We start from the raw sequence: 56108 nt of genomic DNA, 5'->3' as shown, positions 1-56108 counted from the left end.
CGTCGACCAGCTCGGTCGGGAACGGACCCGAGCCCACGCGGGTCGTGTAGGCCTTGGTGATGCCCAGCACGTAGTCGAGCGACTGCGGACCGACGCCGGCACCGGCCGAGGCCGCGCCCGCCAGGCAGTTGCTGCTGGTGACGTAGGGGTAGGTGCCGTGGTCCACGTCCAGCAGCGCGCCCTGCGCGCCTTCGAACAGCAGGCGCTTGCCTTCCTGTTGCATGGCGTACAGGTTGCTGGAAACGTCCTTGACCATGGGGGCGATGGCCGGAGCCAGCGCCATGGCCTGGTCGCGCACTTCGTTGGCCGAGACGGCTTCGGCGCCCAGGTACTTGGTCAGCACGAAGTTGTGGTAATCCAGCACCTCGGCGAGCTTCTCGTCGAACAGCGAGGGATTGAACAGGTCCTGCACGCGGATGGCGCGGCGGGCGACCTTGTCTTCGTAGGCCGGGCCGATGCCGCGGCCGGTGGTGCCGATCTTGCCGTCACCCTTGCGCGCTTCGCGCGCCTTGTCCACGGCCACGTGGTACGGCAGGATCAGCGGGCAGACCTCGGAGATCTGCAGGCGCGAACGCACGTCCAGGCCGGCGGCCTCGAGCTCTTCGATTTCCTTGAGCAGGGCCTCGGGCGACAGCACCACGCCATTGCCGATGAAGCAGGTCACGCCGGGATGCATGATGCCCGACGGGATCAGGCGCAGAATCGTCTTCTGGCCGTTGATCCACAGCGTATGGCCGGCGTTGTGGCCGCCCTGGAAGCGGACCACGCCCTGGACGGACTCCGCCAGCCAATCGACGATCTTGCCCTTGCCCTCGTCACCCCACTGGGTGCCGATCACGACTACGTTCTTGCTCATGTTACGAATCAATATCGAGTTTCTCGGGAAATCCGGAAATCTCCCCGCGGCCCTCTTGTCGCCAAGAGGGGGTTAGTCACAGCGTTCTGACCGTCCAGGCGCCATCCTGCAGCGCCAGCTCGCGATCGCAAACGAATTCGTCCTGATCCTGCTCGTGACCGGGCAATACCTGAACGACGATTTCCCCCGACCGGCGCAGGCGGCGCACCGCCTCGGTCAGGGCGGGCTCCTGGCCCCAGGGCGCACGCACTGCACGCGCCCGTTCCGCCGGCGGCAGACCGGCCGCCAGCTTGCGTAAATCGAGGCTGAAGCCGGTGGCCGGACGCGCGCGGCCGAAAGCCCGGCTGACGTCGTCGTAACGGCCGCCGGAAACCAGCGCATCGCGCCAGCCTTCAGCGTAGAGCGCGAACTTCACGCCCGAGTGATAGCCATAGCCGCCCACGTCGGCCAGGTCGACGCTGAATGCCGTGTCGGGCATCGCATCGGTCAGCGCCTGCAGCGCGTCCAGCGCCGCCGCCACGCCGGGCAACAGCGGCAGTTCGCGGCGCGCCTGCTTCAGCACCTCGGGCCCGCCGTACAGGTTGGGCAGGAGGCGCAGCGCGTTGAGCGTCTCGTCGCGCAGGCCGGGCGCGCGCCTGGCCAGTTCGACCAGGCCGGGCACGTCCTTCTCGCGCAGCAGCGGGAACAACGCTTCCGACAGGCTCTCGGCCACCGGATCCGATTCCAGGATGGCCCGCAGCACGCCGGGATGACAGAGGTCCAGGCGCGGGTTGCGCACGCCGGCGATGGCGACCGTCTCCAGCACCAGCTGGATGATTTCCAGGTCGGCCTCGAAGCCGGCATGGCCGTAGATCTCGGCGCCGATCTGCAGCAGCTCGCGGCTGGACAGCAGGTCCGCCGGGCGGGCATGCAGCACGTTGCCGCAATAGCACAGGCGGGTCACGCCGGCGCGGTTCAGCAGGTGGGCGTCGATGCGCGTCACTTGCGGGGGCATGTCCGCCCGCACGCCCAGCGTGCGGCCCGAAAGCTGGTCGATCAGCTTGCAGGTGCGCAGATCCAGATCGCTGCCGGTGCCCGACAGCAATGAATCGATGTATTCGACCAGGGGCGGCGCGACCAGCTCGAAACCGTAAGTGCGATACAGATCGAGAAGTTCGCGGCGCAGTTCCTCGATGCGCCGGGCCTCGGCCGGAAGTACGTCGGCGAGGCTCTCGGGCAGCAACCAGTTACCCATGAGTGTTTACCTGAAGAACGCCTAGTGATGCGTGGGCGTCGCCCAAACGAAAAGCGGCTGAGGGGCGTAAGCCCGCTCAGCCGCTGCGGAATGTTTTCTAGCTTACGCGGTATTGTACATGGTTCAGCGGCGCGCGCCAGCCGCCTGGATCCAGGCTCAAGCCGTCCCCGATTCGCGGCCCGATCAGCGCGGGGCCGCAAAGCAAAAGCCCCTTGGCGAGCCAAGGGGCTTTTGCCGGCCGGGGCCGTGCAGGCTTACTTGACGACCGGCACGGTCACCGGCGCCAGGGCCGCGCCCGGATCCTTCATGAACTGGAAGAAGCTGGAGCTGGGGTCCACCACCAGCACGTCGCCCGGCTTCGAGAACGAAGCGCGGTAGGCTTCCAGGCTCTTGTAGTACGTGTAGAACTGCGGGTTCTTGCCATAGGCCTGCGCGTAGATCGCCGCCGCGGCGGCGTCGCCCTCGCCCATGACGCTCTGTGCCTTGGCGTAGGCCTGCGCCACCACGACTTCGCGCTGGCGGTCGGCTTCGGCGCGGATCTTCTCGCCCTCGGCCGCGCCGATCGAGCGCAGCTCGTTGGCCACGCGGGTACGCTCGGCTTCCATGCGGCGGTACACCGACTCGGAAATCTCGGGCGCGAACTCGATGCGGCGCAGGCGCACGTCGACGACCTGCACGCCCAGCGGCTCGGCGCGCTTGGCGACGTTGGTCAGGATTTCGGCCATGACCTTGTCGCGCTCGGACGAGACGACGTCGCGTACGGTGCGCACGTTGACCGAGGCATTCAGCGCGTCGCGGATCTGCGCCTGCAGGCGTTCCTGCGCGGCGCGCTCGTTGCCGCCGAAGGTCACGTAGTACAGGCGGGGATCCGCGATGCGCCACTTGACGTAGGAGTCGATCAGCAGGTTCTTCTTTTCGGAAGTCTGGATGCGCTCGGCGTCGTTGGTTTCGATGGTCAGGATGCGCTTGTCCAGCGTCACCACGTTCTGGAACGGCGGCGGCGCCTTGAAGTACAGGCCAGGTTCGCTGATGACCTTGCGCACTTCGCCAAGCGAGAACACCAGGGCGTAATCGCGCTCGCGCACCACGAAGACGCAGGAAGAAAGGGCGGCCAGCACGATGAGCAGGCCGACCAGGATAGGCATGAGACGTTGCATGATCAGTGGTCCTCCGGATTAGCGCGACGCACGGTCGCGAGGCAGCGTGTTGCCATTGCTGCTGCCGGAAGATGGCGCGGCCGGCACGGCGCCGCTGCGCAGCGGCGGCTGGGACGGCGGATTGACCAGCGAGGACGAAGCCGAGCCGCCGGCGGCGGACTTGGCGGCGTCCTGGGCGGCCAGGTGCATGATCTTGTCCAGGGGCAGATACAACATGTTGTTGTTGCTCTTGGTGTCGACCATGACCTTGCTGGCGCGCGTGAAGATCTCCTGCATGCTCTCCAGGTACATGCGCTGGCGCATCACCACCGGCGCCTTCTCGTATTCACCCAGGATGCTGGTGAAGCGCGCGGTATTACCCTGCGCATCGCCGACCACCTTGGCCTTGTAGCCCTCGGCCTGCTCCAGCATGCGCGAGGCCTGGCCGCTGGCCAGCGGCACGACCTGGTTGGCGTAGGCCTGGCCTTCGTTGATCTGGCGCTCGCGGTCCTGGCCGGCCTTGACGGCGTCGTCGAACGCGGCCTGCACCTGCTCGGGCGGCTGCACGTTCTGGATGGCCACGGTGCTGACCTGGATGCCGGTCTGGTAGCGGTCCAGGATCTGCTGCATCAGCGCCTGCACCTGGCTGGCCACGGTGGTCCGGCCTTCGTACAGCACGAAGTCCATGCTCTGCTTGCCGACGATCTCGCGCATCGCGGTCTCGGAGGCCTGGCGCACGGACTCGTCCGGGTCGCGGGTCATGAACAGGTAATCGGGCGCGCCGTCGGCGCGCAGGCGGTACTGGACGACGAACTGCATGTCGACGATGTTCTCGTCCGTCGTGAGCATCAGCGCCTCGGGCAGCACCTTGTTGCGCGCGCCGCCGCGGAAACCGACTTCGAACGTGCGCAGCTGCGACACGTTGACGGTTTCATGGCTCTGGATGGGATACGGCAGGCGCCACTGGAAGCCGGCTTGCGATGTGCTCTTGTATTTGCCGAACTGGGTCACTACCGCGACCTGGCCTTCCTGCACGATGTAGAAGCCGCTGGCCGCCCAGACGCCGATCGCCACCAGGGCGATGACGCCCAGGCCGATGCGGGCGCCGCGCGGCGAAGGCGGCTGCATGCCGCCGCGGTTGCCAGGACGGTTGTTTCCCCCGCCGCCCTTGCGCCCGAACAGCGAGCCGATGCGATTATTGAAATCGCGCCAAACCTCGTCCAGGTCGGGCGGACCATCGCCTCCGTTTTGCGGCCGCTTGGGCGGCGGCTCGGAGCCGTTGTTGTTGCCACGACCCCAGCCGGGGTCATTCAGATTGAATAGTTTGGAAATTCGAGGCATTGTTTCCCACAATCTGTCCGATCTCTGCAATTGCCCCGCGCAACGCATCCAGACCGGCGCGCTCGGTGGCGCTTACAAATACTCGCGCAATCGTACCATGGGCGTCGCGCTCCACTCGCGGCTCCAGTCCGGCCCTGTCGATCTTGTTATATACAAGAATGGTCGGAATGGCGGCTGCGCCGATTTCTGCCAGCACCTTGTTCACTTCGAATATCTGCTCATCGCGCTGGGGACTGGCCGCGTCAACCACGTGCAGCAGCAGGTCCGCGTGCACGGTTTCCTCGAGCGTGGCGCGGAACGCGGCGATCAGGCCGTGCGGCAGGTCGCGGATGAAGCCCACCGTGTCGGACACCACGACCGAGCCGGCGCCTTCGATCCAGATCCGCCGCGTGGTGGTGTCCAGCGTGGCGAACAACTGGTCGGCAGCGTAGCTGTCGGCGCGGGTCAGCGCGTTGAACAGCGTGGACTTGCCGGCGTTGGTATAGCCCACCAGCGACACCGACAGCGCGCCGCCCCGGGCCCGGGCGCGACGCTGCGTCACGCGCTGGCGCTCGACCTTGTCCAGGCGCTCGCGCAGCACCTTGACCTTGGCGCCGATCATGCGGCGGTCCATTTCCAGCTGCGATTCGCCGGGGCCGCGCATGCCGATGCCGCCGCGCTGACGCTCCAGGTGGCTCCACATGCGGGTCAGCCGCGTGGCCAGATGCTGCAACTGGGCCAGCTCGACCTGCAGCTTGCCTTCGTGGCTCTTGGCGCGCAGCGCGAAGATGTCCAGGATCAGGGCGACCCGGTCGACCACGCGCAGGTTGAACAGCCGTTCCAGGTTGCGCTGCTGGGCCGGCGACAGAGGCTGGTCGAACAGCACGATGTCGGCCAGCAGGGCCTGGGCCATGCCCACGCCCTCGTCCGCCTTGCCCGAGCCGATGAAAAACTTGGCGTCGGGGCGGTCGCGCCGAGCCGTCAGCGTGCCGACGATTTCGGCGCCGGCCCCCTTGGCCAGCATGGCGAATTCCTCGGCATGGGCAAGGAAATCCGGATCTCCGAGGTCGACGCTGATGATCAGTGCGCGCATACATGCACCATTTTGAAGCCCGAAACCAAACCAGGGCGCGACAGCGGGCGCCTGTATTCCCCTGAAACGGGAATTTCGTCCTGGCGACGAAAATGCCCGCCGACGTGGACCGTCAGGCGGGCAATAAAAGGTAAAGCGGCCGGAGCGGGTTTATTCAGCGGGGACTTCCACCTGGAAATTCACGGCACGGGCCGGGACCACGGTGGAAATGGCGTGCTTGTAAACCATTTGGGTGACCGTATTGCGCAGCAGCACCACATACTGGTCGAAGGATTCGATTTGCCCTTGAAGCTTGATGCCGTTCACCAGGTAGATCGACACGGGCACATGGTCCTTGCGCAGCGTGTTCAGGAACGGATCTTGCAGAGTTTGCCCTTTATTGCTCATTGGCCAGGCTCCATTTGTTTGTTATTTAAGTGGCGGCGCGCTGAAAATGTTGGTGGCGCGCACCGAAATACGTACTCTACAGGGTTTTCCCGGCCCGTGCTACTTGCGCCACGCACAAAGTGGCACAAGAGATTTCCGGCCCGAAAAACACCCTGGGCGACGCTATCAACGGACGTTCAGGATGTCGGCCAGCGCGGCCAGCAACAGCCCCGTCTGCTCGTCCGTGCCGACGGTGATGCGCAGGAACTGTTCGATGCGCGGCTGCCGGAAATGGCGCACGATGATGCCGCGCTCGCGCAGCGCGGCGGCCAGCGCCGCCGCGTCCTGGCCGGGGTGGCGGGCGAAGACGAAGTTCGCCGCCGAAGGCAGCACCTCGAATCCCAGCTCGCCCAGCCCCTGCGCCATGTCCTGGCGCGTCTTGATCACCGCTTGGCGCGTGCGCTCGAAGTACTCGCGGTCCTGCAGCGCGGCGATCGCGCCGGCCGAGGCGAGCCGGTCGATGGGGTAGGAATTGAAACTATTCTTGACCCGCTCCAGCCCGTCGATCAGCTCGCGGCTGCCGACGGCGAAGCCCACCCGCAGCCCCGCCAGCGAGCGCGACTTGGACAGGGTCTGGACCACCAGCACATTGTCATGCCGCGCGATCAGCGGAATGGCCGATTCACCGCCGAAATCGACATAGGCCTCGTCCACCACCACGACCGCGTCGGGATTGCCGGCCGCGATGCGTTCGATGTCGCCCACGGCCAGCGCCCGGCCCGTGGGCGCGTTCGGATTGGGGAAGATGATGGCGCCCGCCGGTCCGTTGCGGCCCGGCAGGTAGTCTTCTGGATCGATGCGGAAATCGTCGGTCAGCGGCACCGTTACATGGTCGATGCCGTACAGCCCGCAGTAGACCGGATAGAAGCTGTAGCTGATGTCGGGAAAGCGCAGCGGGCGCGAATGCTTGAGCAGCGCCAGGAACACGTGCGCCAGCACCTCGTCGGAGCCGTTGCCCACGAAGACCTGGTCCGGGCGCACGCCGCAGTTGTCGGCGATGGCCTGGCGCAGGCCGTCGGAAGACGGATCCGGATAGAGCTTGAGCGTATCGTCGCAGGCGCCGCGTATGGCCTCGAGCACCCTGGGCGACGGCCCATAGGGATGCTCGTTGGTATTGAGCTTGACCAGATTCCGAAGCTTGGGCTGCTCGCCCGGCACATAGGGGCTCAAGGTCCCCACCACGGGGCTCCAGAATCTGCTCATGGGGTCAATCTTCCTGCGCGTAGGGATTGTGCGATGACTTGAATTCGATCCGCAGCGGCGTGCCGGCCAGATCGAAGGCGTTGCGGAAACGCGTTTCCAGGTAGCGCCGGTAGGAATCCGGCACCGCATCCAGCGCGTTGCCGTGGACGATGACCAGCGGCGGGTTCTGGCCGCCCTGGTGCGCGTAGCGCATCTTGGGGCGGAAGATGCCCTTGCGAGGCGGCGGCTGCTGCTCGACCGCGGCCTGCAGCTCGCGGGTGAGCTTGGGCGTGGACAGCTTGGCGAAGGCGGCGCCGTGCGCGGCGTTGATGGACTTGAGCAGCGGGCGCATGCCTTGCGCGCGCAGCGCCGATATCGTGTGCATGCGGGCGAAGGACAGGAAGCGCAGCTTGCGCTGGAACTCGCGCTCGATGCGTTCCTTCTGGTCGGCGTCCAGGCCATCCCATTTGTTGATGGCGACCACCACCGCGCGGCCGGTCTCCAGCACGAAGCCGGCGATGTGGGCGTCCTGCTCGGAGATCTCGGTCTGCGCGTCCAGCATCAGCAGGACCACGTTGCTGGCCTCGATGGCCTGCAGGGTCTTGATGACCGAGAACTTCTCGACCGCCTCGAACACCTTGCCGCGCTTGCGCAGGCCGGCCGTGTCGATCAGCGTGTAGCGGCGGCCGTCGCGCTCGAAGTCGATCTCGATGGCGTCGCGCGTGGTGCCCGGCATGTCGAACGCGATGACGCGCTCTTCGCCCATCAGCGTGTTGATCAGCGTGGACTTGCCGACGTTGGGCCGGCCGACGATGGCCAGCTTGATGCGGTGATCGTGCGGACCTTCCTCGGCGGGCTCTTCCTCGACCGGCGGCGCCAGGTCCTTCAGCGCCAGCTCGATCAGGTCGACGATGCCGTCGCCGTGCGCGGCCGAAATCGCATACGGCTGACCCAGGCCCAGTTCGTGGAATTCGGCCACGGCGGCGCCGGAACCCATGCCTTCGGCCTTGTTGACCGCCAGCAGCACGCGCTGCTGGCCGGACTTGCGCAGCAGCTGGGCGATCTCGTGGTCATGGGCGTTGAGGCCGGCGCGCGCGTCCACCAGGAACACCACCACGTCGGCCTCGGCGATGGCCTGCCGGGTCTGGCGCGCCATTTCCAGCAGGATGCCGTCCTTGGCCACCGGCTCGAAGCCGCCCGTGTCGATCGCGATGAACGGGATCTCGCCCACCCTGCCCTCGCCATAGTGGCGATCGCGGGTCAGGCCGGAATAATCGGCCACCAGCGCGGCGCGCGATCGCGTCAGGCGGTTGAAAAGGGTCGACTTCCCCACATTGGGGCGGCCGACCAGGGCGACGACAGGCTTGAAAGACACGGTAAGGGCTTTTGTTCTATGGGTTTCAGTTGGAGCCGATCAGGGCAAGGTTGCCATTGCCCGTCTGGATCAGCACGCCTTGCGACGTGGTCTGCGGCGGCGAGACGATCGCTCCGCCGCCCACCGACAGGCGCGCCATCAGGCTGCCGTCGCTGCGCGACAGGAAGTGCAAGTAGCCGTCCAGGTCGCCGACGGCGAGCGCGCCGCCGAGCAGGGCCGGCGCGGTCAGCTGGCGGTTCTTCAGCGCGGCCTGCTTCCAGACGTTGCCGCCATTGTCCAGCGCGAAGGCGCTGACCACGCTGTTCTGGTCGGACGCGTAGGCGAAGCGCTCATCCAGGCTCATGCCGCTGACGCTGGAGAAGTCCTTGGCCCAGATCGGGCGGCCGCCGGCCGTCACGTCAAAGCATACGATACGCCCTTGGTAGGCGACCGCGCAAAGCAGGTTGCCGGCGATGCGGGGCGAGCCCACCACGTCGGTCAGGCGTTCCAGGTCGCTGGCGCCGCGCGGCGTGGCCACGGTGCCTTCCCACTGGACGTTGCCGCTGTCGGAGGCGATGGCCATGAGCTTGCCGCCGGGCAGGCCGGTGATGACCAACCCTTCGGCCAGCACCATCTGGGCGGCGCTGCGCAGGGCCAAGGCCGGTCCGGGCCGCTGCACGCTCCAGAGGCGATCACCGCTGTTGGCGTCGAAGGCCTGGATGCGATAGTCGCCGCTGCGCACCACGACGATGCCGTAGCCCACCACGGGCGGAATCGTCACGTCGCTGGTGGCGCGGGCCTTCCACTTGACCTTGCCGGTATCGTCGAAGGCAATCACGTCGCCGTCGGGCGAAGCCACGGCCGTGGTCGTGCCGTCGCTGCCGACGCCGGCGGACAACTGCTTGGTCTCGGCGCGGACCTTCCAGATCGGGCGGCCGCTTTGCAGGTCGAACTTGCCGACCGAGCCGTCGGGCGTGGCGGCATAGATGGCGCCGTTGACCACGGCGGGCACGAAGCCCAGGCCGGAGCCGCTGCCCACCGAAACGGACCAGACCTGGCGCACCGACATGCCGGCCTTGTATTCGGTCAGGGGCGCCGGGTCGTAACGACCGTCGTCACGGGAAAACATACCGCAACCGCCCAGGACCAGCAGGCCCGTCAGGCATACGGCGCCGCGCAGGGCACGGCCAGTGGCAAATTTACGCATTACAGTCAGGCTCCGCTCAGGGCATCCAGTTTCAATTGCACGACTTGGGTCAGCGGATTCGCGGTTCCCAGGCCGTCGATGGCGCTTTGCCATGCGGCCCGCGCCTCGTCGCGCTTGCCCTGGGCAGCGAGGATATCCCCACGGCGGTCGGCGAACAAGGCCGCGAACGCAGGCGGCGGGCTGGTCAGCTGCGCCAGCGCGGCATCGTATTGCTTCTGGTCAAGCAGCAGGCCCGCCAGGCGCAGGCGCGCGACGGACTGCATGGACGGGTTCTTGTTCTGGGCGGCCAGCCATTCAAGCTGCTCGCGCGCGCCATCCGTGTCCTTCTGGACCAGCAGGGCCTGGGCGGCCACCAGCGCGCCGCGGGCGGCATAGCCGGTGGCGCCGTACTGCTCGCGCAGCGTGGCGGCGGCGGTCTTGATGCGCACGACCGATTCGGCGGTGCCCAGGCTGGCCGCGTCCTCGAGCGCCTCGAAGTAGCTCATGGCCTGGCTCGCGCGATGCGATTCATAGGCCTTCCAGCTCCACCAGCCACCCCAGGCCAGGGCCACGGCGACCACCAACGAGACGATCACCGTGCCATAGCGGGCCCACCAGGCCTTGATTGCGTCGAGTTGTTCCTGTTCTTCGAGATCGTATGCCATGCCTTAACCCTTGTTCTTCAATACGCTGGCCAACTCCGCCAGGGCAACCTGCCGCTGCTCGGCCTCGCCTTGCGCGTCGGCCCGCAGGAACTTGACGCTGGCGGTCCGCGCAGCCACTTCGTCGGCGCCAAGAATAACCGCAACCCGCGCGCCGCTGCCGTCGGCGCGCTTGAATTGGGATTTGAAGCTGGCCGCGCCAGCGTGCACGATCACCGACAGGCCGGCGTCGCGCAGGTCCTCGCCGATCTGGGCGGCCAGGCGCTGGGCCTCTTCGCCCTGGTGCACCACGTAGACCTCGCACTCGGGTTCGGCCTGGACTTCGACGCTTTGTTCCCACAGGTCCAGCAGGCGTTCCATGCCGATGGCGAAACCCACGGCGGGCGCCGGCTTGCCGCCCAGCAGCTCGATCAGGCCGTCGTAGCGGCCGCCGCCGCACACCGTGCCCTGGGAGCCCAGGCGATCGGTCACCCACTCGAACACGGTCAGGTTGTAGTAGTCCAGCCCGCGCACCAGGCGCGGGTTCAGGCGGTATTCGATGCCGGCATCGGCCAGGCGCTGGCACACGCCGTCGAAGTGCGCGCGCGATTCCTCGCCCAGGAAGTCGAACAGGCGCGGCGCGCTGTCGGCCATTTCCTGCATGGCGGGATTCTTGGTGTCCAGCACGCGCAGCGGATTGGTGTACATGCGGCGCTGGCCATCCTCGTCGAGGATGTCGCGGTGCTTTTCCAGGTGCTCGATCAGCGCGGCGCGGTGCGCGGCGCGCTCGGCCGGCTGGCCCAGCGAGTTCAGTTCGAGCCGCACGTCGGTCAGGCCCAGCAGCTTCCACAGGCGAGCCAGCATGACGATGAGTTCAGCGTCCACGTCGGGACCGGCGAAGCCCAGCGCCTCGACGTCGATCTGGTGGAACTGGCGATAACGGCCGCGCTGCGGGCGCTCGTGACGGAACACGGGGCCGATGGAATAGACGCGCTGCGGGCGATCGTAGAGCAGATTGTGCTCGATGGACGCGCGCACGATGCCGGCCGTCATTTCCGGACGCATGGTCAGCGATTCGCCGTTGAGCGCGTCGGTGAAGGTGTACATCTCCTTCTCGACGATGTCGGTGACCTCGCCGATGCCGCGCGCGAACAGGCGCGTATGCTCAAGCACCGGCGTGCGCACGTTGCGATAGCCGTAGCCGCGCAGCCAGCCGCGCACGATTTCCTCGAATTGTTCCCAGCGGGCGCTGGCCCCCGGCAACAGGTCATTCATGCCGCGTATCGCGGCCACTTTCTGGAAAGCTTGAGTCATCTTGATCATGTCGTCCCGCGCGCCTGCCGGCGCACGCGACGACCCTACCCTTACTTTTAGTGAGAGGCGTGCGCGCCGTAACGGCGCGCGACGTAGTCTTCGACAATGGCCTGGAACTCTTCGGCGATGCGATCGCCCTTGAGCGTGACCGTGCGCTCGCCATCCACGAACACCGGCGCCGCGGGCACTTCACCCGTGCCCGGCAGGCTGATGCCGATGTCCGCGTGGCGGCTTTCGCCCGGCCCGTTGACCACACAGCCCATGACCGCGACGTTCATGTTCTCGACGCCCGGATACTGCGTGCGCCACAGCGGCATCTGCCGCCGCAGATAGGACTGGATGCTGTCGGCCAGTTCCTGGAAGAACGTGCTGCTGGTGCGGCCGCAACCCGGGCAGGCCACCACCAGCGGCGTGAACGCGCGCAGGCCCATGGTCTGCAGGATTTCCTGCGCCACCACGGCCTCGCGGCAGCGGTCGCCGCCCGGCTCGGGCGTCAGCGAAATGCGGATGGTGTCGCCGATGCCCTGCTGCAACAGCACGGCCAGCGCCGCCGTCGAGGCCACGATGCCCTTGCTGCCCATGCCGGCCTCGGTCAGGCCCAGGTGCAACGGATAGTCGCAACGGGCGGACAGGTCGCGGTAGACGGCGATCAAGTCCTGCACATGGCTGACCTTGCAAGACAGGATGATGGCATCGCGGCGCAGGCCCAGCTCTTCCGCGCGCTGCGCATTGCTGATGGCGGACACGACCAGCGCGTCGCGCATCACCGCCTGGGCTTCCCAGGGCACCGCGCGCTGGTTGTTCTCGTCCATCTTGCGGGCCATCAGCTCGTGATCCAGGCTGCCCCAGTTCACGCCGATGCGCACCGGCTTGTCGTAGCGGCAGGCGACCTCGATCATCTGCGCGAAATTGTCGTCGCGGCGCTTGCCTCCACCCATGTTGCCCGGATTGATCCGGTACTTGGACAGGGCCTGCGCGCATTCCGGGAATTGCGTCAACAGCTTGTGGCCGTTGTAGTGGAAGTCGCCCACCAGCGGCACGTCCACGCCCATGCGGTCGAGCTGCTCTCGGATGGCCGCGACTTCACGGGCGGCTTCCGGCGTGTTGACCGTGATCCGGACCATTTCGGAACCGGCCAGCGCCAGTTCCTTGACCTGGATCGCCGTGGCGATGGCGTCGGCGGTGTCGGTGTTGGTCATGGACTGGACCACCACCGGCGCGCTGCCGCCGATCGTCACCACGCGTTCGCCCCACTTCACGTCCACCGAACGCGTGGCGCGGCGCGGCGCGGCTCCCACATCGGGAGGCGGCGCGTCCTGGCAAGGCAGAGAGGATTCTTGCATCGGGGAAACCGGGTTTACTTGGACAGCTTGGGGAGCCAGTCGAACGCCAGCCAATGCTGGGGCAGCCAGCCCTGCCAGAACGCGTAGGCCACGCCGGCGGCCAGCACCACCACGATGGCGATCAGCCAGCCCCAGGACGCCGACGAGGAACGCTCGTCGTCGGCCCCGGACTGGGGAATGGAATGCGCGGAATGCAGCGCGCCCGGGCTGAGCTTGACCGGCCCGGTGACGCGTTCCTTGGGATCGAGCGACTCGACGATGGCCTTCGAGTCCGCGCCAAGCAGGCGCGCATAGTTGCGGATCAGGCCGCGCAGCGACACGCCCGAGGGCAGGTCGGCCCATTGCTCGTTTTCAAGGGCTTCGATCTGACGGGCGGAGAACTTGATCCGGCTGGACACTTCGTCCACCGACCAGCCTTTGGATTCGCGCAGCGCGCGCAGCGCCGAGCCGATCTTTCCAGTACCGGCCGCGGACGTCTCGGACACCGCTGCGGAAGCCAATTCCTGCGTCATGCATGCACCTGTTTAATTGGTATGGTCTGGCGCTGTGCGGCGTTGCGCTCGGTGATCCGGGTGCGGTCGCGCACTTCCCCGGCCAGCTGGCCGCAAGCGGCATCAATATCGTCGCCCCGGGTCTTGCGCACCGTCGTGACGATGCCCGCGTCCATCAGGCGCTGCGCGAAGACTTTCACGCGCGCCGAAGGCGAGCGCTTCAGGCCCGACTCGGGGAAAGGGTTGAACGGGATCAGGTTGAGCTTGCAGCGCACCAGGCGCGCAAGCTGGATCAATTCCTTGGCGTGCTGGTCGGTATCGTTGATGCCGTCCAGCATGCAATATTCAAAAGTGATGAAGTCGCGCGGCGCGTGCGCCAGATAGCGCTCGCAAGCGGCCAGCAGCTCCTTCAGCGGGTACTTCTTGTTCAGCGGCACGAGTTCGTCGCGCAGCGCGTCGTTGGGCGCGTGCAGCGACACGGCCAGCGCCACCGGACAGTCCTGCGACAGGCGGTCCATCATGGGAACCACGCCCGAGGTCGACACGGTGACGCGGCGGCGCGACAGGCCATAGGCGTTGTCGTCCAGCATGAGGCGCAGCGCCGGCAGGACCTGATCGTAGTTGAGCAGGGGCTCGCCCATGCCCATCATGACGACGTTGCTGACCACGCGGGTGTCTTCGGATGCCTTGGCGCTTTCCAGGCGCGCCGTGCCGATATCGGCCTCGAGCACGCGCTTGGCCCACCACAGCTGGCCGATGATCTCGCTGGTCTTCAGGTTGCGGTTGAAACCCTGGTGCCCGGTCGAGCAGAAACGGCAGTTCACCACACAGCCGGCCTGGCTGGAGATGCACAGCGTGCCGCGGTCGTCTTCGGGGATGAAGACGGTCTCGATGGCGTTGCCCTGCCCCACGTCGAACAGCCACTTGCGCGTGCCGTCGGACGAACGCTGCTCGGTATTGACCGGCAGGGCCTCGATGCGGCAGCGCTCGGCCAGCTGGCCCCGGAACTCGCGGGCCAGGTCGGTCATGGCGTCGAACGAATCGGCGCCGCGCTGGTGCATCCAGCGCTGCAGCTGGCGGGCGCGAAACGGCTTGCCCCCCCATTGCCCGACTAGTTCGGACAGGGCGGCGCCATCAAGCCCCAGCAGATTGATTCGTTCGACGGATTCCATGACTTGGCAAAGCTAAAAAACGATTACGGCGTTTCCGCGAGAATCAACGGCTGTGGATGTTGATTTCGGGGAAGAAGAAAGCGACTTCGACAGCGGCCGTTTCCGGAGCGTCGGAGCCGTGCACGGCGTTGGCGTCGATGCTGTCGGCGAAGTCGGCGCGGATGGTGCCGGCGGCAGCCTTCTTGGGGTCGGTGGCGCCCATCAGGTCACGGTTCTTCTGGATGGCTTCCTCGCCTTCCAGCACTTGCACGAACACGGGGCCCGAGACCATGAAGTCGACCAGGTCCTTGAAGAAGGGGCGCTCTTTGTGCACGGCGTAGAAACGCTCGGCGTCGGCGCGCGACAGCTGTTGCAGGCGGGCGGCGATGACCTTCAGGCCGGCTTGCTCGAAGCGGGCGACGATCTGGCCGATGACGTTCTTGGCGACGGCGTCGGGCTTGATGATCGAGAGGGTGCGTTGGATGGACATGGAGAACTCCGAAAACTGGTTTCTGACTGGTTTCTGATTAATTGCCCGGCGTGGTTCCGCGCCTGTCGGTTTCACCCTTCAGGCGCCGTCGCGCTGCCTGCGCGCAAGCGGTCCGGAACGCATCACCGTTCCGGGCCGGCCCGAACCACACGGCCGAGGCAGGATTCGACACTGCCCACCTATGTTCCATCCCATGCCGGCCTGCGCCGATATCCCGCCAGGCCGCCGGCATTCCGTCTGAGGGAATCCGCCGGCCCGCGGCCCTGCCGAAGTAATGGTCCGGCAATGCCCAACGGACGCGCTGGACGGCATGCTCTGAAATCTCACCGCGTTTTCATTGAAGTTTCAATATGAACTTTTTCAATGAATCCTCAATGAATTCAGGGACTTCCAAAAGGTTTACAGTAACCCGGTATTCTAACACGGCGAGAAGACCGCATTACATCTTAAAATGATCGGTTTGCTGCCCGCCTCCATCGACCGGGCCACCTGTCTGCCGGAACCCTGCAATGACCCAAGCCGCAACCCCGAACGCCGCCGCTGGCGCCACCGAATCCCCGGAGCTTTCCAAGAGCTTCGAACCCGCCGAACTCGAATCCCGCTGGTACGCGGAATGGGAGAAGCGCGGATATTTCACGGCCGGCCAGCACGTAAAAACGGGGTCGGAAGCCACTCCCTATGTGATCCAGTTCCCGCCGCCCAACGTGACGGGCACGCTGCACATGGGCCACGCCTTCAACCAGACCATCATGGACGGCCTGGTCCGCTACCACCGCATGTCGGGCAACGACACCGTGTTCATTCCCGGCACTGACCACGCCGGCATCGCCACGCAGATCGTCGTTGAAAGACAGCTCGATGCCCAAAAGGTTTCGCGCCACGACCTGGGCCGCGAGAAGTTCGTCGAAAAAGTCTGGGAATGGAAGGAAAAGTCCGGCAACGCCATCACCGGGCAGGTCCGCCGCCTGGGCGCGTCCGCCGACTGGCCGCGCGAGTACTTCACCATGGACGAGCGCATGTCGCGCGGCGTGGTCGAGACCTTCGTGCGCCTGCACAAACAGGGCCTGATCTACCGCGGCAAGCGCCTGGTCAACTGGGATCCCAAGCTGCTGACGGCCGTGTCCGACCTGGAAGTGGTGTCCGAGGAAACCGACGGCCACATGTGGCACATCCTCTACCCCTTCGTCGACGGTCCGCAGACCATCACCGACAAGGATGGCCAGACCGTCACGCTGCGCGGCCTGACCATCGCCACCACGCGCCCCGAGACCATGCTGGCCGACGGCGCGCTCTGCGTGCACCCGGAAGACCCGCGCTACAAGCACCTGGTCGGCAAGCTGGTCGAGCTGCCGCTGTGCGACCGCAACATCCCCATCATCGCCGACGATTTCGTCGACCCTGAGTTCGGCACCGGCTGCGTCAAGATCACCGGCGCGCACGACTTCAACGACTACGCCTGCGCGCTGCGCCACGATCTGCCCATGATCGTGATCTTCACGCTGGACGCCCACATCAACGAGAACGGCCCCAGCCAATTCCAGGGTATGGAGCGCTACGAGGCCCGCAAGGCCGTGGTCGCCCAGCTGGAGACCGAGGGCTACCTGGTCAAGGTCGAGCCGCACAAAATGATGCAGCCCAAGGGCGACCGCACCGGCGTGGTGCTGGAACCCATGCTGACCGACCAGTGGTTCGTCGCCATGAGCAAGCCGGCGCCCGAAGGCACGCTGAACCCGGGCAAGAGCATCACCCAGGTGGCGCTGGAAGTCGTGGCCGACGGCCGCATCCAGTTCTACCCCGACAACTGGACCACCATCTACAACCAGTGGCTCAACAACATCCAGGACTGGTGCATCTCGCGCCAGCTGTGGTGGGGCCACCAGATTCCCGCCTGGTACTCGGAAGACGGCCAGGTGTTCGTCGCCCACGACGAGGCCCAGGCCATCGAGCAGGCCCGCGCCGCCGGCGTGACCGGCGCGCTGACGCGCGACCCCGACGTGCTCGACACCTGGTTCTCGTCCGGCCTGGTGCCCTTCACCACGCTGGGCTGGCCCGAGAACACGCCGGACCTGCAGCGCTACCTGCCGTCCAGCGTGCTGGTCACGGGCTTCGACATCATCTTCTTCTGGGTCGCGCGCATGGTCATGCTGACCACGCACATGACCGGCCAGATCCCGTTCAAGCACGTCTACGTGCACGGCCTGATCCGCGACGCGGACGGCCAGAAGATGAGCAAGTCCAAGGGCAACACGCTGGATCCGGTGGACCTGATCGACGGCATCGACCTGGATGGGCTGGTGGCCAAGCGCACCTACGGCCTGATGAACCCCAAGCAGGCCGGCTCCATCGAGAAGGCCACGCGCCGCCAGTACCCGGATGGCATCCCCGCCTTCGGCACCGATGCGCTGCGCTTCACCATGGCCGCCTATGCCACGCTGGGCCGCAACATCAACTTCGACCTGAAGCGCTGCGAGGGCTACCGCAACTTCTGCAACAAGCTCTGGAACGCCACCCGCTTCGTGCTGATGAACACCGAAGGGCATGACCTGACGGGTTCGGACGCCGGCGAGACCTCGTTCGTCGACCGCTGGATCATCAGCCAGCTGCAGACGCTGGAAGCCGACGTGGCCCGCGGCTTCGCCGACTACCGCTTCGACAACGTCGCCAACGCGCTGTACCGCTACGTGTGGGACGAATACTGCGACTGGTACCTGGAGCTGGCCAAGGTCCAGATCCAGACCGGCACGCCCGCCCAGCAACTGGGCACGCGCCGCACGCTGATCCGCGTGCTGGAGGCGGTGCTGCGCCTGGCGCACCCCATCATCCCCTTCATCACCGAAGAACTTTGGCAGACCGTCTCGGTGGTGGCGGGCAAGCGCCAGGCCGGCGAGCCCGGCAGTGTCAGCGTGCAGCCCTTCCCGGTCGCCAACCCTGCCGCCCAGGACGCGGCGGCGGAAGCCGACGTGGCCGAACTCAAGGCCCAGGTCGAGGCCGTGCGCGCGCTGCGCGGCGAGATGAGCCTGTCGCCGGCCCAGAAAGTGCCGCTGTGCGCCCAGGGCGAAGACCGGAACATGCTCAAGCGCAACGCGCCCTACCTGGCCGCGCTGGCCAAGCTGAGCCAGGTCGACGTGCTGGACGCCCTGCCCGACGCTGGCGCGCCGGTGCAGGTGGTCGGCACAAGCCGCCTGATGCTGCACGTGGAGATCGACGTCGCCGCCGAGCGCGTGCGCCTGGACAAGGAAATCGCCCGCCTGGAAGGCGAGATCACCAAGGCCAACGGCAAACTGTCCAACGCCAGCTTCGTCGAACGCGCGCCCGCCGCGGTCGTCGAGCAGGAAAAGGCCCGCGTCGCGCAATTCGGCGAAACGCTGCGCAAGGTGCAGGAACAGCGCGCCAAGCTGGGCGCCTGATCGTCGCGCCAGGCCCTGATGGCAAAAACCCCGGACGCAGGTCCGGGGTTTTTTTTGACCATTCTTCGTTGGCCGTTTTTTTGGCTGTTTTTTTACTGGCGCCCACCCCTGCGATGAACGCAGCGCGCAGACCTACAGGCAAAGACGCGACACGGCCGATTCCAGAAGCCAGAATCAAGCCGTCGGATCAGCTTGCCCGGGACGGCTTGGGCTTGCGGCGGCGCGCCGGCTTGGGCGGATAAGGGTCGGGCAGACCGGCCAATGCCGCCAGATGGCGCTCATCGGCCTTGTCGAGCAGGCCGCGCGCGCGGGCCGCCTCGACCAGCTCGGGCCGCCTGGAAGCCGTCAGCTCCAGCGAGCGTTCGCGCCGCCATGCGGCGATCTGCGCATGATGGCCGCTGAGCAGCGGCGCAGGTACGGACGCGCCCTCATAGACTTCCGGGCGCGTGTAATGCGGACTGTCCAGCAAGCCGGACAGCGCATCGTTGAACGAGTCCTGCAAGGCCGAGTCGCCATCGTTGAGCACGCCGGGCAGCAGGCGCACGGCGGCATCGATGACCGCCAGCGCGGCGATCTCGCCGCCGGACAGGACGAAGTCGCCCAGCGAGATTTCCTGGGTGACGCAACGTTCGATGAAACGCTGGTCCACGCCCTCGTAGCGGCCGCAGATCAGGATCAGCCCGTCGCTAGCGGCCAGGGCCTCGGCTCCGGCCTGGTCATAGCGGCGGCCCACCGGCGCCAGCAAGGCGACCGGCGCAGGCCCAAGGCCCTGGGCAGCCCGCGCCTGCTGGGCGGCGCCGACGGCAGCCTCCAGCGGGGCGGCCATCATCACCATGCCCGGACCGCCCCCATAGGGACGGTCGTCCACGGTGCGATGGACATCATGCGTGAAGTCGCGCGGATTCCAGGCATGCAGGGACCACCGGCCCTGGGCGTGCGCCCGGCCGGTGACGCCGAGGTCGCGCACTACCCCGAACATTTCGGGAAAGAGCGTAACGACGTCGATGCGCATCAGAGGTCCAGCGGCCAGTCGCTGTCGATGCGGCGGGCGGCGAGGTCCACGGAAAGAATGTGCGCGCGTACGAACGGAACGAGCATATCGGCAGGCTTGCCCTTGGCATTGAGGATGGCTTCGGGACCATCGGCCCCTTCCCTCTGGCACAGGACCTTCAGCACGGCGTGGGCGCCGTTGTCGAAGACCTCGTCCACCACGCCGATCAGCGCGGGTTCGCCATTCGCGTTGGTATACAACGCGCAGCCGATCAGGTCGACCCAGTAGTATTCGTCTTCTTCGGGCGCGGGGAAGGACCCGCGCGAGGCCAGCACGGAATATCCGCGCAAGGCTTCGGCCAGATCGCGATCAGCAATGCCCGCCAGCTGTGCCACGACCGTGGCGCCCTGGGAACGGGATTGCAGGACCTTGTATGCGACTGGCCCAGACGCGACAACGCCCCGCGCCGATTCGGGCACAGGGCGAGTCAACCACCATTCAGAAGCCGTGAGCAGCACTTCGGCTTGCGCCGAGTGTGGCTGCACCTTGACCCAGCCTTTGATGCCGTAGGCCGCAGTGATGCGGCCCAGCTCGATCAGATCCGCAGGCGCCGCGTTGGAGGTTGCGGCAGCAGACATGTCGTGAGTATGGGTGCGTAATGGCAGCTATTGAAGCTGTAGCAGGCAGGAAAAACCGGCAGGGCTACCGCGCAGGCACTTAGGCCGCGGCGGAAACCTTGGCCGAGTAGTCCTTGACCAGACGCTCGACAGCGGGCGACAGTTGGGCGCCGTTGCTGGTCCAGTGTTGCACGCGATCCAGCGCAATGCGCAGGTTCTCGGCACCGTCATTGCCCACCGGGTTGTAGAAACCCACGCGTTCAATGAAACGGCCATCGCGACGGTTGCGCGAATCAGCAGCCACCAGGTTGTAGAACGGACGCTTCTTGGACCCACCGCGGGCCAGGCGAATCACCACCATAGGTAATCCCTTGAATTAGTTGTGAAAAACGGGAAATTCTAGCACATAAAGAAGCCAGCTGGCAAATCCAGGCGCCGAATTTCGTCGGGCGGCGCGTTTTATACGACAAACCATACGCAAAAACGCCACAGCCTTGCATTGTACAAACTCGGGCCGGAACCTGCTTGCCGCCTAGCGCCGGCGCAGGAAATGCGTGCAGCCGCCGTCCGACTCCTGCTGCGCGAGCAGCGCGTTGCCGGTCTGGCGCGAGAACGCCTGGAAGTCGCGGACCGCATTGCGGTCGGTCGTGACCACCCGCAACACCTGCCCGCTTTCCATCTGCGCCAGGGCCTTCTTGGCGCGCAGGATGGGCAAGGGGCAGGTCAGGCCGCTGGCGTCGACTTCCGCATCGAAAGCCGGCGCCTCGCCGCCCTGCCCTGCCTGTACGTCCGACGCATCCATCAGAGACGCTCTTCCACCCACTTCTGCACGCTGGCGATCGCCGCCGGCAGGGCCGCGGCATCGGTGCCGCCGCCCATGGCCATGTCCGGACGTCCGCCGCCCTTGCCGCCCACCTGGCCGGCCACGAAGCCCACCAGGTCGCCGGCCTTGACGCGGCCGGTCAGGTCGGCCGTGACGCCGCCCACCACGCTGATCTTGCCTTCGGCGCCGGTCGCCAGCAGCACGACTGCGGGCTTCAGGCGGTCCTTGAGGTTGTCGACCATGCCGCGCAGGGCCTTGGGATCGACGTCGGCGATGCTGGCGGCCAGGACCTTGATGCCCTTGACCTCGACCGCGGCGCTGGACGCCAGGTCGTTGCCGGCGCTGGCGGCCAGCTTGCTGCGCGACTGCTCCAGGTCCTTTTCCAGGGCCTTGACCTGATCCTGCACCTGCGCGATGCGCGCGGGCAGGTCGGCCGGCGTGCTGCGCAGCATGCCCGCGACCTGCGTCAGCAGCGCGTTCTGGTTCTGCACCCAGGCCAGCGCGTTGTCGCCGGTGATGGCTTCGACGCGACGCACGCCCGCGGCCACGCCGCCTTCGGACACGATCTTGAACAGGCCGATGTCGCCGGTGCGGGACACGTGGGTGCCACCGCAGAGTTCGCGCGAGAAGCCGATATCCAGCACGCGCACGGTGTCGCCGTACTTCTCGCCGAACAACGCCATGGCGCCGCCCTTGACCGCGTCGTCATAGGGCATGACCTGCGCCACGGTGGGCTGGTTGGCCAGGATCTCGGCATTGACGATGGCTTCCACGCGGGCGATCTGCTCGGCGGTCAGCGGCGCGTCCTGCGCGAAGTCGAAACGGGTCTTGTCGGGATCGACCAGCGAGCCGCGCTGCTGGACGTGGGCGCCCAGCACCTGGCGCAGCGCCTTGTGCATCAGGTGGGTGGCGGAGTGGTTGCGCACGGTGCGCGCGCGGCGCACGGCGTCGACGCGGGCCAGCAGGCTGTCGCCCACCGACAGCGTGCCCGATTCCAGAACGCCATGATGGCCGAACACGCCGGCCTGGATCTTGAGCGTATCGGCCACGGCGAAGCGCAGGCCGTCGGCTTCCAGCAAACCGGTGTCGCCGACCTGGCCGCCCGATTCGGCGTAGAACGGCGTGGCATCGAGCACCACGACCGCGCTCTGGCCGGCCTGCACCTGCTGCACCTGGGTGCCGTCCACGTACAGGGCGGTGACCTTGACGCCGCTCAGCTCGAGCTGCTCGTAGCCTTCGAAGCGCGTGTCGGCGCCTTCGTAGCTCAGGCCCTCGGCCATCTTGAACTTACCCGCGGCGCGGGCCTGATCGCGCTGGCGCTCCATGGCGGCCTCGAAGCCCGCCATGTCCACGTCGACATCGCGCTCGCGGCAGATGTCGGCGGTCAGGTCCACCGGGAAGCCGTAGGTGTCGTACAGCGTGAACAGCGTGGTGCCGTCCAGCTGGCCGCCCTTGGCCACGCCGGCCAACGCGCCGTCCAGGATGCGCATGCCGTGTTCCAGCGTTTCGCCGAAGCGCTCTTCTTCCTGCTTGAGCACCTGGGCCACGCGCTCGGCGATGGCGGCCAGCTCGGGGTAGGCTTCGCCCATCTCGGCGACCAGGTCCGGCACCAGGCGATGGAAGAAGGGCTTGGTCTGGCCCAGCTTGTAGCCGTGGCGCAGCGCGCGGCGCACGATGCGGCGCAGCACGTAGCCGCGGCCTTCGTTGCTGGGGATCACGCCGTCGACGATGAGGAACGAGCAGGCGCGGATATGGTCGGCGATGACCTTGAGGGAGTTGTCTTCCAGGTTCTTGACGCCGGTCTCGCGCGCGGCGGCGGCAATCAAGCGCTGGAACAGGTCGATTTCATAGTTCGAGTGCACGCCTTGCAGCACGGCGGCGATGCGTTCCAGGCCCATGCCGGTATCGACACAGGGACGCGGCAGGCGCGGCATGTTGCCGGCGGCGTCGCGTTCGAACTGCATGAACACCAGGTTCCAGATCTCGATGTAGCGGTCGCCGTCTTCCTCGGGCGATCCCGGGGGGCCGCCCCACACGTCCGGGCCGTGGTCGTAGAAGATTTCCGAGCACGGACCGCAGGGGCCGGTGTCGGCCATCTGCCAGAAGTTGTCGGAGGCGTAGCGCGCGCCCTTGTTGTCGCCGATGCGGATGATCCGCTCGGCCGGCACGCCGACTTCCTTGGCCCAGATGTCGTAGGCCTCGTCGTCTTCCTGGTACACCGTGACCCACAGCTTCTCGGCGGGCAGCTTGTAGACCTGGGTCAACAGCTCCCAGGCGTACGAGATGGCGTCGCGCTTGAAGTAGTCGCCGAAGCTGAAGTTGCCCAGCATCTCGAAGAACGTGTGGTGGCGCGCGGTGTAGCCCACGTTTTCCAGGTCATTGTGCTTGCCGCCGGCCCGCACGCTGCGCTGCGACGACGTCGCGCGCGAATACGAGCGCGTCTCCTTGCCCGTGAACACGTCCTTGAACTGGACCATGCCCGAGTTGGTGAAGAGCAGGGTCGGGTCGTTGCCCGGCACGAGCGACGACGAAGGAACGATGGTGTGTCCCTTGGACTTGAAGAATTGCAGGAACTGCTGGCGAATCTCGGAGGATTTCATCGTGGATGACGCGGAATTTAGGCGAATCTTTGATTATATAGAGGGTTGGCGGCAATGGAGTCCCTCCCGGGCGCTGCCGTCCGGCTCCCGACTGCGCAGCGCCGTGGCCCTCAGGCCGCCGCCCTGGAAGCGCAGTTCGGGCCAGACCCCGGGCAGCACCACGTAGGGCGCCCGGCGCACGTGGGGCAGCGGGCGCTCGCCCTCATCGTCCACGCCCAGGATGGCCGGCAGCCGGGCATCCGGAGCGAAATGCAGCCAGGTTTCGCGGCCGTCGTCGAATACCTGCATCGGCGCGACGGCCTGGTCGCCGGACAGGCGCCAGCCGAAATCGAACGGGCGCGCCGACGGCGCCGGCACCGGCCAGGCCGCCCCGTCCATGCCCGGCGGGCTTGCGCAAGCCCCAAGCCCGCCCAAGCCGGCCACGATGATGATCCACCGAAACATGCCTACCCCTCCGTCACCGGCGCGCCGGACGGCGCACGCTTGCGGGCATGATCACGGGCGGCGAAACCCGGCGCCAGACTGGCATGTACGGAGGGACGGATTGATCCCCGTGCCGTCGCGTCTGGTGACGGCACAAGCCGGAAAGACGCGGCCCGGCAATGGCTGGCCGCCACGCCCGGCACGTCGGCAGGGCGTAAAAAAGCCCGGTCCGAGGACCGGGCCTTGCCTGAAGCGACCGCCGGACGGCGCCGCGATCAGCGTTGCGTGGCGATGGTGCGCGCCTGGTTGGCGGCGTTGTTCAGCGCGGCCATCGGCGGGGTCTTGCCTTCGAACGCGTCGGTCAGCTGCTGGTTCAGCACCGGTTCGATACGCGTGTAGTTCGCCATGCGGAAACCGCGGCTGTTGGCGGCCGGACGGGCGCTCATGGAAGCGATCACGGCTTGCGCGCCGGGAATGCTCTTGTAGAACGACACATCGGAGGCACGGAACGCGGCCTCGGTCAGCGGCAGGTAGCCGGTGCGCTGGTGCCATTCGGCGGCGACCACGGGCTTGGACAGCCAGGCCAGGAACTGGGCCGTGGCCTTTTCCTGGTCCTTCGGATGGCCTTCCATCGCCCACAGGGCCGAGCCGCTGACGAAGGGCTGGCCGCCATTGCTGGTGGCCTGGTCATAGTACGGCAGCGGCGCGACGCCGAAGGACAGCGACTTGGTCGCCAGGAACTGGCCGAACGAACCGGAATTGGACGTCAGCACCGCGCACTCGCCCTTGGCGAACAGCTTGTCGGCGCCGTTGTCGGCCGTATGCGCCATGAACAGCAGCGAACGCTTCCAGCTCACCATCAGCGAGATGTGGCGCATGTAGAGCGTGTCGAATTGCATGGTCGGCGCCGGCGTCTTCTTGGTGACGGCGTCCAGGCCATTGTTGTTGCTGGTGAACAGCTGGCCGTTCACGGGCGCCAGGTTCTCAAGGTGCACCGCGACCTGGTCGCTGGAGGCATAGGGACAGTCGATGTCGGCCACGTCGCGCAGCTTGAGCAGCTCGCCCTGCAGGGTGGACCAGGTGCGGGCGGGCTTCTGCGGATCCAGGCCGGCCTTCTTGTAGGCGGCGGTGTTGTAGAACATCACCGGTATTTCGGCCATCCAGGGGAAGGCCAGCAGGCGGCCCTTGCCGTCGCGCACGAAGCTGCTGGTGGCGGGCACGTACCAGTTCAGGTCCTTGATCGGATACTTGGCCAGCAGCTCGTACATCGGCATCACGGCCTTGTGCTCGGCCACGACTTCGGGCGAACGGTTGTCGGCCAGTTGCAGCAGGTTGGGGGCCTTCTTGGCCTTGACCGCGGCGGTCGTCTCCTGCTGCAGCTGCGCCTGCGAGGCGAAGGCGCGCAGCGTGACGCTGACCTGGTCCTGCTCCTTGTTGTATTGCTTGGCCAGCTTCTCGAACTCGGCCTTGTTCGCGTCGGTCAGCGTATGCCAGACCTGGATTTCCACGGGGGCGGCATGCGCCACGCCCGCGGCCGCCATGGCGGCGCCAAAGACCCATGCCCGCCGGCTGGCGAACATCGCGCGGGCAACGCCCGCCAATTGCAGTTTCTTCATAGGTTCACAGACCAAGGAAAGGAAATTCCGGTTCAGGCTGGCGCCCGCTGACCACGTCAGCCAGGGCCCGGCCCGAGCCAACACCCATCGTCCAGCCGAGCGTACCGTGTCCCGTGTTGACATACAAATTGGGGATACGGCTGCGGCCGATGATGGGCACGTTGGAAGGCGTGGACGGGCGCAGGCCCGACCAATAGCCGACGCGCTCGAAATCGAGCGCGTCGGGAAAAAGTTCGCGGGCGAGGCGGGTGAGCGCCTCGCAACGCGCGGTGTTCAGGCCACGGGAATAGCCCGACAGTTCGGCCGTGCCGGCCATGCGCAGCCGGTCGCCCAGCCGCGAGAAGACGATCTTATGGCTGCTGTCCGTCAGGCTGACCACGGGCGCGGCATCGGGCCTGACGATCGGGAAGGTCGCCGAATAGCCCTTGGCCGGATAGACGTTGCACGGGATGCCCAGCGGACGCAGCATGGCGGGGCTGAAGCTGCCCATCGCCACCACGTAGGCGTCGGCCGACAGCGTGCCGTAGCGGCCATCCGGATCGATCAGCTCGACGCCCTGCACGTTGCCGCCGGCGGTGAGCAGCCGGGTGGCCTGGGTGTTGTAGCGGAACTCGACGCCCGCCCGCGCGCAATGCTCGGCCAGCGCGACCGTGAACAGGTGCACGTCGCCGCTTTCGTCTTCCGGGGTGTAGTCGCCGCCGACGATGGTGTTGCGGTGCGGCGCCAGCGCGGGCTCGATGGCGACGACCTCGTCGGCCGACACCACGCGGCGCTCGACGCCGAAGTCGCGCATCAGTCCGGCGGCGCGCTGGGAGTTTTCGAATTCCTGCGGATCGCGATAGAAGTTCAGGATGCCGCGCTCCAGATGGTCGTACTGGATGCCCAGGTCGGCGCGCATGGCGCGCAGCGTGGCGCGGCTGTATTCGGCCATGCGGACCATGGCGCGGATGTTGGGCGCCAGCCTGCCGGGCAGGCACTCGCGCAGGAACGCCAGGCCCCACATCCATTGACGCCAGTCGAGTTGCGGGCGAAACAGCAGCGGCGCGTCTTCCTGGAACATCCACTTCAACAGCTTGAACGGCGCCTGGGGATTGGCCCAGGGTTCGGCGTAGGACACCGAGATCTGCGCGCCGTTGGCCAGGCTGGTTTCCTGGGCGGGGCCGGTGCAGCGGTCGATCACCACGACGTCGTGGCCCGCCTGGCTCAGCCACCAGGCGCTGGAAATTCCGATGATGCCGCTACCCAATACCGCTACTTTCATGCCCGCATTGCTCCATGCGCGGAGTCTGGCGTCGGACCCGATGTCCGCGCGCCGCTCCAGGCCGCTGCCGAAATGACACTGCAGTTTACTCCGGCGGCCTGCCGCCGCCTACGATGCCCGCAGGCAAAAATTGGGGCGGAATCCGACAGCCCGGCTCCGGCCTGCCTGATCCGCCCCTTGCACCCGGCCGGCCAGGCCCGGCTCAGCCGGCGGCCTTGGCCAGATCGGCTTCCGAGGTGAAGGCGTCGGCGTAGAACTCTTCCGCCGGCAGGCCGCACTGGACGCTGAATTCGCGCCGCGCCGCGTCCACCATCAAGGGCGTGCCGCAAGCATAGACCTGGTGGCCCGACATATCGGCGATGTCCTGCATCACGGCCTCGTGCACGAAGCCGGTGCGGCCCGTCCAGCCGTCTTCCTGCAGCGCGTTGGAAACCACGGGCACGTAGCGGAATCCGGGCAGCGCCTCGGTCCACGACTGCGCCAGCGCGTCCATGTACAGATCCTGCGGACGACGGCCGCCCCAGTACAGCGACACCGGACGCTGGATGTTCTTGTGGATCATGTGCTCGACGATGGCCTTGACCGGCGCGAAGCCGGTGCCGCTGGCCAGCAGCACCACCGGCTTGTCGCTGTCCTCGCGCAGGAAGAAGGAGCCGAACGGCCCTTCCAGGCGCAGGATCTCGCGCTCTTTCATCTGCGTGGCGCCGGCGCCGAACACATGGTCAGTGAACAGGCCGCCGGGCATGTGGCGGATGTGCAGCTCCAGCGGGCTGCCGGTGTGCGGCGCGCCGGCCATGGAATAGCTGCGGCGGCGGCCGTCCTTCAGGATGACTTCGACGTACTGGCCCGCGTAGTAGCGGAACTGCTCGGAGGCCGGCAGTTGCAGCTTGAGCACGGTGACGTCGGGCGCGGCGCGCTCCATCGTCTGCACGCGCGAGGGCAGCTTGCGGATCTGGATGTCGCTGGCCAGGCGGACCTCGGTGGATTCCACCACCAGGTCGGACTCGGGCCGCGCCTGGCAGAACAGCGTATAGCCGTCGGCCAGTTCTTCGGGCGACAGGATCTGCGCGGGGTACTGGCCGGCGTCGAACTCCCCGGACACCACCTTGCCCTTGCAGGTGGAGCAGGCGCCGTTGCGGCAGCTGTAGGGCAGCACGATGCCCGCGGCCAGGGCCGCGTCGAGCACGGTCTGGCCGGGCTCGACCGGGAACTGGTGCTTGCTGGGTTGGATGATGACCTGGAAGCTCATGGCATGAAACAGTATGGGGTTGACGGGGCGCGCCATCGCGCGCGTCCCGCCCGGCCCGGCCTCAGGCCGGGAACTTGCGGATTTCCTTGACGCGGTTGGCGTCGTCCACCAGCACGACCTTCGGCTTGTGCGTCGCGGAGTCTTCCTCGGACATGGGGCCGTAGGTGCAGATGATCATCAGGTCGCCCACCTGGGCGCGGCGGGCGGCGGCGCCGTTCAGCGAGATCGCGCCGCTGCCGCGGGCGGCCTTGATGATGTAGGTGTCGAAGCGCTCGCCGTTATTGACGTTGTAGAGCTCGATGCGCTCGAACTCGCGCATGCCGGCAGCGTCCAGCAGGTCCTCGTCGATGCCGCAAGACCCCTCGTAATGCAGGTCGGCTTCGGTGACGGTGACGCGGTGCAGCTTGGCCCGCAGCATGATGCGTTGCATGGTAGAAAATATCCTGGTTTCGCGGCCCGGAGCGCGAAGTGATGCAAGGATCCCGTCCTGGCGGCCAGCTTCGGCCAGCGACGCCCGGAACGGGACGGAAGGACGACGGCGCCCGGTTTTGCCGTCGAAAGCCGGTATTCTATAATTTTTGCCGCTGCGGGACGGCCCGCGGCTGCGCGCGATCAAACAAGCCGCGCATCCTGTCCCGGGGACGACCCCATCGCGCCGGCGGCGCGCCGGCAATCGGCGCATCGGTCATGCCGGCGCGGCTTTTGTAGGAGTCGTCATGACTTGGATCATCCTGGTACTCGCGGGCCTGTTTGAAGTCGTCTGGGCCGTGGGCCTGAAATACACGCACGGATTCACCCGCCTCGTCCCCTCGCTCGTCACCGTGGCCGGCATGGCCATCAGCTTCTGGCTGCTGGCCCTGGCCATGAAGACACTGCCGCTGGGCACCGCCTACGCCATCTGGGTAGGCATCGGCACCATCGGCGCCTTCATCGCCGGCATCGTCCTGTTCGGGGAATCCACCAGCTGGATGCGCATCGTCAGCGTGGGACTGATCGTGCTGGGGCTGGTCGGCCTGAAGCTGTCGTCGGCCTGATGCCCATCCGGCCCTGATCCCGGGGCGCGCCCGGCGGCCATGTCCGCCGGGCGCCTAGAAATCCAGCTCGATCGCCACCGCGTCGCCCACCTTCAGCCGCGCCTGCGCCGGCGCGTCCAGGATGGCGTTCTGGCCGAACACCACGCCGATGTCCAGGTTGCGGTAGGTCGCCAGCGTGCGGCCCGGCTCGTCGAACTGCTGCGCGCTGCGCTGGTCGATGTCCGGAATCGAGCAGCGGGTGCAGGGCTTGACGAACGCCATGCGCACGTCCGCCGCCTCGATCAGCGCGGTGTGGTCCTCTTCGAACGCCTCCCACTCCCCCTGCACCACGATATTGGGCCGGAACCGGTCCATCGGCACCTCGGCCACGCCCTTGGCGCGCAGCCGGGCGTTCAGGTCGTCCAGCGAGGCCTGGTTGGCCACCAGCAGCGGAAAGCCGTCGGCGAAACCGAAATGATGGTCACCCGAGAAACGCTCGGACTCGTCCGGATGCGCGTCCAGCCAGCGCGACACCCAATCGGTCTTGGCCGGTCGGCGCGCGGCGGGGTCGACCTTGTACAGGCGACAGGGCGTGCCCAGGAAATCCGAGAACCAGCGGCCGGCGGCGGCGCTTTCGCGCAGCGCGGGCAGGCTGTCCTTCCAGACGGTGACGGTTTCACTGCCCGCTTCCAGGCCGGAGCCGTCCAGCGCGATCAGCAGGTCGGCCATGTCGGGCGCCGACACGCGCAGCGCGCCGTCGCCGATCGCGGTGCGGATCAGCGCCATGCGCGGCCACTGGCGCTGCGTCATGAACTGCCCGCTGCCGTCGATCAGCATCCAGCGCCGGTCGTGCGCCAGCCCCGCGCGGTCGATCGGCGATTCGCTCAGATCGATGCCGGCGCAGGATTTGATGGGATAGATATGCAGGCTGAGGATGCGGGCGGACATGGCGCGGATGGCGAGGGGTGAAAGTCGCCAGAGCATAGCGGAAGGCCGAAAAAAAGCCCAGGCCGCGGCCTGGGCTGCGCGCGCCGGCGCTCCACGAAGGAGATGCCGGCGCGCCGATCGCGGCGCCATCCTGCCTCAAGCGCCGACCAGCTTGAGCGCGTCCAGCGGCGTGACCGCCTTGAAGGCCTTGCGCGTGGCGATGTGCTCGGGCCTTGGCGTCAGGCCGTACTTCGGCGGCCCCAGCGTGTTCTCCATGCTGTTGTAGACCATGAATACGTTGGCGCGCGGCCAGGGCGAGATGTTGCTGTTGGAGCCGTGCATGGTGTTGCAATCGAAGAACACCACCGATCCGGCCTTGGCCGTCATGGCCTGGATGCCGCCCTGCTCCACCAGCAGCTGCAGGCTGACCGGATCCGGCACGCCATACTCCTGCTTCTTGAGCGACTGCTTGTAGTGCTCGTTGGGCGTCTGGCCGACGCAGGAAATGAACTGCCGGTGCGAACCCGGCACCAGCATCAACGGGCCGTTGTTGGCGTTGTTGTCGGTCAGCAGCACCGAGCAGCTCAGCGCCCGCATGGCGGGCATGCCGTCCTCGACGTGCCAGGTCTCGAAGTCCGAATGCCAGTAGAACTCCTTGCCCTTGAAGCCCGGCTTCATGTTGGCGCGCGACTGGTGCACGTACACCTCGGACCCGAGGATCTGGCGCGCCACGTTGACCAGGCGCGGATCGCGCGTCAGGCGCGCCAGCACGGGGTTGAGCACATGCACCATGAAGATCGAGCGCACGGCGTTGCTGCCCGGCTCGGTGATGGCCTCTTCGCGCCGCATGATGGACGGGTCGCGCGTCATGCGCTCGACCTCGGCCGCCAGGGCGCGGACCTCGCCGGGCGACAGCAGGTCTTCCAGCAGCAGGAAGCCGTCGCGTTCGTACTGTTCCAGTTGCGCGGCACCCAGGGCGTCGGCGTAATGGCCGTCGCCGTGGACCACCGGATCCTGGCGGGAAATGATGGCGGAACCGCGATCCGTACGCGAGGCGTACGGATCTTGCGCAGGTGAAATCATGTTCGCCTCCTTGTTCAGGCCGCGACCGCGTCGGCGCCCGCCTCGGGCAGCGCATAGACGCCGTCCTTGTCGTGCACCTCCTGGCCGGTCAGCGGCGGATTGAATACGCAGATGACGCGCAGCGGCTCCTTGCCGCCGCACAGCCAGTGCTCGTCATGCTCGTTCAGGGCGTAGACCACGCCCGGCTCGAGCGCGTAGGTCTTGCCGTCGGCGATGGTCTGGATCGAGCCGTCGCCCTCGACGCACCAGACCGCTTCCAGGTGGTTCTTGTAGTGGATGTGCGTGCGGCCGCCCGGGAAGATCGTGGTTTCATGGAATGAAAATCCCATGCCGTCCTTTTTCAGCAGCACGCGGCGGCTGACCCAGGTGTCCGTGCGGACTTCGTCCGCCGTTCCGATCACGTCCTTGACATTGCGTACGATCATCCGCGTTTACCTCCAAATTTCAGGATGCGGGCGGACTGCCCGTCTTCTTCGGCCAGCGCCTCGGACACGCTGGCCTCGATCACTTCCAGGCCGCGCATCAGCAGGCCTTCCTCGATGGTGAGCGCGGGCAGCAGCTTGAGCACTTCATCGTGCGCGCCCGAGGTCTCGATGACCACGCCCTTGCCGAAGGCGCGCTTGGCGATGCGGTTGGCCAGCGCCGGCGACGCGTTGGACACCAGACCCTGGATCAGGCCGCGACCGCGCACCGACAGGCCGGCGTTGGGAAAGCTGTGGACCAGGTTTTCCAGCCAGTCGCGCACCAGGCTTTCCTTGCGCTGGATCTCGGCGCTGAAGGCGGCGTTGGTCCAGTAGGTTTCCAGCGCCTGCGTGGCGGTGACGAAGGCCAGGTTGTTGCCGCGGAACGTGCCGCTGTGGGCGCCCGGCTTCCAGACGTCCAGCTCGGGCTTCATCAGCACCAGCGACATGGGCAGGCCGAAACCCGACAGCGACTTCGACAGCGTGATGATGTCCGGCCGGATGCCGGCGGCCTCGAAGCTGAAGAAGGTGCCGGTGCGGCCGCAGCCGACCTGGATGTCGTCCACGATCAGCAGCATGTCGTGCCGCTGGCAGAGCTTGGCCAGCTCCTTGAGCCAGCGCAGCGTGGCGACGTTCACGCCGCCCTCGCCCTGCACGGTCTCGACGATCACGGCGGCCGGCTTGTCCAGGCCGCTGCTGGGGTCGTCCAGCATGCGCTCCAGATAGGCCATGGTGTCCACGTCGGGACCGAAGTAACCGTCATACGGCATGAAGCTGGTATTGGCCAGCGCGTAGCCCGCCGCGTCGCGGAACTTCATGTTCGCGGTCGCCGCCAGCGAGCCGCCGCTCACGCCATGAAAGCCATGCGTGAACGACACCACATTGGGACGGCCCTTGACCTGGCGCGCGATCTTCAGCGCCGCCTCGACCGCGTTGGTGCCGGTAGGCCCGGTGAACTGCAGCGTGTACTGCCAGTTGCGCGGCTTGAGCAGCACGCGGTCCACGGTTTCCAGGAACGCCTTCTTGGCGCTGGTGGCCATGTCCAGGCCATGCACCACGCCGTCGGCGCGCACGTAGTCCAGCAGCTTTTCCTTGAGGACAGGATTGTTGTGGCCATAGTTCAGCGTGCCGGCGCCGCTGAAGAAGTCTATGTACTCGGTGCCCTCCTCGTCGATCAGCGTCGAGCCCCTGGCCTGGCTGAATATCACGGGGAACGACCGGATGTAGCCCCTTACTTCCGACTCCATCCGGTCAAAGATTTTCAAGTCCATGTGATCAATCCTCCCTTTCAGATCATGAGTTGACAGACGGCCTGCTCCCGCCCGGACACGCCTCGCGGCGGCCGGACCGTCAGAACCATCCCGGTTATGGCAGGGCGCGCGCCCCGCCCGCCTACGGGGCGGGCAAGGTGAACGGGCCTATCCTCAACAGCATCTCGTCGTCGTGGTCCGCGCCGCCGAACAATTGCCGATCGAAGAACGGCTGTTCGCTGACGTGGGCGCCCAGCTCCGCGGCCAGGCCGGCGAAGCTGCGGCGCGAAGCCTGGTTGTCAGGCCCCACCGTGGTTTCGAGATGACGAACATGCTCCAGTCCCTTGCGCCGCAAGAGTGCTCTGAGCATGGCGCGGCCTAACCGATGGCCGCGTGCGCGGGCGTGCACCGCGACCTGCCAGACGAACAGGACGTCGGGCCGGTCGGGCAGCACATAAGCGGAGATAAAACCGTCGATGCGTCCTCCGGCGCTTTCAGCCAGGACGCAGGTGTCGCTGAAATGCTCAGCCAGGAGCAAGTACGCGTAGAGGGAATTGAGGTCGAGCGGCGGGCACTCGGAGATGAGGCGGTGCAGGGCGGCGCCGTCCTTGCGGCTGGGCGGGCGCATCTGCTGCGTCCCGCCGCAAGCCGCCGGCGCCACGGCACTTGAGAGGATGGGGGTTTCCTGTGTGGTATCGATCATACGACCAGTCCGGATTCGGGAGGCGCGCCGCCGGTGGGCACCTCGAGGATGGGAGAAGAGGGATCGGCGTGCGGCTCGACGGCGGCCGCGTGTCCGTCCTGCTCCATCAAGGCCACGATGCGCTCCAGCGACAGCGTGATGGTGGCCTGCTCCAGTTCCGGCAGCGCGTTCAGCGCGTCCGCCAGGTGTTTCTGCAGCGGCGACGGCGCGTCCTTGGCCAGCGCGCGTCCGGCTTCGGTCGCGGTGACGAACACGATGCGGCGGTCTTCGCGGCCGCGCTCGCGCCGGATCAGCCCCTTGTCTTCCAGGCGGTCCAGGATGCCGACCACGGTGCTGGGGCTGACGTGGATCTCGCGGCTGATCGCCGTGGCCGTCAGCGGCCCGTTGGCGATCACGGTGCGCAGGCACATGAGCTGCGGCGCGGTGATGTGGCTCACCGCCGACAGCTGCCGCGAATGCAGGGCGATCGAGCGCGTAATGCGGCGCAATGCACGCAGGATGCGCAGGTCGTATTGCTGCGAGGGATCGGTTACGGTCTGTTTATTCATGACTGAATCAGTTCAGTTAAATTAATTTCTGTACGAATGATATGGACGCATACACCCCCTGTCAAACGGGTTTCCCCGGATTTTGTAATCAAATCCGCCCGCCTTCCGCCCTGCTTTCCCTGGCAATTCCCGCGACCGGCGCGCGTTACATTTCCTCAGAAAAATCCGTCTGATCTGGCTGCGGCGCATAACGGCGCAAGGATTGAATAAAACAATTGTTTTTTATACCAAGCCATAAGTATCATTTGTTTTATTCATCCTTTCTGCCCTGCCATGGCCGCCACGCTTCAAGACCATCTGCGCCACGTGCTGCCCAGCCTGCCCGCCGAACTCCAGCGGGCCGCGCGCTGGGCGCTGGACAATCCCGCCGAAGTCGGCCTGTGGTCCATGCGGCGCCAGGCCCAGGCCGTGGGCGTGGCGCCCGCCACCATGCTGCGCATGGCGCGCGCCGCGGGCTGCGACAGCTATGAAGCCTTCCGCGCGCCCTTCCAGCACGCGCTGACCCAGCATATGGAGGCGGGCTGGCGCGACCGTGCCGCGCGCTTGCAGGCGCGGCGCGCCGACACGCCCGCCATCGACGCGCAGGCTGCCCTCACCCGCTGGCAGACCTCGGCGCTGGAATCCATCGGCGCCGCCAACGCCCCCGCCGCCTTCGACGAGGCCGCCGCCACGCTGCTGGTGGCCCGCCAAGCCGGTTTCCTGGGCACGCGCTCGGCCTTCGGCATCGCGTTCCAGATGCGCTACGCCTATCAGATGCTGCGCCGGAACGGCATGTTGATCGGCGGCCTGGGCGGCGCCTCGTCCGACGAGGCCGACAGCCTCGGCGCGGGCGACGCGCTGGTGGTGGTGACCCAGGCGCCCTACGCCGCGGCCACGCTGGAACTGGCGCGGCTGGCGGCCGGACGCGGCGCGGCCGTGATCGCGCTGACCGATGCGCCCGCCAGCCCGATCGTTCCGTTCGCCCGTCACGTCCTGCGCTTCGCGCGTCCCGAGGACGCGCCTGGCGACGCCGCCGGCCCGGCCTCGTTCTTCCACAGCACGGCCGGTCTGCTCGGCCTGGCCGAACACCTGATCGCGCGCGTCGCCGTGCTGGGCGGCGACGACGTGCTGCAACGGCTGTCCGAAATCGAATCGCGCCAGCGCGCCGACGGCGTCTACTGGACCGACGCACCCAGCGGCCGCGCGCGACGCTGAATACGCCCACCATCCCCGCTTCATTACCTCCACCCTGACCGGAACCTGCGCCATGACCAGCACCCGAGTTTTCCATCGCTCCCTGCGCGCCACGCCCCCCGTCGCCGTGCGCGGCCAGGGCGCCTGGCTGTACGACCAATCCGGCCGCGCCTACCTGGACGGCTCGGGCGGCGCGGCGGTGTCCTGCCTGGGACACAACCATCCCGACGTGCTGGCCGCCATGCACGCGCAGATCGACGCGCTGGCCTACGCGCACACCAGCTTCTTCACCACCGAGGCCGCCGAATCGCTGGCCGCCATGCTGGTCGAGGACGCCCCCGCCGGCACGTCGCACGCCTATTTCGTCTCCGGCGGCTCCGAAGCCATCGAGGCCGCGCTGAAGATGGCGCGCCAGTACTACGTGGAAATCGGACAGCCCGGCCGCCGCCATATCGTCGCGCGCCGCCAGAGCTATCACGGCAACACGCTGGGGGCGCTGGCAGTCGGCGGCAACGCCTGGCGGCGGGCGCAGTTCGCCCCCTTGCTGATCGAGGTCGAGCATGTCTCGCCCTGCTATGCCTATCGTGACCAGCGCGAGGGCGAAAGCGAGGAGCAATACGCGGCGCGCCTGGCGGACGAACTGGAACAGACCTTCCAGCGGCTGGGACCGGACAGCGTCATGGCCTTCGTGGCCGAGCCGGTGGTCGGCGCCACCCTGGGCGCGGTCCCGGCCGTGTCCACGTATTTCCGCCGCATCCGCGAAGTCTGCGACCGCCATGGCGTGCTGCTGATCGCCGATGAGGTCATGTGCGGCATGGGGCGCAGCGGCACGCTGTACGCGGTGGAGCAGGAAGGCATCACGCCCGACCTCATCACCATCGCCAAGGGCCTGGGCGGCGGCTACCAGCCGATTGGCGCGGTCATGGCGCAGGAGCGCATCGTGCGCGCCATCGAACAGGGTTCGGGCTTCTTCCAGCACGGCCACACCTACCTGGGCCACGCCACCGCCTGCGCCGCCGCGCTGGCGGTGCAGCAGGTCATCCGCCGCGACGGCCTGCTCGAGCGCGTGCGCGCGCAAGGCGCCGGGTTGCGCCAGCGCCTGGAACAGGCATTCGGCGACCATCCGCATGTGGGCGACATCCGTGGCCGCGGCCTGTTCATGGGCCTGGAGCTGGTCACCGACCGCGCCAGCAAGCAGACCTTCGATCCGGCGCTGTCGCTGCACGCCCGCGTCAAGCGCGAGGCCATGGCGCGCGGCCTGATGGTCTATCCGATGGGCGGCACCATCGACGGCCGCCACGGCGACCATGTACTGCTGGCCCCGCCCTTCATCGTCTCGGACGACGAACTGGACCAGCTGACGGAGCGCCTGGCCGGAGCGATCGACGCCGCGATCGCGCAGGCGCGCGGCTGAGCGCGGACGGCCTGCGGCGGATCCGGCCACGGGCGCGCCTGGCCGGCAGGCTCGGCGGCAGCGACAACGAAACGGGGCGCCATTCCGGCGCCCCGCGGGCCCTCATCGTTACTTCCGCCGCTCAAGCCGCGCTGCGGCCATCCGGCGTCCGGCGCCATTGCGGCCAGGCGCCCACCGTCAGCGCGCGCAGGAACCACTCCACCGGCCCGTAGGCATGACGGCGCATCCACCAGGCCGACACCGCCGTCTGCGCCAGGAAAATCACCAGCGCCAGCCCGCCGGCCTCCAGCGGCGACCACAAACCCATCTGGCGCGCGCCCCAGGCCGTGAACACCAGCGCGCAGACCACGGACTGCATCAGGTAGTTGGTCAACGCCATCCGGCCCGCCGGCGCCAGCCATGCCGAGATCCGTGCGCCCATGCGGGAACGCAGCATCAACAGGAAGGCGCAGGCATAGCTCATGGTCAGCAGCGGCGACGTGAACAGGCCCACGGCCAGGCCCGGCAACTCCCAGGACGGCCCGGCCACCGAAGGCAGCGCGCCCCAGGCATAGAAGGCCGCGCCAGCCAGGCCCGGCAGCAGGCCCAGCGCCAGCAAAAGTCCCAGCGCGCGCGGCTGGCGCCACGGATCTTCCAGCGCCTGCCGCCGTCCCAGCGCGTAGCCGACCAGGAACATGGCGAAGGCGTAAGGCCCCTGCACCAGCAGCAGCACGACCCAGACATACTCGACGAGTTCCTTGGCGTGCTGCCCGATCACGGAACCGACCGTGCCCCGGTAGGCTTGCAGGGCGGAGAGCACGTCGGCCTGCGCTTGCGCCGCGACCTCGGGGCCCGGCGGGTCCAGCAGGCTCAACCCGGCCAGCACCGCCCAGGCGGCCGAGGCGAGCCCGATGAGCCACAGCGCCAGTCGCAACGCGCGGGCGGGCTCAAGGTTGCGGCAGCAAAGCAGCAGCAGGCCCAGGATGGCGTAGGTCAGCAGGATGTCGCCGTGGTAGAACAGCACGGCATGCGCCGCGCCCAGCACGGCCAGGCCCGCCAGCCGCCGCAGGAAGCGCGGCAGGAAGGCCGCCTGGCTGCGCTCGGCAGCCGCCATCTGCAGGGTGAAGCTGTAGCCGAACAGGAACGAGAACAGCAGATAGAACTTGGTCTCGAACAGCAGGCCGAAGACCCAGCTGGCCGCGAGATCCAGCGGGCGTCCGAACGCGGGATCGACCACGCCGCTGCCGTAGTACGGCGAGGCGAACACGCCGATATTGACGACCAGGATGCCGAACAGCGCGAAGCCCCGGAGCGCATCCACCTGCTGCAGCCGGGCGGATCTGGCCACAACCGGGGCGGCACTCATTTGCGACCTCCGGCGGCGGTTTCGGACGGCAGATAACGGGCCAGCGCGCTCTCGAGCAGACGGCGGCCGGCCTTGGAGTCAAACCCGGGATCGACCACACGGCGGCTGAAAATGCCGTCCAGCAGCAACAGGATCATGTCGGCCATTTCATCCGGGGGCTGCGGCGGCGCTTCGCCACTCGCCTTGCCCCAGGCCGATGCCAGCATCGCCGTCAAGCCCTGCTTGCGCTCGGCCTCGTTGGCGATGACCAGCGCATGCACCGCAGGATTGCGCACCGCCTCGGCCAGCACTTCCATGCCCAGACGCACATAGGACGGATCCAGGTACAGCAGCACCTGCTCGGCCACCCAGCCGCGTGCCGCGGCGCGGGCGTCGGGCGAGGCGCAGGCCGCCTGGATGACTTCCCTCGTGGTCTCGGTATCCGCCGCGATCAGGGCCTCGACGATGTCGGCCTTGCTGCGGTAGTAGTGGAACAGGTTGCCAGGGCTCATGCCCGCGCGCTCGCAGATCAGGGCGGTCGAGGTGCCGTGGAAACCGTGCTCCGCGAAGCAATGCGCGGCGGCCTCCAGGATGTGGCGGCGCCGCTCCTGCTGCTTGATGGGGTCGACTTTGCGCATGGGGAATCAATTAATAGATAAATCAGTCTATTAATTAAAAACCAGGTGGCGCGCTTTCGTCAACCGCTCATATCCTGACGTTGCGTCCCGCCGGCAGCGCCACGAACAACTCGACGATCAGGATCCCCGCCAGCATCAGGACCGGAACGTTCCAGTCCCCGGTCTTCTGGTAAAGATACCCGACGGACAAGGGTCCGGCCATCGCGATCAGATAGCCCACGGTCTGCGCCATCGCCGAGATTCGCGTAGCGGTGTCGATGCTCGCGCTCTTGGCGATGAACAGAAACGCGCCCAGCGACAGACTGCCCCCCTGTCCGAACCCCAGCAGCATGGCCCAGAACAGCGCCGACCCCGCTGGCGCATACAACAGGCCCAGCGTGCCTGCCAGGCACATCGATATCGTCACGGCGATATGCGGCCGCTGATCGTCCCGGCGCGATGCCGACAACGGCAGCAGGAAGCTGCCCGCCATCAGACTGAGCTGCGACAGGGAAAACACCAGCGCCGCGCTCTCCTGCGTCATGCCCCGATCCATCAGGATGGTCGGCATCCACGGCAGGAACACGTACAGGTTGAGGACCTGCAGACCGAAGAACAGCGTGATCGACCATGCCGTCCGGTTGCGATAGACCTGCGCCACGGCGCCGGCAGGCGCGCCCGGCGGCTTGCCCGCGCCAGCCGCTTGCCTGGCTTGCGGCAGCCAGACCAGCAGGGCCAGCAGCGCCGGCGCCGCCCACAACCCCAGCGAACGGTAGGCCGCCTCGCTGTCCGCCCCCATCCACCGGAACAAGGGAAAGGACGCGCCGGCGCCCAGCACGGCGCCGGCTCCCAGCATCAGCGCATAGACGCCCATCACCATGCCCATGCGCCGCGCCCCGAAGCGTTTGCGCGCCAGCGCCGGCATGATCACGTTCATCACGGCAATGCCCGCGCCGCCCAGGACGGTGCCCAGGATGAGCGCCGTCTCGCCAAATCCGCGCAGGCCGCAGCCCAGGGTCAGCAAGGCCAGCGCGAACAGCAAGGCCCGTTCCTCGCCCAATGCCTGCCGCAGCCTCACGCCGGGAATGGAGAAGACGCCCAGCAGCAGCAACGGCAGGGTCGTCACCAGCAACGTGGACGCGAAGCCTAGCGCCAGGTCCTGCAGCAGCGGCCCGACGGTGGCGAAGATCAGCCGCAGATTCAAGGAGACCAGGATGAAACCCAGCCACAATAGCGGCAGACCGGAGGCCTCCCGCGACGGCGGATCGTTCGCCGCCACGGCCGGATGCAGACGCTCATCACGCATCATGTCCTCCGCGCGTCGAGGGGTTGCGCAGCGCGCCGGCCCGCCTGGGCCCGCCACGCGCGACCGGCGGCGCCGGAGGCCGGCGGAAAGGGTTGTGTTGCTTCATGCTTCTGCTCTCTCAAGTAGGTCTGTACGCGTAGGTCCGCATGCAATGCCGCGACGATGACCGTGGCCGCTCATGGGCGCCATGACGTGACGGCAAGCCGGCGACGGCTTGCGCGGCGCCCGACTCATCCGGCTGGCGACGCCTGCCGGATCGCCACGCGGCACCGCTCCGGATCACTATAGAATCCGCTTGAGAATGGATATCATTAAAGACTTAGGCGATCCGGATTCCTGCTTGCGCATTCCGGAGCGCCATGCCGGACCACGGCGATCGAACGCACAGGAAACGCCATGCATTACCGCCTGAAGGCCGAGGACATCGGCGCGCCGGCCCGCCTCGGCCCATCCGCCTGGCAACGCAGCCGGCTGCCGCCAGACCTGGGGGCCTGCCACACCGACTCCCTGGTATTCGACGACGGCCTGGCCGTGGCCTATGCCCACTATCAGCCGACTCATGATCTGCTCGACGCCCGCACGCTGGAGCGCGAACCATCCCTGACCTTCACCATCGCCCTCGAGGGCAGGTCCAGCACGGTCGGCGCGGACGGGCAGCGCTTCGATTTCATGGCCGGCCACAGCACCGTGGCCGCGTTCGCCAGCATCAGCGGCGAACGGCGCTTTCCGGCAAACCAGTCGATCCGGCAACTGCGGCTGATCGCGGACCACGCCTTGCTGCACCGGTACGGACTGGACGGGCTGCTCGACGGCGTGCACGGCAATCCGTCGGCGCGCCTGCTCCACACCGGCCAGCATGGCGCCGCCATCCGCGCACTGGCCAACTCGCTGCTGCATCTGCGCGACCAGGACGGCAGCCTGCTGGACCTGCACATCGCGGCGCTGAGCCTGTTGTCGGCGCAATCGCGCCCTTGCCTGCCGCCACGCACGCCGCCCGCGCGTCTGTCGTCGCGGGACCAGGAGCGCCTGCTGCGCGCCAGGGAAATCCTGGCCTGCCAATTCGACCGTCCGCTGACCGTCGGCTATCTGTGCGCCGCCGTCGGCACCAACGAATTCAAGCTCAAGCAGGGTTTTCGGGACATGTTCGGCACCAGTCCGCATCGCATGCTGACCGATATCCGCATGCGCAAAGCCTGGGAACTGCTGGAAACCGGCCTGCATGTCTCCACGGTGGCCTATCAGATCGGATACCAACACCCGTCCAGCTTCAGCACGGCCTTCGAGCGGCATTACGGCAGGACGCCGAAATCCCTCCGGCCCGCCGGGGTCATGCCCGCGCGCAAAAAAAATCCCGCGCCGTAGCGCGGGATCCGGCGGGGTCCGGGCGGATCAGCCCAGCACCGGCGACAGCACCGGCTGCTTCGGGCGCACGTCCAACTGCCGGCCCTTGCGCGCGCGCTTGCCCACATAGGGCGTGAGCGCGGCGCCGGCCAGGATGTCCTCGGTGTGCTTGTTGCGGTACACGCCCGCGGCGCGCAACCCGGCCGCGCCGATCGGCACGGCCTGGTCCAGCTTGTCGGCGGTGTCCAGCCCCATCAGGATGGTGCCCCGGCCGCCGCCCGACAGGCTCTTGAGCTCGTCCAGGCCGAACACCAGGAACTTGCCCTTGTGCGACAGCAGCGCCAGCTGCGTCGCGCCGTCGAACAGCGGCACCGGCCGCAGCAGCTCGTCGCCGGCCTCCAGCGTGATGAACTGCTTGCCGGCGCGCTGGCGGCTGAACATGTCCGAGAACCTGGCCGCGAAGCCGTAGCCGCCGCGCGTGGCCAGCAGCCAGCGCGAATCGGCCGACGCCGCGATCATGTGCACGATGCGCGAACCGCTTTCCAGGTCGATCATGGTGGTGATCGGCTGGCCGTCGCCGCGCGCCGAAGGCAGGCCCGACACGGCTACGGAGTGGACGCGGCCGTTGTCGCCCACCGCGATCAGCGTGTCGGTGGTGCGGCATTCGAAGGCGCCGTACAGATCGTCGCCCTGCTTGAAGCCGAATTGCGAGGCATCGTGGCCGTGGCCCTGGCGCGCGCGCAGCCAGCCCTTCTGCGACACGATCACGGTCACCGGCTCGTCCAGCACCTTGGTTTCCAGCACGGCGCGCTCGGCCGTCTCGATCAGCGTGCGACGGTCGTCGCCGTATTGCTTGGCGTCGGCCTCGATTTCCTTGACCAGCAGGCGCTTGAGCGAGGTCGGATTGTCCAGCAGTTCCTGCAGGCGGACTTGCTCTTCGCGCTTGCCGGCCAGTTCCTGCTCGATCTTGATCCCTTCCAGGCGGGCCAGCTGGCGCAGGCGCATTTCCAGGATGTCGTCGGCCTGGCGCTCGGTCAGCTTGAAGCGCTCCATCAGCGCGGCGCGCGGCTCGTCTGATTCGCGGATGGTCTGGATGACTTCGTCCACGTTCAGGTAGACCACCATCCGGCCTTCCAGCACGTGGATGCGGTCGATGACCTTGTCCAGGCGGAAGCGCGTGCGGCGCGTCACGGTCTGGGTGCGGAACGCCAGCCATTCGGTCAGGATGTCGCGCAGGCCCTTCTGGCGCGGACGGCCGTCGGTGCCGATGCAGACCAGGTTGACCGAGGCGCTGCTTTCCATGCTGGTCTGCGCCAGCAGCGTGTTGACGAATTCGTCGCGGTCCACGCGCGAGGTCTTGGGCTCGAACACCAGGCGCACGGCGGCGTCCTTGCCGGACTCGTCACGCACGGCGTCCAGCAGGTTCAGCATGACGGCCTTGGACTGGGTCTGCTCGGGCGTCAGGCTCTTCTTGCCGGTCTTGACCTTGGGATTGGTGATTTCCTCGATCTCTTCGAGCACCTTCTGGCCGGACGTGCCCGGCGGCAGCTCGGTCACCACCAGTTGCCACTGGCCGCGCGCCATTTCCTCGAACTGCCAGCGCGCGCGCACCTTGAGCGAGCCACGGCCGGTCGAGTAGATCTGGGCGATGTCGGCGGCCGGCGTGATGATCTGGCCGCCGCCGGCGAAGTCGGGGCCGGGCACCAGGCCATACAGCTCGGCGTCGGTCAGCTGCGGCTGCTTGATCAGCGTCACGCAGGCCTGCGCCACTTCGCGCAGGTTGTGCGGCGGGATTTCGGTGGCCATGCCCACGGCGATGCCCGAGGCGCCGTTCAGCAGCATCACCGGCAGGCGCGCCGGCAGCATCTGCGGCTCTTCCTGGCTGCCGTCGTAGTTGGGCACGAAATCGACCGTGCCTTCGTCCAGTTCGTCCAGCAGCAGCTTGGCGATCGGCGTGAGGCGGGCTTCCGTGTAACGCATCGCCGCCGCGTTGTCGCCGTCGCGCGAGCCGAAGTTGCCCTGGCCGTCGATCAGCGGATAGCGCAGCGAGAAATCCTGCGCCATGCGCACCATCGCGTCATACGCGGCCTGGTCGCCGTGCGGGTGGTATTTACCCAGCACATCGCCCACGACGCGCGCGGACTTGACCGGCTTGGCGCCGGCCGCCAGGCCCATGGCCTGCATGGCGAACAGGATGCGGCGCTGCACCGGCTTCTGGCCGTCGCCCACGTCGGGCAGCGCCCGGCCGCGCACCACGGACACGGCATAGTCCAGATAGGCCTGCTCGGCATAGCGCGCCAGCGTGATGGCGGCGTCGCCATCGCCGGGCGAGGAGGCGTCGAAAAGACCAGGTTGATTGCTGTCGGTCATGATGTATTCAGGTAGACAATTTCATCGGAACGGCGTCATTGCGCCGGCGCGGACACGGCCAGCTTCGCGTCGGCCACATGCGCGCGGAATTGCACGCGCACGGCCTCCAGCGTGCCGGCGTCCTGCCCGCGCTTGGGGATGATCACGCCTTGCAGCGTGCCCAGGACCACATACAGGTGTTCGGGCGTTTCCTCGACGCGGCTGACGTTGCTCCAGTCCATGCGGCCCGAAGCCGTGGCGGTGGCGTCATCGATGCCGTCGGCGCCGAATTCCAGGCGGTGGCGGCCCAGGAACATCTCATCGGGCTGGCGTCGCAGCATGCGTCGCGTATTGGCCTTCACCAGGGCGGGCAGCACGAATTCGTAGGCCAGCGCCAGCAGGACCAGAACGCCCAGGCCCACCGCCAGCCCCTGGAAATAGGCGGGCAGGACCGCGCCCCAGTCCGGGCCGCCCGGTCCCCAGGCGCTCCAAGCCGTGTAGGCCAGCAGCGCCACCACCATCAGCACGGCGAAGCGCAGATGCGAGCGCATGCGGCGGCCGCGCATTTCGGGCCGCTTGTACATGTAGGCGACGAAGTCGGCATAGTCATCGGCCTGCAGGTCGATTTCCATGACGGCGGACGCGGGCGCGGCTTGCGTCATCAGATGTCGAGCTCCGCCAGGTTGCCCTTCTCTTCGATCCAGGCGCGGCGTTGCGAGGATTCCCCCTTGCCCATCAGCATGTCGAACATGCGCGTGGTGTCTTCCGGCGACTGGTCGCCATAGCCCACCGGCAGCAGGCGGCGCGTGTCCGGGTTCATGGTGGTTTCCCAGAGCTGCTCGGGATTCATTTCACCCAGGCCCTTGAAGCGGCTGACCGCCCAGGCGCCTTCACGCACGCCTTCCTTGCGCAGCTTGTCCTGCGCGGCTTCCAGCTCGCCGTCGTCCAGGCAGTAGATCTTGCGCGCCGGGCGCTTGCCCTGCGCCGGCACGTCCAGGCGGAACAGCGGCGGCTTGGCGACGTAGACGTTGCCGGCCTCGACCAGCTTGGGGAAATGCTTGTAGAACAGCGTCAGCAGCAGCACCTGGATGTGCGAGCCGTCGACGTCCGCGTCCGACAGGATGCAGATGCGGCCATAGCGCAGCCCGGACAGGTCGGGCGTGTCGTTCGGTCCGTGCGGATCGACGCCGATAGCCACCGAGATGTCATGGATTTCGTTGTTGGCGAACAGGCGATCGCGGTCCACTTCCCAGGAATTGAGCACCTTGCCGCGCAGCGGCAGGATGGCCTGGAATTCCTTGTCGCGGCCCATCTTGGCCGAACCGCCGGCCGAGTCGCCCTCGACCAGGAAGACCTCGGTGCGCGCCGCGTCGCTGGCTTCGCAATCGGTCAGCTTGCCGGGCAGCACGGCCACGCCGGAACTCTTGCGCTTCTCGACCTTCTGCGCCGAGCGCTGACGCGCCTGCGCCTGGCGGATCGCCAGTTCGGCCAGCTTCTTGCCGTACTCGACATTGCTGTGCAGCCAGAGATCCAGCGCGCTCTTGGAGAAGCCGCCCACCAGTCGCACGGCGTCGCGGCTGTTCAGCCGTTCCTTGATCTGGCCCTGGAACTGCGGATCCAGCACCTTGGCCGACAGCACGAAGCTGGCGCGCGCGAACACGTCCTCGGGCAGCAGCTTGACGCCCTTGGGCAGCAGGCTGTGCAGCTCGGCGAAGCTCTTGACCGCGCCGAACAGGCCTTCGCGCAGGCCCGATTCGTGGGTGCCGCCAGCCGGCGTGGGGATCAGGTTCACATAGGACTCGCGCACGGCGTTGCCGTCCTCGGTCCAGGCCACCACCCACTGCGCGCCCTCGCCTTCCGCGAAGTTCTCGTGGTCGGCGCCGGCGTACTGCGCGCCCTCGAAGAAGGGCACCATCAGCTCGGCGCCGGCCAGCGCTTCGGCCAGGTAGCCGCGCAGGCCGTCCTGGTACTGCCAGGTCTTGGTGTCGCCGGTCTTCTCGTTGACCAGCATGACCTTCACGCCCGGCAGCAGCACGGCCTTGCTGCGCAGCAGGTGCGTCAGCTCGCCCAGCGGAATCGCGGGGCTGTCGAAGTATTTGGTGTCGGGCCAGACGCGCACGCGGGTGCCGGACTTCTTGCGTCCGCCTTCGGCATACGGCGCCAGCGGCTCGGCGACTTCGCCGTCCTTGAACACCAGCCGGTTCACGCCGCCGTCGCGCCAGACCACGACTTCCAGCCGGGTCGCCAGCGCGTTGGTGACGGACACGCCCACGCCGTGCAGGCCGCCGGAGAACGCATAGGCGCCTCCGCCCTGCTTGTCGAACTTGCCGCCGGCGTGCAGGCGGGTGAACACCAGTTCAACCACCGGCGCGTTTTCTTCCGGGTGCAATCCCACGGGTATGCCGCGGCCGTCGTCCTCGACGGATACGCTGCCATCGGTGTGCAGCGTGACTTGTATCTGTTTGCCGTAGCCGGCCAGCGCCTCGTCGGCGGCGTTGTCGATCACCTCCTGCACGACGTGCAGCGGGTTCTCGGTGCGGGTGTACATGCCCGGGCGCTGGCGCACGGGTTCCAGCCCCTTCAGGACGCGGATGGACGCCTCGTTGTAACGTGGAGTGGCCAAGTTATCCCCAACATCTGTGGAAAAAAACCGACATTTTACGGACAAGCCCAGATTCCGCGCGGCTCCCGGTGGGATGCGCAGGACCTGAGCAGCCCCATATTCGGTAGGATGACAGTCATGGCGGCGGCCCTGTCCGGCCATTTTTCTGCAGGACCACGGCCGCCGCGCCGCAACATCCTACACAAAAGCCGCAAACCCTGTTGTTATCGACAGTGGTATGCTTTAATCCATTACAAACTAGAACAACGGCATGGCACGTCCCCTTTTTCGCGCCCTCTGCCGCGGAACAGAGAATCACCATCATGAGCGACCAAATCAAGAACGTCAGTGACGCCAGCTTCGAGGCCGATGTGTTGAAGTCCGGCCAGCCGGTGCTGGTGGACTACTGGGCTGCCTGGTGCGGCCCCTGCAAGATGATCGCCCCGATCCTGGAAGAAGTCGCCGCCGAATACGCTGGCCGCCTGACGGTCGCCAAGCTGAACGTGGACGACAACCAGGGCACCGCCGCCAAGTACGGCATCCGTGGCATCCCCACCCTGATGCTCTTCAAGGACGGCCAGGCCGCCGCCACGAAGGTTGGCGCGCTGTCGAAGTCGCAACTTACCGCATTCCTGGACGGCGCGTTGTAAACTGCGTGCTGTAACCGAAGGCGCCGCCCAGGCGGCGGCGTCCTTCAAAGAAATACGCGCGAGCCCGTCCGTGGCGCGCCGACAAACCCCTCCTTTACATTCCCCCACCACTCACCGCGATGCACCTCAACGAACTGAAGGCGCTGCACGTCTCGCAGTTGCTGGAAATGGCCGCTGGCCTGGAAATCGAGAACGCCAACCGCCTGCGCAAGCAGGAACTGATGTTCGCCATCATGAAACGGCGCGCCAAACAGGGCGAGCAGATCTTTGGCGACGGCGTGCTTGAAGTCCTGCCCGATGGCTTCGGTTTCCTGCGCTCGCCCGAGACCTCCTACCTGGCCAGCACGGACGACATCTACATCTCGCCGTCGCAGATCCGCCGCTTCAACCTGCATACCGGCGACTCGATCGAAGGCGAAGTCCGCACGCCCAAGGATGGCGAGCGCTATTTCGCCCTGGTCAAGGTGGACAAGGTCAACGGCGTGGCGCCCGAGGCGATCAAGCATCGCATCATGTTCGAGAACCTGACGCCGCTGCATCCGAACCGGACCATGCGCCTGGAACGCGACATCAAGAGCGAGGAAAACCTCACTGGCCGCATCCTGGACGTCTTCGCCCCCATCGGCATGGGCCAGCGCGGCCTGATCGTCGCCAGCCCCAAGTCCGGCAAGACGGTGATGATGCAGCACATCGCGCACGCCATCACCACCAACTATCCCGACGCGGTCATGATCGTGCTGCTGGTGGACGAGCGTCCCGAGGAAGTGACCGAAATGCAGCGCACGGTGCGCGGCGAAGTCGTGGCCTCGACCTTCGACGAGCCGGCCACCCGCCACGTGCAAGTGGCTGAGATGGTCATCGAAAAGGCCAAGCGCCTGGTCGAAATGAAGAAGGACGTGGTGATCCTGCTGGACTCGATCACCCGCCTGGCCCGCGCCTACAACACCGTCGTGCCGGCCTCCGGCAAGGTGCTGACCGGTGGCGTGGACGCCAACGCCCTGCAGCGCCCGAAGCGCTTCTTCGGCGCCGCCCGCAATCTCGAGGAAGGCGGTTCGCTGACCATCCTGGGCACCGCGCTGATCGAAACCGGCAGCCGCATGGACGAAGTGATCTACGAGGAATTCAAGGGCACCGGCAACTCCGAAGTCCACCTCGAGCGTCGCCTGGCTGAAAAGCGCGTCTACCCGGCCATCAACCTGAACAAGTCCGGCACCCGCCGCGAAGAGCTGCTGATCGCGCCGGACCTGCTGCAGAAGGTCTGGGTGCTGCGCAAGTTCATCCACGACATGGACGAAGTGCAGTCCATGGAATTCATCCTGGACAAGATGCGCGTCACCAAGACCAATGCCGAATTCTTCGACATGATGAAGAAGAAGTAAGCCCCTGGCAGCGCCGGCCATGCCGCGCGCTGCCAGTCCGGGGCAGGCGCCCGCCTGCCCCCGCCCCTCGCGCCGCGGCGCGAACCTGCTCTGCCCTCAACAGGCCAGGCCCCGCTCTCCCCCGGCGGACGGCGACGGCGTCTTGAGCAGGAATTCCTTCAGGCTGGCGACCTGGCATTTCTTGAAGATGCGGTTCTTGTAGGTCACCACGGTGGCCGGCGACAGGCCAAGCTCGCGCCCCACCTGCTTGGCGGTATGGCCGCGCCGCAGCAATCCCGCCACCTGGATTTCCCTCAGAGAAAACCCCGAAGCCCAGCTCTCGGCCTCGGCGCATGCCGGCTCGGCCGGGCAGCGCAGTTCGCGATGTCGCCGGCTCAGCGCGATCAGCAGGGGCGCGCAGCCGCGCAGCAGATCCTCCACGCCGGCGCCATGCCGCCGCGAAAAGTACAGGTTGATGTAGCAGACGCCGTCGTCGCGCGCGCCGATGACCGAGATCTTGCTGGCGAAGCCCGGCCGCTCGAACAGCAGGCGCCGGTATTCGGCATCGGGAATACCCTCAGGACAGAGCGGCTCGACGATCAGCGCTTCCGAGCGGCGCCGCTGTCCGGCCATGCCGCAGAGCATCTGGTAATTGGGGTCACGGCGATAGAAGCTGCCGTTGACGTAGAGGTTGGTCGTCCACTCGATCATGGACTGGTTCAGCAGGCTGGCGGCCGAACACTGGCCCAGCCCGCCGGCCTGGTCATAGCTCAGGTCGGTGACGTGGTCGGCGCCCACCAGGTCGCGCAGCCCCGCCAGCAAGGTGGCATGGAAAGCCGGGCCGCCCAGGCCGGTGATCACGGGAACTGCCCACTGCCCGCCGTCCGCGCGCGCGAACGCTTGATGGCTTGTCTCTCTCATGGTTCTGGCTCCCCCAGTCTTGGCGATCGATTCTACGGGGATCGGCGGGCCGCGAGTTGTCCTCTTGCGTGAGGACATGACGCCTGCCGGCGGCACTTCTACATTGGTGCCCTGAAGCCAAGAACTATAGATCACTGGAGCACAAGGTCAAGCCATGATGGAGCTTCCCACCTACCCTTTCCTCAGGCCCGACGAGCTGGACCGCGCCCGGCCCGCGCCGCACCCGGTCGTCGTCGTGGGCGGCGGCCTGAGCGGCCTGACGATGGCGCTGGACCTGGTCCGCCGGGGCCAGCGCGTGACCCTGCTGGACGACGACAACACCGTGGGCGTGCGCGGCCTGGCCTCGCGCGGCATGGTCTGGGCGCAGCGCACGCTGGACATCTTCGACCGCCTGGACGTGGCCGACGCCATCGTCGCCAAGGGCGTGCGCTGGAACGTCGGGCGCGTGCTGTGCCGCGATGCGGCAGTCGCCTCGTTCACGCTGCAGGCCCAGCCGGACATGCGCCACAACGGCTTCGTGAACCTGCAGCAATACTATCTGGAAGCCTTCCTGGTCGAGGCGCTGCAACGCGAGCCGCTGGCCGAGCTGCGCTGGCTCAACCGCGTCGACGCGATCGAGACGCCGGCCGACGGCGGCCCGGTCACGCTGCGCGTGCACACGCCCGAGGGCGACTACCGCACGCGGGCCGAATGGGTGATCGCCTGCGACGGCGCCAACAGCCCGCTGCGCCAGGCGCTGGGCCTGCGGCCCGAGGTGTACGACCGCAACGAGGACCGCTGGATCATCATCGACGTAGTGCTGCGCGGTACGTCCTGGCCGGAGGAGCGCTGGACCTGGCTGGACGCCGGCAGCAACCACGGCCGGGCCGTCTGGCGCCACAAGATGGCAGACGACACCTGGCGGCTGGACTTCCAGCTGCGTCCCGACGAGGACGCGCAGGCGGCCTGTACGCCACAGGCCATGCGCCAGCGCGTCTGGGACCTGCTCGGCGAACAAGTCGATTTCGATATCGCCTGGCACGGCGTCTGGGCCTACCGCCATGAATGCCTGTCCGGCCTGCGCCACGGCCGCGTGCTGTTCGCCGGCGACTCGGCGCACCTGGTGGCGCCATTCGGCGCGCGCGGCGGCAACGGCGGCATCCAGGACGCCGACAACCTGGGCTGGAAACTGGCGCTGGTGCTGCAAGGACGCGCCAGCGACGCCCTGCTCGACAGCTACAGCGCCGAGCGCAAGCACGCGGCGCTGGAGAACATCCGCCAGGCGCGGCGTTCGTCGCGCTTCGTGCATCCCGGCCCGGCCGAATCGGCGCGCATGTGGCGCGATGCCATCATCGCCCTGGCCCCGCGCCATGACGTGCCCGCGCGCATGATCAATACCGGCAGGCTCTGCATGCCGGCCGTCTACCCACCGTCGCCGCTGGCGCATCCCGCCAGCCCGCATGCGGGACGCGCGCTGCCCAATGTGGTGCTGGACCGCCGCGCGCAGCGCTCGCTGCACCAGCTGCTCGGCCCCTGGTTCACCGCCCTGGTTTTCAGCGAACACGTACCGCCCGTCCCGGAACCGACCGACGACGGCGCCCTGCTGCGTCGCGTGGCGGTCGGCGCCCATTGCGACGCCGAGGGCCGCGAGGCGCTGCGGCGCCAGCTGGGCGTGGAGATGGACGGCGAAGTCTGGCTGATCCGGCCGGACCAGCATGTGATGGCCGCCATCGATGCCGCCGCCTCGGGCCAGGCCGACGCGGCCCTGCCGGACTGGATCGCCGCCGCGCTCTACCCCTGCGCCTACCGCGCGTCCCCGGACGCGCACTCCCCATCGAATGCCGGAACCCACGCCCATGCCCATGTCGCAGCCACAGCTTGACGATCTGCTCGAACGCCTGATCGCGCTCACCAGCGCGCCCGATCCCTCGGTCCAGCGCGACCGCCTGGCGCAACTGGTGCTGCTGCTGATCGAAGCCCTGGGCGACGGCGACCGCGCCCAGGCCGCCGTCGACGAAATGATGGCGGCGCACGCGGAGCCGTCCTGCCTGTCCATTCCCTGATTGCCGGAGACCCCGCATGACCCAGCCCGATCTGTCCCGCGCCGCCGCGCCCTGCCCCGCCGTCCGCGGCCTGCACCACTTCGCCTGGCGCTGCCGCGACGCGGAGGAAACCCGCCACTTCTACGAAGACATCCTCGGCCTGCCGCTGGTGCACGTGGTCAAGGAAGAGCGCGTGCCGTCCACCGGCGAGTACTGCCCCTTCGTGCATCTGTTCTTCGAGTTCGCCGATCACTCGCACATCGCCTTCTTCGACCTGGGCGACAACGGCGCCAGCGCGCCCGATCCCGACACGCCGCGCTGGGTCAACCATTTCGCCATGGAAGTCGAGGACGAGGCCGCGCTGGAGGCCATGCGCCAGCGGCTGACCGGGCACGGCATCGAGACCGTCGGGCCGACCGACCATCACTTCATCCGCTCCATCTACTTCTTCGATCCCAACGGCCTGCGCCTGGAAATCACCGTGCGCCTGCCCATGCATGACTACGTCGCCGACAAGCGCCGCGCCGCGCACGACGAGCTGGCCGCCTGGACCCGCGACAAGGCCGCCGGCCTGCGGCCCGGCCAAAGCGGCACCAGCAGCCAGGCGCGGGCCGGCTGATCCCCAGTTTCATTCTTCACAAGGAAATCCCATGAGCAAGCCCTTCGCGTCCCAGGCCGACCTGGCGGAAAAGAAAATCTCGTTCGAGCGCCTGTCGGACAACGCCTATGCCTACGTCGCCGACGGCGATCCGAACTCGGGCGTCATCATCGGCGACGACAGCGTGATGGTGGTCGACGCCACCGCCACGCCGGCCATGGCGCAGGACCTGATCCGCGCGATTCGCGGCGTCACCGACAAGCCCATCCGCCATGTCGCGCTGACGCACTACCACGCGGTGCGCGTGCTGGGCGCGTCCGCCTTCGCCGCCGAAGGCGCGGCCACCGTCATCGCCAGCCGCGGCACGCACGAGCTGATCGTCGAGCGCGGCCAGGCCGACATGGATTCGGAAATCGGCCGCTTCCCGCGCCTGTTCCGCTCGTCCGAATCGATCCCTGGCCTGACCTGGCCCACCATCGTGTTCGAACGCGAGCTGACGATCCGGCTGGGCACGCTGGAGGTGCGCATGATGCATCTGGGCAACGGCCACACGCGCGGCGACAGCGTGGTCTGGATTCCGTCGCAGGGCATCTGTTTCGCGGGCGACCTGGTGGAGTTCAACGCCGGCGTCTACACCGGTGACGCCTACCTGGCGGACTGGCCCGCCACGCTGGACCGGCTCGAAGCGCTGCGCCCCGCGCAGATGGTGCCGGGCCGAGGCCCGGCGCTGACCACGCCGCAGGACTGCCGCGAGGCCATCGGCTACACGCGCCGCTGGGTGCAGACGCTGTACGGCTGCGCGCGCGAGGGCGTGGCCGGCGGCAAGTCGCTCAAGCAGGTCTATGCGGACACGCGACGCGTGATGGATCCGGAGTTCGGCCATGTCGTCATCTACGAACACGCGATTCCCTTCGACGTCTCGCGCGCCTACGACGAAGCCAGCGGCATCGCCGACCCACGCGTCTGGACCGCCGAGCGCGACCGTGAAATGTGGGCCGAGCTCAACAGCTGAAGCGCCGCCCCGACGAACCCCGCAGGAGATTGAACACATGAAACTCGCCACCTTGAAGAACGGCGCGCGCGACGGCCAGCTGGTCGTCGTCAGCCGCGATCTGTCTCGCCACCTCGTCGTGCCCGCCATCGCCGCCACCTTGCAGCAGGCGCTGGACGACTGGACGCGCATCGCGCCGCGCCTGCAAGCCGAATACCAGGCCTTGAACGACGGCCGCCGCGCCGGCGAACCCTTCGATCCGGCGCGCTGCGCCGCGCCGCTGCCGCGCGCCTATCAATGGCTGGACGCGTCGGCCTACCTGAACCACGTCGACCTGACCCGGCGCGCGCGCGGCGGCGAGATGCCGCCGTCCTTCCTCACCGATCCGCTCATGTACCAGGGTGCGTCGGACGATTTCATGGGGCCGCGGGATCCCATCACCGCCGCCAGCGAAGACCTGGGCGTGGACCTGGAAGCCGAGATCGTCGTGATCACCGACGACGTGCCCTTGGGCGTGGATGCCGACGACGCGCTGCAACACATCGTGCTGCTGGGCCTGGTCAACGACGTCACGCTGCGCAACGTGGTGCTGCCCGAGCTGGCCAAGGGCTTCGGCTTCCTGCAAGGCAAGCCGGCCTCGGCGCTGTCGCCGGTGCTGGTCACGCCCGACGAGCTGCAACCGTACTGGCGCGGCGGCAAGCTGCACCGGTCCATGCAGGTCTGGCTGAACGACAGGCTCATCGGCCAGCCCCAGGCCGGCGAGGAAATGCAGTTCCACTTCGGCGAGCTGATCGCGCATGCGGCGCGCACGCGCCGCCTGGGCGCCGGCACGCTGCTGGGCAGCGGCACGATCTCCAACGCCAGCGACGCGGCAGGCGTCTGCTGCCTGGTGGAAGCGCGCGTGCGCGAGAAGCTGCGCGACGGCGAAATGCGCACGCCCTTCCTCAAGCATGGCGACCGCGTGCGCATCGGCATGCGCGACGACAGCGGCGCCAGCCTGTTCGGCGATATCGACCAGGTGGTGGAGATCCCCGGCACGCGGCCGCTGCCGGCCACGGCCGCGCTTGAAACCGCCGAAGCCTGAACGGAGCGCGCGATGGCCGAATCCGCTTCGATCCCCGTGCTGCACAGCTACTGGCGCAGCTCGGCCGCCTACCGCGTGCGCATCGCGCTGGCCCTGAAGGGCCAGCCGTACCGCAGCGTCACCTGGCAGATGGCGCAGGGCGAGCACCTGCAGCCGGCCTACCGGCGCCTGGCGCCGTTCGGCCTGGTGCCCATGCTGGACATCGACGGCCTGCGCCTGCAGCAGTCGCTGGCCATCATCGAATACCTGGAGGAACGCAATCCCGAACCCGCGCTGCTGCCGCCAGGCCGCGCGGCCCGGGCGCGCGCCCGCGCGCTGGCGCAGCTGATCGCCTGCGAGGTCCATCCGCTGAACAACCTGCGCGCGCTCAAGCGGCTGCGCGCCCAGTTCGGCGCCGACGACGAGCAGGTCGGCGAGTGGTATCGCCATTGGTGCCACGAGGCCTTTTCCGCCTTCGAGGCCGCGCTGGGCGACGACGACGGCGCGCCGTATGCGCTGGGCGCCGCGCCCGGCATCGTCGAGTGCTTCCTGATGCCGCAGGTCTACAACGCCAGGCGCTATGGCGCCGACCTGGCGCCGTATGCGCGGATCGACGCCATCGCGCGGGCCTGCGCCGCCCTGCCGGCCTTCCAGGCCGCCAGCCCCGAGAACCAGCCCGACGCGCCGCAGCCCGCGCCGGTCGCAAGTCCCGCCTGAGCCGCGCAGTTCCATCGCAGTCCCCCCAGGAAGGCCGCGCCCCGCACGGCCTTCCCAAGATCAGCGGCGCCGCCGCACCCCAGGAGACAAACCATGCAAACCGAGATTTCCGCGCCCGGCGCCGCCGTCGCGCCCGCCGGCCGTCCGCTGATCAGCGCCGACGACCGCAAGGTGCTGGCCGCCACGCTGGTCGGCTCGACCATCGAGTGGTACGACTACTTCATCTATTCCCAGGCCGCCGGGCTGGTGCTGGGCGCGCTGTTCTTCGCCCCCTTCACCCAGAACAATCCGGAATGGGCGCTGATCCTGTCCTTCGCCACGGTGGGCGTCGCCTTCCTGTTCCGGCCGCTGGGCGCCATCATCTGCGGCCATCTGGGCGACCGCTACGGCCGCAAGCGCGTGCTGGCCGCCACGCTGATCCTGATGGGCTCGGCCACCGCGCTGATCGGCCTGCTGCCGTCCTACGCCGTGCTGGGCGTCTGGGCGCCGGTGCTGCTGGTCGGGCTGCGCGTGCTGCAGGGCTTCTCGGCCGGCGGCGAATGGGGCGGCGCGGCCCTGATGGCGGTGGAACACGCGCCGGCGCACCGCCGCTCGCTGTTCGGCGCCTTTCCGCAGATCGGCGTGCCCATGGGCATGATCGTCGCCACCGGCGTGCTCTGGTGCCTCACCGCCGCCGTCGGCATGGAACGCTTCATGGACTGGGGCTGGCGCGTGCCCTTCCTGCTGTCGGTGCTGCTGATCGTGGTGGGCACCTTCATCCGCCGCGCGGTCGAGGAATCGCCGGTGTTCCTGGAGATGCAGGCGCGCAAGCGCGCCAGCGCCGCGCCGCTGGGCCAGCTGCTGCGCAAGCATCCGCGCGAGGTGCTGCTGACCGCGCTGATCTTCGTGGGCAACAGCGCCGCCGGCTATCTGCTGGTGGGCTTCTTCATCAGCTACGGCAGCCGCGCGCTGAAGATGCCGGCCCAGCAGGTGCTGATGGCCTGCACGCTGGCCGCCGCCGTGTGGCTGGCCACGACGCTGCTCGGCGGCTGGCTGGGCGACCGCATCGGCCGGGTGCGCACCTTCCAGATCGGCTATGTGCTGCTGGCACTGTGGGCCGTGCCGATGTGGGGCTTCATCGACGCCGCCGACATCGGGCAATTCACGGCCGCGCTGGTGATCCTGGCGCTGCCACTGGGCCTGACCTACGGCCCGCAGGCGGCGCTGTACGCCGAGATGTTCCCCGCCGACGTGCGCTACTCGGGCATCTCGGTCGGGTATGCGCTGGGCTCCATCCTGGGCGGCGCCTTCGCCGCCATGATCGCGCAATGGATCATCTCGGCCACCGGCAAGTCCTGGATGGTGGGCGTGTACGTCATCGCCATGGCCCTGGTGTCCCTGGTCGCCGTCAGCCTGGTCCGGGAACGGGCCGGCGCCACGCTGCACGCCGAATGACCTCGCCCCCACCGCGTCCCGCCATGACCCACCCCATCCG

52 protein-coding genes (1 of these 52 running past the window's edge) are annotated in these 56108 nt (G+C 67.5%); 14 read left to right on the top strand and 38 right to left on the bottom strand.

Features of this window, described 5'->3' with window-relative positions; all coding sequences use genetic code 11:
* From KDH83_RS02135 to ndk, 15 genes are all read right to left on the bottom strand, one after another.
* A protein-coding gene (locus KDH83_RS02135) for an adenylosuccinate synthase (RefSeq protein WP_199770891.1) crosses the window boundary here: on the bottom strand, positions 1-856 show its 5' portion. Its footprint begins 440 nt before the window's first position; the window shows 856 of its 1296 coding nt (coding positions 1-856); its start codon is at positions 854-856; its stop codon lies off the left edge, out of view.
* 76 nt (positions 857-932) lie between these two features.
* Positions 933-2090, bottom strand: a complete 1158-nt coding sequence (locus tag KDH83_RS02130) for an ATP phosphoribosyltransferase regulatory subunit (RefSeq protein ID WP_212312499.1) — start codon at positions 2088-2090, stop codon at positions 933-935.
* Positions 2091-2344: 254 nt separating this feature from the next.
* On the bottom strand, positions 2345-3247 hold the full coding sequence (gene hflC / locus KDH83_RS02125) for a protease modulator HflC (RefSeq protein ID WP_212312498.1): 903 nt from the start codon (positions 3245-3247) through the stop codon (positions 2345-2347).
* 18 nt (positions 3248-3265) lie between these two features.
* Positions 3266-4567 (bottom strand): FtsH protease activity modulator HflK, encoded by a 1302-nt coding sequence (hflK, locus tag KDH83_RS02120; protein ID WP_212312497.1) that lies wholly within the window; start codon positions 4565-4567, stop codon positions 3266-3268.
* Positions 4533-5639, bottom strand: a complete 1107-nt coding sequence (gene hflX / locus KDH83_RS02115) for a GTPase HflX (RefSeq protein WP_103275326.1) — start codon at positions 5637-5639, stop codon at positions 4533-4535. Before hflX ends, hflK begins: the two co-directional genes overlap by 35 nt.
* Positions 5640-5789: 150 nt before the next feature.
* Entirely contained in the window at positions 5790-6026 is a 237-nt protein-coding gene (hfq, locus tag KDH83_RS02110) for an RNA chaperone Hfq (RefSeq protein WP_006218585.1), read from the bottom strand.
* A 165-nt stretch (positions 6027-6191) separates the two neighbouring features.
* Positions 6192-7268 (bottom strand): histidinol-phosphate transaminase, encoded by a 1077-nt coding sequence (gene hisC / locus KDH83_RS02105; RefSeq protein ID WP_212312496.1) that lies wholly within the window; start codon positions 7266-7268, stop codon positions 6192-6194.
* 4 nt (positions 7269-7272) lie between these two features.
* Positions 7273-8622 carry a ribosome biogenesis GTPase Der gene (der, locus tag KDH83_RS02100; RefSeq protein ID WP_212312494.1) on the bottom strand — a complete coding sequence of 450 codons (1350 nt, stop codon included), beginning with the start codon at positions 8620-8622 and terminating at the stop codon, positions 7273-7275.
* A 25-nt stretch (positions 8623-8647) separates the two neighbouring features.
* A complete protein-coding gene (gene bamB / locus KDH83_RS02095) occupies positions 8648-9808 on the bottom strand; it encodes an outer membrane protein assembly factor BamB (RefSeq protein ID WP_212312493.1) in 1161 nt (386 codons plus the stop codon).
* Positions 9809-9813: 5 nt separating this feature from the next.
* Positions 9814-10452, bottom strand: a complete 639-nt coding sequence (locus KDH83_RS02090) for a tetratricopeptide repeat protein (protein WP_212312492.1) — start codon at positions 10450-10452, stop codon at positions 9814-9816.
* Positions 10453-10455: 3 nt separating this feature from the next.
* Complete coding sequence (gene hisS / locus KDH83_RS02085; RefSeq protein WP_212312491.1) at positions 10456-11742, bottom strand: histidine--tRNA ligase; 1287 nt, start codon at positions 11740-11742, stop codon at positions 10456-10458.
* A gap of 56 nt (positions 11743-11798) precedes the next feature.
* Complete coding sequence (ispG, locus tag KDH83_RS02080; RefSeq protein ID WP_212312490.1) at positions 11799-13085, bottom strand: flavodoxin-dependent (E)-4-hydroxy-3-methylbut-2-enyl-diphosphate synthase; 1287 nt, start codon at positions 13083-13085, stop codon at positions 11799-11801.
* Between the two features lie 14 nt (positions 13086-13099).
* Positions 13100-13597 (bottom strand): helix-turn-helix domain-containing protein, encoded by a 498-nt coding sequence (locus KDH83_RS02075; protein WP_212312489.1) that lies wholly within the window; start codon positions 13595-13597, stop codon positions 13100-13102.
* Entirely contained in the window at positions 13594-14748 is a 1155-nt protein-coding gene (gene rlmN / locus KDH83_RS02070) for a 23S rRNA (adenine(2503)-C(2))-methyltransferase RlmN (protein WP_212312488.1), read from the bottom strand. The genes KDH83_RS02075 and rlmN overlap by 4 nt, the downstream gene beginning before the upstream one ends.
* Before the next feature lie 43 nt (positions 14749-14791).
* Complete coding sequence (gene ndk, locus KDH83_RS02065; protein ID WP_212312486.1) at positions 14792-15217, bottom strand: nucleoside-diphosphate kinase; 426 nt, start codon at positions 15215-15217, stop codon at positions 14792-14794.
* Positions 15218-15726: 509 nt separating this feature from the next.
* Here ndk and KDH83_RS02060 point away from each other — a divergent pair.
* A complete protein-coding gene (locus tag KDH83_RS02060) occupies positions 15727-18624 on the top strand; it encodes a valine--tRNA ligase (RefSeq protein WP_212312484.1) in 2898 nt (965 codons plus the stop codon).
* Between the two features lie 187 nt (positions 18625-18811).
* Here the strand turns inward: KDH83_RS02060 and trmD are convergent, their stop codons facing one another.
* The 10 genes from trmD to panD all read right to left on the bottom strand — a co-directional run bounded on the left by trmD (position 18812) and on the right by panD (position 28634).
* Positions 18812-19636, bottom strand: coding sequence for a tRNA (guanosine(37)-N1)-methyltransferase TrmD (gene trmD / locus KDH83_RS02055; protein WP_212312482.1), 825 nt, complete (start codon positions 19634-19636; stop codon positions 18812-18814).
* Positions 19636-20253, bottom strand: coding sequence for a ribosome maturation factor RimM (gene rimM / locus KDH83_RS02050; protein ID WP_212312480.1), 618 nt, complete (start codon positions 20251-20253; stop codon positions 19636-19638). The genes trmD and rimM overlap by 1 nt, the downstream gene beginning before the upstream one ends.
* A 79-nt stretch (positions 20254-20332) precedes the next feature.
* The gene (rpsP, locus tag KDH83_RS02045; protein WP_103275338.1) at positions 20333-20593 is read right to left on the bottom strand and encodes a 30S ribosomal protein S16; all 261 of its coding nucleotides are present in this window, start codon (positions 20591-20593) and stop codon (positions 20333-20335) included.
* 171 nt (positions 20594-20764) lie between these two features.
* Positions 20765-21034 (bottom strand): sulfurtransferase TusA family protein, encoded by a 270-nt coding sequence (locus tag KDH83_RS02040; protein WP_212312478.1) that lies wholly within the window; start codon positions 21032-21034, stop codon positions 20765-20767.
* Complete coding sequence (gene alaS / locus KDH83_RS02035; protein WP_212312477.1) at positions 21034-23655, bottom strand: alanine--tRNA ligase; 2622 nt, start codon at positions 23653-23655, stop codon at positions 21034-21036. Before alaS ends, KDH83_RS02040 begins: the two co-directional genes overlap by 1 nt.
* Positions 23656-23688: 33 nt before the next feature.
* On the bottom strand, positions 23689-24099 hold the full coding sequence (locus KDH83_RS02030; RefSeq protein WP_212312476.1) for a TrbG/VirB9 family P-type conjugative transfer protein: 411 nt from the start codon (positions 24097-24099) through the stop codon (positions 23689-23691).
* 254 nt (positions 24100-24353) lie between these two features.
* Positions 24354-25694 carry an extracellular solute-binding protein gene (locus tag KDH83_RS02025; RefSeq protein ID WP_212312475.1) on the bottom strand — a complete coding sequence of 447 codons (1341 nt, stop codon included), beginning with the start codon at positions 25692-25694 and terminating at the stop codon, positions 24354-24356.
* A gap of 4 nt (positions 25695-25698) precedes the next feature.
* On the bottom strand, positions 25699-26955 hold the full coding sequence (locus tag KDH83_RS02020; protein WP_212312474.1) for a D-amino acid dehydrogenase: 1257 nt from the start codon (positions 26953-26955) through the stop codon (positions 25699-25701).
* A gap of 202 nt (positions 26956-27157) precedes the next feature.
* The gene (locus tag KDH83_RS02015) at positions 27158-28204 is read right to left on the bottom strand and encodes a CDP-6-deoxy-delta-3,4-glucoseen reductase (protein ID WP_212312473.1); all 1047 of its coding nucleotides are present in this window, start codon (positions 28202-28204) and stop codon (positions 27158-27160) included.
* Positions 28205-28265: 61 nt separating this feature from the next.
* Positions 28266-28634, bottom strand: coding sequence for an aspartate 1-decarboxylase (gene panD / locus KDH83_RS02010; protein WP_212312472.1), 369 nt, complete (start codon positions 28632-28634; stop codon positions 28266-28268).
* Between the two features lie 286 nt (positions 28635-28920).
* Between panD and sugE the strand changes: the two genes are divergently transcribed.
* Positions 28921-29238 carry a quaternary ammonium compound efflux SMR transporter SugE gene (gene sugE, locus KDH83_RS02005; protein WP_212312470.1) on the top strand — a complete coding sequence of 106 codons (318 nt, stop codon included), beginning with the start codon at positions 28921-28923 and terminating at the stop codon, positions 29236-29238.
* Positions 29239-29292: 54 nt separating this feature from the next.
* Here sugE and KDH83_RS02000 read toward each other — a convergent pair whose 3' ends face one another.
* The 6 genes from KDH83_RS02000 to KDH83_RS01975 form a co-directional block, all read right to left on the bottom strand.
* Positions 29293-30165, bottom strand: coding sequence for an MOSC N-terminal beta barrel domain-containing protein (locus KDH83_RS02000; RefSeq protein WP_212312468.1), 873 nt, complete (start codon positions 30163-30165; stop codon positions 29293-29295).
* Positions 30166-30300: 135 nt separating this feature from the next.
* Positions 30301-31227, bottom strand: a complete 927-nt coding sequence (thpD, locus tag KDH83_RS01995; protein WP_212312467.1) for an ectoine hydroxylase — start codon at positions 31225-31227, stop codon at positions 30301-30303.
* 14 nt (positions 31228-31241) lie between these two features.
* Complete coding sequence (locus KDH83_RS01990) at positions 31242-31652, bottom strand: ectoine synthase (protein ID WP_103275348.1); 411 nt, start codon at positions 31650-31652, stop codon at positions 31242-31244.
* Positions 31649-32959: a diaminobutyrate--2-oxoglutarate transaminase gene (gene ectB, locus KDH83_RS01985; RefSeq protein ID WP_212312466.1), complete on the bottom strand. Its 1311-nt coding sequence runs from the start codon at positions 32957-32959 to the stop codon at positions 31649-31651. The genes KDH83_RS01990 and ectB overlap by 4 nt, the downstream gene beginning before the upstream one ends.
* 121 nt (positions 32960-33080) lie before the next feature.
* On the bottom strand, positions 33081-33641 hold the full coding sequence (gene ectA, locus KDH83_RS01980) for a diaminobutyrate acetyltransferase (RefSeq protein WP_212312465.1): 561 nt from the start codon (positions 33639-33641) through the stop codon (positions 33081-33083).
* Entirely contained in the window at positions 33638-34189 is a 552-nt protein-coding gene (locus KDH83_RS01975; RefSeq protein ID WP_212312464.1) for a MarR family transcriptional regulator, read from the bottom strand. Before KDH83_RS01975 ends, ectA begins: the two co-directional genes overlap by 4 nt.
* Positions 34190-34462: 273 nt before the next feature.
* On the opposite strand from KDH83_RS01975, the gene KDH83_RS01970 reads away from it, so the two are divergent.
* Complete coding sequence (locus tag KDH83_RS01970; RefSeq protein ID WP_212312463.1) at positions 34463-35383, top strand: MurR/RpiR family transcriptional regulator; 921 nt, start codon at positions 34463-34465, stop codon at positions 35381-35383.
* Positions 35384-35435: 52 nt separating this feature from the next.
* A complete protein-coding gene (locus tag KDH83_RS01965) occupies positions 35436-36776 on the top strand; it encodes an aspartate aminotransferase family protein (RefSeq protein WP_212312462.1) in 1341 nt (446 codons plus the stop codon).
* A gap of 121 nt (positions 36777-36897) precedes the next feature.
* Here the strand turns inward: KDH83_RS01965 and KDH83_RS01960 are convergent, their stop codons facing one another.
* From KDH83_RS01960 to KDH83_RS01950, 3 genes are all read right to left on the bottom strand, one after another.
* Positions 36898-38121 carry a DUF418 domain-containing protein gene (locus tag KDH83_RS01960; RefSeq protein WP_212312460.1) on the bottom strand — a complete coding sequence of 408 codons (1224 nt, stop codon included), beginning with the start codon at positions 38119-38121 and terminating at the stop codon, positions 36898-36900.
* The gene (locus KDH83_RS01955) at positions 38118-38738 is read right to left on the bottom strand and encodes a TetR/AcrR family transcriptional regulator (RefSeq protein ID WP_212312458.1); all 621 of its coding nucleotides are present in this window, start codon (positions 38736-38738) and stop codon (positions 38118-38120) included. The genes KDH83_RS01960 and KDH83_RS01955 overlap by 4 nt, the downstream gene beginning before the upstream one ends.
* Before the next feature lie 67 nt (positions 38739-38805).
* Complete coding sequence (locus KDH83_RS01950) at positions 38806-40023, bottom strand: MFS transporter (RefSeq protein WP_212312456.1); 1218 nt, start codon at positions 40021-40023, stop codon at positions 38806-38808.
* Positions 40024-40419: 396 nt separating this feature from the next.
* Here KDH83_RS01950 and KDH83_RS01945 point away from each other — a divergent pair, with 396 nt between their 5' ends.
* Positions 40420-41385, top strand: a complete 966-nt coding sequence (locus KDH83_RS01945) for an AraC family transcriptional regulator (RefSeq protein WP_212312454.1) — start codon at positions 40420-40422, stop codon at positions 41383-41385.
* A 27-nt stretch (positions 41386-41412) separates the two neighbouring features.
* Here KDH83_RS01945 and parC read toward each other — a convergent pair whose 3' ends face one another.
* From parC to parE, 3 genes are read right to left on the bottom strand one after another with little or no spacing between them, the layout of a single operon-like run.
* Positions 41413-43734 (bottom strand): DNA topoisomerase IV subunit A, encoded by a 2322-nt coding sequence (gene parC / locus KDH83_RS01940; protein ID WP_212312450.1) that lies wholly within the window; start codon positions 43732-43734, stop codon positions 41413-41415.
* A gap of 35 nt (positions 43735-43769) precedes the next feature.
* Entirely contained in the window at positions 43770-44375 is a 606-nt protein-coding gene (locus KDH83_RS01935) for a YcxB family protein (RefSeq protein WP_212312448.1), read from the bottom strand.
* A complete protein-coding gene (parE, locus tag KDH83_RS01930) occupies positions 44375-46336 on the bottom strand; it encodes a DNA topoisomerase IV subunit B (RefSeq protein WP_212312446.1) in 1962 nt (653 codons plus the stop codon). The genes KDH83_RS01935 and parE overlap by 1 nt, the downstream gene beginning before the upstream one ends.
* Before the next feature lie 302 nt (positions 46337-46638).
* On the opposite strand from parE, the gene trxA reads away from it, so the two are divergent.
* Positions 46639-46965: a thioredoxin TrxA gene (gene trxA / locus KDH83_RS01925; RefSeq protein ID WP_103275358.1), complete on the top strand. Its 327-nt coding sequence runs from the start codon at positions 46639-46641 to the stop codon at positions 46963-46965.
* A gap of 119 nt (positions 46966-47084) precedes the next feature.
* Positions 47085-48344, top strand: coding sequence for a transcription termination factor Rho (gene rho, locus KDH83_RS01920; RefSeq protein ID WP_103275359.1), 1260 nt, complete (start codon positions 47085-47087; stop codon positions 48342-48344).
* Between the two features lie 96 nt (positions 48345-48440).
* On the opposite strand, the gene KDH83_RS01915 is transcribed toward rho, so the two are convergent.
* Complete coding sequence (locus KDH83_RS01915) at positions 48441-49244, bottom strand: helix-turn-helix transcriptional regulator (protein ID WP_212312445.1); 804 nt, start codon at positions 49242-49244, stop codon at positions 48441-48443.
* A gap of 154 nt (positions 49245-49398) precedes the next feature.
* Here KDH83_RS01915 and KDH83_RS01910 point away from each other — a divergent pair, with 154 nt between their 5' ends.
* From KDH83_RS01910 to KDH83_RS01880, 7 genes are all read left to right on the top strand, one after another.
* Positions 49399-51105, top strand: coding sequence for an FAD-dependent oxidoreductase (locus KDH83_RS01910; protein WP_212312444.1), 1707 nt, complete (start codon positions 49399-49401; stop codon positions 51103-51105).
* Positions 51080-51286 (top strand): DUF2783 domain-containing protein, encoded by a 207-nt coding sequence (locus tag KDH83_RS01905; protein ID WP_212312443.1) that lies wholly within the window; start codon positions 51080-51082, stop codon positions 51284-51286. The genes KDH83_RS01910 and KDH83_RS01905 overlap by 26 nt, the downstream gene beginning before the upstream one ends.
* 16 nt (positions 51287-51302) lie before the next feature.
* On the top strand, positions 51303-51884 hold the full coding sequence (locus KDH83_RS01900; protein WP_212312442.1) for a VOC family protein: 582 nt from the start codon (positions 51303-51305) through the stop codon (positions 51882-51884).
* A gap of 31 nt (positions 51885-51915) precedes the next feature.
* Positions 51916-52875: an MBL fold metallo-hydrolase gene (locus KDH83_RS01895; protein ID WP_212312441.1), complete on the top strand. Its 960-nt coding sequence runs from the start codon at positions 51916-51918 to the stop codon at positions 52873-52875.
* Between the two features lie 37 nt (positions 52876-52912).
* Positions 52913-53938, top strand: coding sequence for a fumarylacetoacetate hydrolase family protein (locus KDH83_RS01890; RefSeq protein WP_212312440.1), 1026 nt, complete (start codon positions 52913-52915; stop codon positions 53936-53938).
* A 12-nt stretch (positions 53939-53950) separates the two neighbouring features.
* The gene (maiA, locus tag KDH83_RS01885; RefSeq protein ID WP_212312438.1) at positions 53951-54634 is read left to right on the top strand and encodes a maleylacetoacetate isomerase; all 684 of its coding nucleotides are present in this window, start codon (positions 53951-53953) and stop codon (positions 54632-54634) included.
* Positions 54635-54727: 93 nt separating this feature from the next.
* A complete protein-coding gene (locus KDH83_RS01880) occupies positions 54728-56068 on the top strand; it encodes an MFS transporter (RefSeq protein ID WP_212312436.1) in 1341 nt (446 codons plus the stop codon).
* The last annotated feature ends 40 nt before the right edge of the window (positions 56069-56108 follow it).

The sequence above is a fragment of the Achromobacter sp. Marseille-Q0513 genome (assembly GCF_018195695.1).
Classification (GTDB): domain Bacteria; phylum Pseudomonadota; class Gammaproteobacteria; order Burkholderiales; family Burkholderiaceae_B; genus Achromobacter.
The sequence above is the reverse complement of the archived record's forward strand: the minus strand, read 5'-3'. Positions and strand labels throughout refer to the sequence as shown.

Bases quoted from the DNA above. Each gene is read 5' to 3' on its own strand.
- ndk (WP_212312486.1), bottom strand. From the start codon at position 15,217: ATGTCCATCCAACGCACCCTCTCGATCATCAAGCCCGACGCCGTCGCC.
- KDH83_RS01965 (WP_212312462.1), top strand. From the start codon at position 35,436: ATGACCAGCACCCGAGTTTTCCATCGCTCCCTGCGCGCCACGCCCCCC.
- KDH83_RS01890 (WP_212312440.1), top strand. From the start codon at position 52,913: ATGAAACTCGCCACCTTGAAGAACGGCGCGCGCGACGGCCAGCTGGTC.
- hflC (WP_212312498.1), bottom strand. From the start codon at position 3,247: ATGCAACGTCTCATGCCTATCCTGGTCGGCCTGCTCATCGTGCTGGCC.
- hisS (WP_212312491.1), bottom strand. From the start codon at position 11,742: ATGACTCAAGCTTTCCAGAAAGTGGCCGCGATACGCGGCATGAATGAC.
- trmD (WP_212312482.1), bottom strand. From the start codon at position 19,636: ATGCGCATCGACGTCGTTACGCTCTTTCCCGAAATGTTCGGGGTAGTG.
- hflK (WP_212312497.1), bottom strand. From the start codon at position 4,567: ATGCCTCGAATTTCCAAACTATTCAATCTGAATGACCCCGGCTGGGGT.
- alaS (WP_212312477.1), bottom strand. From the start codon at position 23,655: ATGAAATCCTCCGAGATTCGCCAGCAGTTCCTGCAATTCTTCAAGTCC.
- ectA (WP_212312465.1), bottom strand. From the start codon at position 33,641: ATGATCGATACCACACAGGAAACCCCCATCCTCTCAAGTGCCGTGGCG.
- ispG (WP_212312490.1), bottom strand. From the start codon at position 13,085: ATGCAAGAATCCTCTCTGCCTTGCCAGGACGCGCCGCCTCCCGATGTG.
- bamB (WP_212312493.1), bottom strand. From the start codon at position 9,808: ATGCGTAAATTTGCCACTGGCCGTGCCCTGCGCGGCGCCGTATGCCTG.
- KDH83_RS02075 (WP_212312489.1), bottom strand. From the start codon at position 13,597: ATGACGCAGGAATTGGCTTCCGCAGCGGTGTCCGAGACGTCCGCGGCC.
- hflX (WP_103275326.1), bottom strand. From the start codon at position 5,639: ATGCGCGCACTGATCATCAGCGTCGACCTCGGAGATCCGGATTTCCTT.
- rpsP (WP_103275338.1), bottom strand. From the start codon at position 20,593: ATGGTGGTGATTCGCCTGGCCCGCGGTGGGTCCAAGAAGCGTCCGTTC.
- KDH83_RS01950 (WP_212312456.1), bottom strand. From the start codon at position 40,023: ATGCGTGATGAGCGTCTGCATCCGGCCGTGGCGGCGAACGATCCGCCG.
- KDH83_RS01915 (WP_212312445.1), bottom strand. From the start codon at position 49,244: ATGAGAGAGACAAGCCATCAAGCGTTCGCGCGCGCGGACGGCGGGCAG.
- KDH83_RS01970 (WP_212312463.1), top strand. From the start codon at position 34,463: ATGGCCGCCACGCTTCAAGACCATCTGCGCCACGTGCTGCCCAGCCTG.
- panD (WP_212312472.1), bottom strand. From the start codon at position 28,634: ATGCAACGCATCATGCTGCGGGCCAAGCTGCACCGCGTCACCGTCACC.
- hisC (WP_212312496.1), bottom strand. From the start codon at position 7,268: ATGAGCAGATTCTGGAGCCCCGTGGTGGGGACCTTGAGCCCCTATGTG.
- KDH83_RS02130 (WP_212312499.1), bottom strand. From the start codon at position 2,090: ATGGGTAACTGGTTGCTGCCCGAGAGCCTCGCCGACGTACTTCCGGCC.
- KDH83_RS01900 (WP_212312442.1), top strand. From the start codon at position 51,303: ATGACCCAGCCCGATCTGTCCCGCGCCGCCGCGCCCTGCCCCGCCGTC.
- KDH83_RS02090 (WP_212312492.1), bottom strand. From the start codon at position 10,452: ATGGCATACGATCTCGAAGAACAGGAACAACTCGACGCAATCAAGGCC.
- maiA (WP_212312438.1), top strand. From the start codon at position 53,951: ATGGCCGAATCCGCTTCGATCCCCGTGCTGCACAGCTACTGGCGCAGC.
- KDH83_RS01945 (WP_212312454.1), top strand. From the start codon at position 40,420: ATGCATTACCGCCTGAAGGCCGAGGACATCGGCGCGCCGGCCCGCCTC.
- ectB (WP_212312466.1), bottom strand. From the start codon at position 32,959: ATGGACTTGAAAATCTTTGACCGGATGGAGTCGGAAGTAAGGGGCTAC.
- KDH83_RS01990 (WP_103275348.1), bottom strand. From the start codon at position 31,652: ATGATCGTACGCAATGTCAAGGACGTGATCGGAACGGCGGACGAAGTC.
- KDH83_RS02040 (WP_212312478.1), bottom strand. From the start codon at position 21,034: ATGGATGCGTCGGACGTACAGGCAGGGCAGGGCGGCGAGGCGCCGGCT.
- rimM (WP_212312480.1), bottom strand. From the start codon at position 20,253: ATGTCTGCTGCCGCAACCTCCAACGCGGCGCCTGCGGATCTGATCGAG.
- parC (WP_212312450.1), bottom strand. From the start codon at position 43,734: ATGACCGACAGCAATCAACCTGGTCTTTTCGACGCCTCCTCGCCCGGC.
- KDH83_RS01975 (WP_212312464.1), bottom strand. From the start codon at position 34,189: ATGAATAAACAGACCGTAACCGATCCCTCGCAGCAATACGACCTGCGC.
- thpD (WP_212312467.1), bottom strand. From the start codon at position 31,227: ATGATTTCACCTGCGCAAGATCCGTACGCCTCGCGTACGGATCGCGGT.
- KDH83_RS02030 (WP_212312476.1), bottom strand. From the start codon at position 24,099: ATGTTTCGGTGGATCATCATCGTGGCCGGCTTGGGCGGGCTTGGGGCT.
- rlmN (WP_212312488.1), bottom strand. From the start codon at position 14,748: ATGGAATCCGTCGAACGAATCAATCTGCTGGGGCTTGATGGCGCCGCC.
- KDH83_RS02060 (WP_212312484.1), top strand. From the start codon at position 15,727: ATGACCCAAGCCGCAACCCCGAACGCCGCCGCTGGCGCCACCGAATCC.
- KDH83_RS02015 (WP_212312473.1), bottom strand. From the start codon at position 28,204: ATGAGCTTCCAGGTCATCATCCAACCCAGCAAGCACCAGTTCCCGGTC.
- KDH83_RS01955 (WP_212312458.1), bottom strand. From the start codon at position 38,738: ATGCGCAAAGTCGACCCCATCAAGCAGCAGGAGCGGCGCCGCCACATC.
- KDH83_RS01910 (WP_212312444.1), top strand. From the start codon at position 49,399: ATGATGGAGCTTCCCACCTACCCTTTCCTCAGGCCCGACGAGCTGGAC.
- KDH83_RS01960 (WP_212312460.1), bottom strand. From the start codon at position 38,121: ATGAGTGCCGCCCCGGTTGTGGCCAGATCCGCCCGGCTGCAGCAGGTG.
- KDH83_RS01935 (WP_212312448.1), bottom strand. From the start codon at position 44,375: ATGACGCAAGCCGCGCCCGCGTCCGCCGTCATGGAAATCGACCTGCAG.
- rho (WP_103275359.1), top strand. From the start codon at position 47,085: ATGCACCTCAACGAACTGAAGGCGCTGCACGTCTCGCAGTTGCTGGAA.
- trxA (WP_103275358.1), top strand. From the start codon at position 46,639: ATGAGCGACCAAATCAAGAACGTCAGTGACGCCAGCTTCGAGGCCGAT.
- KDH83_RS01905 (WP_212312443.1), top strand. From the start codon at position 51,080: ATGCCCATGTCGCAGCCACAGCTTGACGATCTGCTCGAACGCCTGATC.
- hfq (WP_006218585.1), bottom strand. From the start codon at position 6,026: ATGAGCAATAAAGGGCAAACTCTGCAAGATCCGTTCCTGAACACGCTG.
- KDH83_RS01880 (WP_212312436.1), top strand. From the start codon at position 54,728: ATGCAAACCGAGATTTCCGCGCCCGGCGCCGCCGTCGCGCCCGCCGGC.
- KDH83_RS02000 (WP_212312468.1), bottom strand. From the start codon at position 30,165: ATGTCCGCCCGCATCCTCAGCCTGCATATCTATCCCATCAAATCCTGC.
- KDH83_RS02020 (WP_212312474.1), bottom strand. From the start codon at position 26,955: ATGAAAGTAGCGGTATTGGGTAGCGGCATCATCGGAATTTCCAGCGCC.
- KDH83_RS02025 (WP_212312475.1), bottom strand. From the start codon at position 25,694: ATGAAGAAACTGCAATTGGCGGGCGTTGCCCGCGCGATGTTCGCCAGC.
- sugE (WP_212312470.1), top strand. From the start codon at position 28,921: ATGACTTGGATCATCCTGGTACTCGCGGGCCTGTTTGAAGTCGTCTGG.
- KDH83_RS01895 (WP_212312441.1), top strand. From the start codon at position 51,916: ATGAGCAAGCCCTTCGCGTCCCAGGCCGACCTGGCGGAAAAGAAAATC.